Here is a 57,671-nt window from a genome sequence, read left to right on the forward strand (position 1 = left end):
CCGCCACGCGCGATCCGGTGCAACGTTACGTGACCATCTCGGACCAACTGTGCGAGATGGACCGGCTGGGCCAGCGCAGCGGCAAAGGCTGGTATGACTATGTGGAAGGGGACCGCAGGCCGCAGCCGTCCGAGGCCGTCGAAAAGGTCATCCTGGACTACGCGCAGGCGCAGGGGATCACGCGGCGCAGCTTTGACCGCGACGAGATCGTGGCGCGCATTCTGGCCGTTCTGGCCAACGAAGGCGCCCGCATTGTCGAGGAAGGCATCGCCGAAAGCGATGCCGCCGTGGATATGGTTCAAATCCATGGATACGCCTTCCCGCGCTGGCGCGGCGGTCCGATGCAGGCCGCGGGCGAGCTCGGTTGGGATCAGATAGCCGCAACCATGACCCGGCTGACCGAGGAAAGCCCCGGCAGCTGGGTTCTGAGCAACCGCATCACCAAGCGATGAGGCGGACCCGCGCGGGCGTCATCCTGTCTTGTGCAGGTGATGCCCGTGCAGGATCGAAACATCCTCGCCGCGCACCGTGCCCTTGTCAGCTTCCCAATGCAGGTCGCGCGTGGTCAGCGTGTGATGCGAACTGAGCGCAAGAGGAGCCTTGGGCAGTTTGGGTGTCTCATTCGCATCGCGCATTGCGCCCGCTTCGATGAATCGAGTCAGCAGGCTGATGTAGTCCGACAGTTCGTCCCGTTTGGCCCGCATGGTTTTGACCCGTGCGGCCAGCACTTTGGCATCTTTTTCGGACAGACCGTGTTCGAGGATGTGATCAAACGCCTCCAGCGCGGGGTAAAGCAGATCCTGAAGAACCGGAAGCGCCACTGATTCCATGTCGATGGGCCGGTCGGATTTGCCGCGCAGGTCCTGATGCAGGACAAGACCCGGATCGCCGTTTGCGCGCACGAAGCGGATGCTGGCCGTGCCCGATCCGTCCGGGGCGACACGGGTCAAGACCCGCAGTCCGCTCAGCTGAAGACCGGGCAGTTCCAGCGCGAAATCCGTATCGCTGAAGACGGCTGTGTCAGTTGCAGAACCAAGATATTCCTGCAGGGCGGTTGCAACCTGAGGGGCAAAGACTTCATGTACGGGTTGTGGTGTGTCGAGCAGGATTCGCTGACCGTGCCGCGGAAAACGCAGGCGCGCGTTCACAACCTGCCAAGCCGAGTCGGAGGTGTTCTTGTTCAGCCAAATTTCAATCGTACCAGGGATTACCGCTGCGGTCGTCACGTCAGGCTCCTATCAGTGTTCCTCGACCCGTCCGGGGTAAAAGGTGAAACTCGTTCATATCTTTTAAAGGTTTATTTGAGCAAAGTCGTTAAATGAAGGTAAACGCCGGAGGTCAACAAACCGTTAACGGCAGTGTTCAGCCTGGTTCGGAAATCACATGAACGATACGAGTAACGTCAAGACAGTTGTCGGGATCGCAGCCTCGGCCGGGGGGCTAGAGGCGATGTCCCTGCTGGCGCAACATCTGCCGGTTGATGCAGGCTGTGCCTATATCCTCGCCCAGCATATGTCACCGCATCACGCCAGCGTTTTGCCGACCCTTTTGGCCCGGGAAATCCGGCTTGTGGTCAAGGCTGTGGACCAGTCGATGCCGTTGGAGCCGAACACGATCTACGTACCGGTGCCCAAGTCCGATCTAGTGGTTGAAAACGGTGCCGTTCACCTGCGTGAACCCTCGGGACATGTGGCAGAGCCGAAACCCTCGGCTGATCGTCTGTTTTCCTCGATTGCCGAATGTTTCGGTGAAAACAGCGTGGGCATCGTCCTGTCCGGTACGGGCAGCGACGGCAGCTATGGCGTTCAGGCGATTCGCGAGGCGGGTGGCATCACGATCGCGCAGGATTCCGCCTCGTCCAAATATGACACGATGCCCACCTCGGCGATCGAAACGGGCTGCATCGACCTTGTCCTGTCGCCACGACAGATCGGCGAACAGATCGGTGCGATCCTTAGTCGCCCGCGCGATTTCTCGGCGATTCAGGCCATGCAGGATCAGCCCAGCGAGTATGACGACCTGTACCACATGCTTCAGGCGCGGACGCGGGTGAACTTTCGCCACTACAAGGAAAAGACCGTGGGTCGGCGAATCCAGCGCCGGATGATCGCGCGCGGCTTTGAGGATTACGCAAAATACGTGCGCTTCTGCCGTGAAAAGCCCGAGGAACTGGATGCTCTGTATCGCGATCTGCTGATTTCGGTCACGCGGTTCTTCCGCGATCAGGATCAGTTCGATGCGCTGGCCGTCGCGCTGAAAGATCATGTGGAACAGAATGATCACCGGCCCATCCGCGTCTGGGTGCCGGGCTGCGCTACGGGCGAAGAGGCCTATTCCATTGCTTTCATGCTGTGTGACCTGCTGGGCTTTCCCAAGCGGGACGGAGCGCGCAACATCCAGATCTTTGCCACCGACCTTGATTCAGCGGCGCTGGGCCGGGGACGCGCCGGGGCCTATCCGGCCAGCGCGGCGGCGGGCATCCCGCCCAAGATGCTGGAAACCTATTTCTCGGTTCATGAGGACGTTCTGCGTGTCAAACAAGAGGTGCGCAACCTTGTCCTGTTCTCGCAACACAACGTGTTTCAGGACCCGCCGTTCAGCGATATCGACATCGTCAGCTTTCGTAACACGCTGATCTATTTCGATACGGCGCTCCAGGAAAAGGTGATGTCGCGGCTTCTCTACGCAATGCGCCCGGGCGGGTTGTTGTTCATAGGGACATCGGAGAACATCGGTGCGTTGGAGCCCTACTTCGAACGTATCGGTGACCGTGCGCGGCTGTTCCGCAAGCGGACCAGTGCCTCTTTCGATCACAAGGCGCTTGTGCGTTTCGGTGTGCCGGCCAAGCTGGAATCCGCTGCGCGCCAGCCGTCCAAGAAATCCTCCTCCAAGGCGATCGAGGACAGCGAAGTGTTCGGAACACTTGCCGCAGCGGTTGCGCCGGTCGGGTTCCTTGCCAATGACAAGAAGGACCTCGTGCGGATTTTTGGGGATATCAGCGCCTTTACCGCCGTCACCGACGACGTGCGCGGGCGGCTGACCACCAATATGCTCAAGCCGCAGATGGCGGCCGAAGCCGCGAGCCTGATTCCGCTGTGCCTGAAGCATGGCAAGCCCCGGAACGGTCTGTGGCGTGAGATGCTGGGCCATGGGTTCAACCGTGTGCGGCTGCGTGGCTATCCTATCGACAGGGATTCTGCCGGGGACAACGGGCGGCTTGTGCTGGTCTCGATCGAAACGGAACTGGTTGAGGATACGGTGCTGCCCAAGTCTTCGGATCGCGAGACTTCGGACTATCTTGCCTATGTCGAAAGCGAACTGGCCGACGCGCGCGAGGCGTTGCAGATCACGCTGGAGGAATTGCAGACCTCAAACGAGGAACTGCAATCGACCAATGAAGAACTGCAATCGACGAACGAGGAGCTGCAATCGACCAACGAAGAGTTGGAAACCTCGAACGAGGAATTGCAGTCGACCAACGAAGAGCTGATCACCGTCAACGAAGAGCTGCTGATCAACTCGGATGAGCTGAATCGCCTTGTGGCCGAGCAGACAGCCACGCAAGAGGTTCTTCCGCTGCCGCTTTTGGTGGTGGACACCAAGTTGAACATCAAAAGCGCGTCGCGCAATGCGGTTCAGCTGTTCGGTCTGTCAGAACGCGGTGCGCACATGGGGCACATCAGCCAAGTGGGCCTGCCGTCCGAGAATTTTCCCAAACTGGCGGACGTGTGCAGCGATGTGCTGACGCGGCAAAAGACCCGGACCGAGACATTCGAATTTGCCGGTCACATGCAGGAAATGCGCGTGGTGCCCTATTTTCTGAAAGGGACGGAACTGGTTGGGCTGACGATCACCTTCCAGCGGGCCTGAGCACCGTCGTCAACGCTGGTCGGAGGATGTTTCGGCCAGCAGGCGTTCCACTGCCTCCAGCAGCCGCGCGGGCGGAAAGGGCTTGCCCAGTACCTCGTTCGCGCCAAAGCTTTGCGCTGTTTGCAGCAGGTCTTTGTTCCATGGATTGTTGACCGCGCCCGACATGGCGATGGCCGGAATATCGGCAGGCGTTGCAAAGGGCCGGGTGGGCAGTTGTTGCCGCAAGCGGGTCAGGAACAGCAATCCGCCTTCGGGCACGAGCTGACCTTGGATCTTGATCAGGATATCGACGATAACAAGGTCGATCTTGCGGTGCTTGACCAGTTCCAGCGCCTCTGCGCCGGTCTGGGCCAGCGTAACCTCATGTCCGGCCGTGACAAGGGTTTGCCCGACGAGGTCGGCAAACAAGGTGTCGTCTTCCATGATCACGATCGAGGCCATGTGCGCGCCTTTTTGTCCTGCGTTGCAAAAGTCGTAACACTACAGGTTGTAGCGAAAAATCTGAATCTTCGATGTTCTTTAAAAAATCATGCGATTGTCGCGCTTTGCAGGATTGACGGTCGGGGTTCTGGTTTCGGCAAGCCACCGCCGCAAGCAAAATTCGTGCCGGGCGGGGCTTGCATCCGCGGAGCGATCCTGTAATTGACTAAAACAGTAAGGATTGAGTCCAATCGGAGAGAAGCATGACCTTCACAACCCGTCTTGGCACCGTTGCGCTGCTTGCGTCGACCGTGCTGGCCCCGGCCGCTGCCATCGCCGAAGGCGAGGTGAACATCTATTCCTCGCGGCACTACGACACCGACGAGCGTCTGTATTCGGACTTTGAAGATGCCACCGGCATCACCATCAACCGGATCGAGGGCAATGCCGACGAGCTGATCGCCCGGATGCAGGCCGAAGGCCGCAATTCGCCCGCGGACATCCTGCTGACGGTCGACACGTCGCGTCTTGAACGTGCCAAGGATGCTGGTGTTCTTCAGCCGATCGAAAGCGCCGTTCTTGAGGCGCGTGTTCCGGCCTATCTTCAGGATGCCGAAAACGAATGGTTCGGCTTTTCCCAGCGCGCGCGGATCATCTTTTACGACAAGCAGGACGTGACAGAGCCGCCGCTGACCTATGAGGACCTTGCCGATCCCAAATTCGCGGGCAAGGTGTGCATCCGGTCGGGCACCAACGCATATATGCAGACTTTGCTGGCCGCGATGGTTGAACACATGGGCGAAGATGCCGCTCGTGACTGGGCCTCGGGTGTGGTGGCCAACTTTGCCCGCGATCCGCAGGGCGGTGACACCGACCAGCTGCGCGGCATCGTGTCGGGTGAATGCGACATCGTCCTGTCCAACACCTATTACTTCGCGCGCGTCTTCCGCATGGATGTCAGCGGCGTGACCGAAGGTGTCGAGAACATCGGCTGGATCTTCCCGAACCAGGACGGCACCGGTGCGCATATGAACCTGTCGGGCGGCGGCGTGGCCGCACATGCGCCGAACAAGGACAACGCCATCAAGTTCCTTGAATACCTCGCCAGCGATCAGGCGCAGAAGTATTTCTCGGCGGGCAACGATGAATACCCGGCGGTTCCCGGCGTGGGCCTCAGCCCGACCGTGGCGGAACTGGGCTTTTTCAAACCCGATGACGTAGATCTGTCGGCGGTCGCCAAGAACATCCCGACGGCGCAAAAGATCTTTAACGAGGTTGGCTGGAAATAAACCGGCACTCATACAGGCGGAAAAGGCGGGGGAGACCCCGCCTTTTTCTTGCGACCTTGGCCAGGTCACTGGGCGGCCAGCGGCGGCCCGGTAAAGATCTGCCCGAATTCGGCCGAGATGCGGTTCAGCTCGTCCATGTCATCGGGCAGCTTGAGATGTTTGGTGGCCTCGAAGAAGCCCTCGAACCCGCCAGGTGTCACGATCACAAGGATCTTGCCCCCGGAGTCGCCGGTCAGGTGAAAGGTGTGATCCACCCCCTTTTGCACAAAGACGGCTTCGCCCTGCGATACGTGGATCACCTCGCCATCGGCAAGGAAATCGGCACCGCCCTCCAGCACGTAAAAGGCCTCTCCGGCATCGTCGTGAACGTGTCGCGGCGGTCCGCCGGGGCCGGGAAAGCGCGACGTGAACATCCCAAGGGACCCGCCGGTTGCGTCCTTGTCCAGAAGCACGTGAATGGTCGATCCGTTCCATTCGATCGGGTCATGTGCCAAGGCGGGCAGGGCGAGCGCAACAAGCGTCAGTGCAAGAAAACTGCGGGTCATTCCATCCTCCAATCAATGCGGGGCGCGGCAAGAATTTGGTCGGGCGCGCCAAGTGTCGTATGATCCCAGCAAGCGGGCTGACCGCGGATTTTCCGAACGAAAACCGGTGAAAATTTACGAAATCAAGAAAACGGGCCATGTTCTGGACGGATCGAACGGTGCCCTGACAGACGAATCCGGCAAGCTGGTGGAGCTGCGTCCGCAGACCCGCGAGGTGCTAAGGCTGCTTGCGGCTTCGCCCAACCGGACAGTGACAAAGGCAGAGTTCACCGCTGCCGTCTGGGAGGGGCGCACCGTCGGGGACGACAGCCTTGTGCAATGCATCGCCGAGATCCGCAGCGTGCTGGAGGATGGCGGGCGCAGGATCATCCAGACGGTGCCACGCAAGGGGTATCGTTTTGTCCCGCCCGAGGCACCGCGACAGGGTCTGTGGACCCCGTTCCGCAAACGCGCGGCGGTGGTGGCGGGGGGTGTCCTGACCTGCCTTGTCGCGCTGGCCCTTGTCCTCTGGCCCGGCCGCGACGCACATACACGCGCGCCGGTGGTCGCGGTCTTGCCGCTGGAAGACCTGAGCCCGCCCCCACAGCAAGGATACCTGAGCGACGCGCTGGCCGAGGGCATCATAACCGAGTTGGCCCGCTTTCCGCAGTTCTTGGTCATCGCCCGAAACTCCAGCTTTCAGTTTCGCGATAAGCCCACGGATGTGCGTCGGATCGGGCGGGCGCTGGGCGCGGGTTATGTCGTCGAAGGCAGCCAGCAGTTCGACGGTACCCGGCTGCGCGTGACGGTGCAGTTGGTGGAAACGGCCAGCGGCGCGCATGTTTTTGCCGACAGCTATGAGCGCGACCTGCATGATCTCTTTGCCGTGCAGAACGAGATTGTCCGGCAGGTGGCGTCGGTCGTCGGGCAATCCTTGTTGACGGATTTGCCGATCCGGACCGCGGAGAGAGGCGTTGATTCCCGGCTGCGTGGCTTGCAGGCCCGCAAGCTGATGAGCCAGCTCAGCCATGAGAACTGGGTCAAGGCGCTGGCGTTAGAGCGGACTTCGATCCGCGAAGAGCCGGACTCGGCCTGGGGGTATATTGGAACCTCGCTGATGCTGGGGGTTGCGGCGCAAACCGGTTGGATCAAGCCACGCGACGAGGTGCTGGCCGAAGCCGTGGACCTGGCCGAAACCGCCATGCGCCTGGCGCCGGAAAATTACATGTCGCAATTCACCATGGGCCGGGTTTTGTCGCGCACGGGCCAACTGCAAGAGGCAGTGCTGCATTTCGAACGTGCGGCGGAATTGAACCCGTCGGATTCGCTGGTGTTGATCGGCATGTCGCGGCCTTTGCTGCATCTGGGCCAGACGGATCGTGCCATCGAGGTGCTGTTTCAGGCCAAGGCGGTGGATCCGCTGCACGGGGACTGGCTGCGCTGGCAGCTTGGCTGGGCGTATTGGCAAAAGGGGGATTGCGAAGAAGCGCTGACGTGGATGCAAAGCATGAGCTCACCGCCGGTGCCCTCGGCCAAGACGCTGGCGACGATCCATGTCTGTCTGGGGCAGATCCCGGAGGCCCGCACGGCCTTGCAACGGTTTCTGGACAAGGAACCGGGCTATGGTCTGAGGGAAGAACGGGCATGGGTGCCGACGGCCTGGCAGCCCGAGGGTATCCGAGAGCGGTATCTGGACCAGTTGCGACAGGCCGGGATGCCGGACTAGGCCTTTAGCCCCTTCGGCGCATCCGGCGGATCAGCAGGATAACCGGCAGAAGGCCAAGCGCGGCAATGACAAGGCTGGGCACGGCGGCGCCCTCTAGTCGTTCGTCGGCGGCCAGCCGGTGGGCCTGAACCGCCAGTGTGTCATAGTTGAACGGGCGCATGATCAACGTGGCGGGCAGCTCTTTCATCACGTCGACAAAGACGATCAATGCAGCCGTCATCAGGCTGGGGCGAAGCAGCGGCATGTGGATACGGCGCACAGTGCCCATGGCGTTTTGGCCCAGCACCCGCGCCGCGGCGTCGATATTGGGGCTGACGGCGGAAATGCCGCCCTCATAGGCACCAATCGCGGCGGCCAGAAAGCGGATCATGTATGCGCCGATCAGCACCCAGATCGACCCGGTGAACAACAGGCCGGTGGAGATGTCGAAGGTGTCGCGCATCCAGCTGTCCAGCGCATTGTCGAAGGCGGCGAAGGGCACCAACAGGCCAACCGCAATGACCCCACCCGGAACCGCATAGCCCAATCGTCCGATATACAGCGTAGTGCCCGAAAGCCGTCCGGGCAGGATGCGGCTGACGCTGCCAAGGGTAATGGCGGCGGCCACCGTGACCAGTGCGGCAACAGTGGCAAGCGTCAGCGAGTTCTCGATAAAGCGGATGTAGCGGCGGCTGAGCAGGTCCTGTTCCGACCCGATGGCCATCGTCAGCAGGGCCACCGCAGGGATGACCGCGCCCAGCAGCACCGGCATGGCGCAGGCCAGCGTTGCAGCCCAGTTGAGCGCCCCGGTCAGCGGCGCACGCGGGGCCGGTTCGTTGCGGCGACCGGCGTGATAGCGGGCCTGACCGCGGCTGTTCCTCTCCAGCACCGCCAGCAGCAGGGCAAAGGCCAGCAGGCCCAGCGCAAGCTGCGCGGCCCCGGCGCGGTCGGCCAGCGAAAACCAACTGGTGTAGATGCCGGTGGCAAAGGTCTGGACGCCAAAGTACGAGACCGTGCCATAGTCGGCGATGGTCTCCATCGCGGTCAGCAGAACACCCGCCGCGATGGCCGGGCGCGCCATCGGAAGCGTCACTGTCAGGAAAGCGCCCAGCGGCGTGCGCCCAAGCGAGCGCGCGGCAAAGACCGTTGTCGCGCTTTGCGCAAGAAATGCCGCACGGGCCAGAAGGTAGACGTAGGGATACAGCACCAGCATCAGCATGGTCGCGGCCCCGCCGGTCGATCGGATCTCGGGGAACCAATAATCGCGCGGGCCCCAGCCGGTCAAATCGCGCAGCGTGGCCTGCACGATGCCGGGGTGGTCCAGCAGGTGGGTATAGGCATAGGCGATGACATAGGCGGGAAAGGCCAGTGGCAGAACCAGAGCCACCTCAAGGATGCGTCGGCCGGTGAACTCGGTCATCACCACCAGCCATGCCGCCCCGGTGCCGATCAGAAAGGTTCCCAGTGCCACCAGCGCCAGCAGGATCAGGGTGGTGCCGGTGTAGCGTGCAAGGACGGTATCAGCGAGATGGGAGAGTGTATCGCTTTCCGCCGACAGCGCGGCCAGCAGCACGCCGAGGTGGGGCAGGGCGCAAAAAGCGGCGATCAGGATGGCGATGCCGAAGAGTATCCGCTCGGTGGCTGAGTGGTGCCGACGCTGCATTGACTGCCTCCTTCGAACGCAGGGAGAGCCGCGCCGCACGCTGCCTTCCGAGCATTTTTATCGGGATTGGCGGGGATCGGAAGCAGAGTCAAGCGGTCCGGCCCGACGACCGGCCATGCCGTGAACGAATGACAGCTGTCGGGGGTCAGGCGTAAAGGATCATGTCCGCGGTAATCTCGTCGAGCGTCTGATCGTTGAAGATCACGGTCACGCCCTGATCCCGGAAAACAACGTCGTCGCCTTGCTGGCTCATCCGGGCAAGGGCGGCATCGGCGTCGGCATAGCCGAAATCGGACAGGTCGATCATGTCCCAAGGTTCCAGATCGGTGACGATGTGGGTGCCATCGTCATCTGTGTCAAAAACGAAACTGTCGCAATATTGCCCACCGGACAGGATGTCATTGCCAGAGCCGGCCTCCAGCACGTCATCCAGTCCAAGGGCCTGCATATAGGCTTTGACGTCGGCGGCGGCCTCCTGAACAAACTCCGGGGTTTCCAGCATGTCCAGCAGCACATCGGCGCGGTCGCGTCCGGAGCCAAGCTCGGCCGTCCAGCGGGCCAGTTCGGTGCTGTCCGGCGCGCGGTCCAGCACGTTGCGATAAACACGGGTGACGAAACCGGAGTCCGACAATGCGCCGGGCCCGCTTTGGTACTGGGTCGAGGCCATAATCGCATCAAGGGTTGCGGACAACGGGCCGCCCTCTGCAAGATCCTGCATCCAAAGCTGGAAATCGGCGGCGTCCGGCGGCGTACCGAACAAGGCCTCGTGAATGCGATACAGTTCGTCCGTCGAAGACGTCACGTCCCAACGGGCGTCAAACGCATTCTGCGACTCGAGCGTGGACGCCTTGTTTTCCGGGCTTTCGGCAAAGTGTCGGACTACGGTCTGCCGTGTCATCCCGTCCGCTAGCTTGGATAGCCATGCCTCCATGCCGCCGGGATCAGGCGACCGTCCCAGCACATTGCGGTAAAGCAGGGTGATGAACTCGGCATCGGTGGTATCGCCATAGGTCCGCTGAAACTCGCGCGAGTTCATGAAGCCTTGCGAAACCTCGGCATGTGTCATGGCCGACGAGGCCAGTTGGATCACCCAGAACTGGTGCCCGTTTACATCCGGTTCGCGACCGAAAACGGCCTTGTAGATGCGATAGACCATTTCCGAAGTCGTCGTTCCGTAAAGGCCGCGCGCTTCGGCAATCAGAAGGTCCGTGCCGTCGCCGCCCATCAGGGTGTCATGGCCGCTTTGGCCGACCAGAACGTCGTGCCCGGCATTGCCGCTCAGGATTTCTCCGCCACTTGTTCCGGTCAGACGGTCGTTGGCGGCGGTGCCATACTGGCCGGTCGGGGTGCCGCCAAGGTCTTTGAGATAGTCGGTGACAGAGATCACCTGATCATCGAAGGCAAGATATTCGACCCCGGTCAGCCGGGCATCCAGATCGTCGCCAACAAGGCGCAGCTGGCCGTTGCTGATGGTGGCGGTGTAGGCGCCTCTGGCCAGGTCCAGCTGAACGGTGTCTTTGCCCGCGCCGCCGTCGATCGTCTTGGTTCCGGTCCCGGCCACGATCAGGTCATCCCCCGCTCCGGCCAGCACCGTGTCATTCCCGGTGCCCGCGACGATCGAGTCATTGCCCGAGCCGGCAGAAAGGTGGTCATTCCCGTGGCCACCCTTGACCGTGTCGTCGCCTTCGCCGGTAGACACCCTGTCATTGCCGCCGCGCGCCAACACCACGTCTTGCCCAACGCCGCCGGTGAGGACTTCATCGGCGTTTGTGCCTTCTTGCACCCATTTCTTTTCGACAACGACCTGCACCACGTCATAGGGCATCAGGTGCAGCCGGGCCTCGCCGCTGTTCAGGTAGTCACCCGGCAGGTCAATCAATTGCGGCGAAACATCCACTTCGGTTGCGAAATAGTAATCCGTGATGTCCTGCGGGTTCACGGCCAAGGCAACGATCCCTGTCGCGGTGGGCAGATAGGTCCGGTACTGACCGTCGCTGGTCTGTTGCAGGTGGTTCTTGTTTGTATCGTCGAAAAAGACCAAATCGGACAGAAACGCCAGTTCCTCGGCATCGATATAGCGCCGCCCGATCCGGTTCAGTCCGTTGTCATCCGCAAGATCGCTTAGCCCGTCCGAGGTTGAACGGTCCATGGTCAGGCGTGTGACTTGGACCGAAGTGGCCTCGTCGAGGAAGGGCGAAAGGTCCAGCGTTATTGTGCCCGGCTCCAGATCGCGCAGCGAGACATAGATCACGTCGTGATAGGGGCTGGCGAAATAGTTGATCTCGACCTCGCCGCTACTGCCGGTCCACTCGGTTTGAATGCTTTCAAATCGTTCGACATGGCCGGTTTCGCCGCTGGTTTCGGGGCGCAGGTTGTCGGCCATCAGCTGAAAGGCCGCGCCTCCGGCCGAAAGGTCCATGTCATCGGCGCTGCGGTTGCCCGCGATTGTGTTCGAGGTCCGGTGTTGAAGCGGCCAGATAAAAGCGTCTTGGGTATCCACCTGAACGATGAATTCGAACATTTCGACAAGGGTCGAGGCCGCCGCCATACCCTGTTGGTTCATGTTGGAATTCAGCACATTCCATTCGGTGATATAGACAGGCACCTCGCGGCCAAGAAGCTGGCTGAAACCGTCGATGCGCAGGTCGATGCTGCGCACCTTCTGGTTGGTGTCCTCGAAAACCACAGAGTCCGTGTGCTGGGTGTTGTAGTAATAGTGGGCCACAGCCCCGTCGATGGCATCCAGAGCACGGGGATCAAGCCACGCGAGGATGGCTTCGCTGGCCTCGTTGAAGTTCCCGTTGCCCTTGTAGGCGCTGCCTGCGCCGCTTGGATCGCCAAGCTGAATAAGGATCGCGGGATCATGGTCCAGCGCGGGATAATCCGAATCCAGCCGGTCAATGGCGTCCTGCGCGGCATTGATGACCCGGTTAGCGGCAATGCCATACTCTGTCTCGGTCATGGAGGACACGAAATCGCTGTCTGGATTGTCCTCGGGGTGGGTGCTGCGGTCGAAACCATCCACCCGCTTGCCGATCGAGTATTCGTTGCCGATTTCCAGTGCCGCGACGTGATCGCCGTATTCTTGCAGCAAGAGATAGACGAAGGCTTCGATCTGGGCGGCGGGAATGTCCACCTTGGTCGGCAGGACAATGGTCACCCGGATCATGTTGTCCGGCGTGCTGTTGGCAACGACCCAATCCATGAAGGCCCGCACCTCGGCCCGCAACTGGCCGTTCTCAAGGCGGGTGATGTCCAAGGTGTTTTCGGCATGACCGCCGGGATAACGCATATGCGTCAGGTCAAGCGCGTCGACAGCCGCAACAAAGCCGTCATGGGGCAGCATATCCCCATTGCCGCCGACATTGATGTCATGCAGCGCATTGGTTCCGAAATGACTATCCTTGACGAAAGTCCCCGTGGCTGTCGCCGATGCCAGGGACATGTTGAATGACGCCATGACTCACCCCTCTTTGAGGGCAATTTCGGCGTTGGGACTGGCGCGGAATGGGCTGATTTGTGGCGGAAAATTGGGCTTAACTTGCCATTTTAATTAGTTTTTTACCGCCTGAATCAATGAGGCCCCATGCGGTGACATGGGGCCATCGGCGTGCCGGGGCATCAATCAGATCGCGTGGCGCAGGGTGACTGCATCAAGGCCGAGGTCGGCAAGCGAACTTTCGGCGATCAACACAACGTTTTCCAGGTCTGGCGCGTCCTCTGTGGGAAGGGTGGCCAGCACCTCGTCGCCCAGCAGAATCTCTGTCATCGAGGGGTTATCGGCGCTGGGTCGCATTTCCATTTCCGGTTCCCCGCCATGGGCTGCATCGTCATAGACGACCATCAACTGGTCCTCGTCATCGTCAAAATCCAGCAGGGTCGCCCCCTGGCCCGTCATCCAGTCGCCAAGAACAAGCACGTCGGCACCTGTCCCAAGAGAGACCACATCGTCATTCCCGGCGACAATGGTGTCATCGCCGGTGCCACCGTTGAGATAGTCGCGGGCGTCCGCATCTTCGCCATCGCTGTCGAGATGGACGCCGGACAAAAGATCCGCGCCGTCAGCACCAAAAAGTGTGTCCGCGCCCATGTCGCCCATAAGCGTGTCCGCGCCCGAACGCCCGTGCAGCGCATCGTCATGGGTGCCGCCGCGCAAAATGTCGGCCCCGTCGCCACCGTTCAACGTGTCATGACCACTGCCGCCGGACAGGGAATCCGTTCCGCCGCCGCCGTAAAGGTCATCGGGACCGTCATTGCCCTCCAGCGTGTCGTTCCCGTCGCCACCGTCCAGCGTATCTCCACCATCGTGCCCCCGTATCACATCATCGCTTTCGGTGCCAAAGATGAGATCGTCGACCCCGGAGCCGTCCAGTTGCGACTCCGGCGGCCCTTCGGGTGCCGGCGCTTCGGCGTTGGTCGGGGCCGGTTCGGTGGTGGGCGTCGGTTCGACGGTGTCACCGGGGTCCGCGGCCGCCTCTTCCGAAACGCCAAGATTGGCAAGGATGTCCGCGATGGGATCCTGCCCCTCTTCGCCGTCTTCTTCGATCTTGTCGGGTTCTGCGTCGTCGTCCTGATCGTCGCCGGTGTCGAAGCTGATGAAGGCAAGAGAACCAAGCGCCATCATGCCCAGTAGTCCGGTCAGAAAGATCATGGCTCTGCCTCTTGTTGTTTGTTGTCTTGCGCGCGCAGTGTCACCCCTGCGGCCGATTCAAGGCAAATGACTTCGTATCAGGCGGTTAACGGATCCCTGACGAAACGCGGCTACCTTCTGTTCGTGGCCCAATTGGCACGCGCATCCATGGTTCGAAGTGTCACCGATTCACCCTATGCGGGTAAAGTGAAAACCTGCCATGGCCGGTATCGCGAAAATGGCGCTTGGGGCCGCCTGCTTCCCGCTTTGCGCTGGGCGTCGAACAACTTACATCTTGGGACATGATTCTTCGTAACCGTAAAACGACCCCGGACGATCCGTCCCCTCCGATGGGGCCGCCGCGCCCCGATGTTCCGTTTTTTGCCGTGGGGGACATTCACGGATGTGACCGGCTTTTTGACCGTCTGCTGACCCGGCTGGACGAAATGCGCCACCCCGAGGCGTTGTTGGTGCTGGTCGGCGACTACGTCGACCGGGGCGAGGAAACCGCCCGCGTTCTGCGGCGCCTCACTGTCCTGAGCGAGGCGGCGGGGGACCTGATGCATTGCATCATGGGGAACCACGAAAAGATGCTGCTAGATGTTCTGGACGACCCGGTGGCGCACGGCGCCCGCTGGCTGCGTTATGGCGGCTTGCAAACCTTGGCCAGTTATCGCGTCCCGCCGGTTTTGGGCGAACGTCCCGCGGGTGAGTGGATCGAGATGCGTGATCGCCTGGCCGAGGCCATGGGCGGAGATGTCATCGACTGGTTGGCGAACCTGCCGTTGACATGGCAGACGGGGAACGTGGTTGTGACCCACGCCGGCGCGGATCCATCTCTGCCGATCAATCATCAAGAGGGTGGCAATTTCCTTTGGGGGCACCCCGATTTCAAACGCAAGGCGCGGTCCGACGGACTGTGGGTTGTGCACGGGCACACGATCACGGAGGTGCCACAGGCGGCGGAGGGGCGAATTCCCACCGATACCGGTGCCTATGCAACCGGAGTGCTCTCGGCGGCTTTGATCGAAGAGAATAAAGTGACCTATGTCCACGCGTGATTGCGGATCCGCGCAAATTGAGAGCGCGCGGGCAGAGTATTGCCGCCCATTCGTTAACAATGATGGTGAAAACTCGGGCATCTACGGACGCGGCTGACCCATCGGAAGTTGCGATTCTGCACCTGCACAGTGCTTTGAAATTTCTGCGGTTTCAACTTTTTGGAGATCATGTGCCGGGCTGTGCACCTGGCTCAAAGGCGTGGTGCATGAGCAATGTTCGGCTGCTTCAAACCTCTGAATCCTAAAAAAATTATCGATTTTGCGCGAAAACTGCGCAAAATTGTGCCGTCCAAGACTCACGGGTCCGCCTTTAAGGTTTTGTTAATTGACTTGAGGCGAACCGCTATCCTAAAGGATGGTCAAGTTTCGTTACTGTGCAAGTGCAGCGTTTAACCCGAATTTTTCCTCCAGGGGGCGACATGTTTGACGTAAAAGTTCTGGACGACACGGTGATTTCCACCGCCCCGTCGTTTCAACAGACCACACCGGTCCGCACGCTTGGTTTTCGCGTGACAAAGCGTTTTTTCGATATCGTGATGAGCGTTCTTTTGCTTCCGGCCCTCGCTGTTGCGGCGCTGGCCATCCTGATTTTGAACCCGTTCTACAACAAAGGGTCTCTGTTCTTCGTCCAGCCTCGGATGGGACGTGACTGCAAACCCTTCAAGGCCATCAAGTTCCGCACAATGCGCGCTGTCCCCAAAGTCAGCCGTGGCGCGAACTGCCCGCTGGAAACCGACCGTATCACCAAGCTTGGCGGCTTCATGCGGAAATCGCGGATCGATGAGCTTCCGCAGGTCCTCAATGTCCTCATGGGGCAGATGAGCCTGATCGGCCCGCGTCCGGATTACTTTGACCATGCGGTGGAATACCTGGAAAAGATCCCGGGTTACCGTGAACGCCACGCCGTGCGTCCGGGCATCAGCGGTCTTGCCCAGACGGAGCTGGGGTATGTCGAAGGTATGGATGCGACCCGCCGCAAGGTTCAGGCGGATCTCTACTATATCTCGAACATGAACATGGCGCTTGAGATGTGGATTTTCTGGCGGACACTGAGCGTTGTTGCCCGTCGCGGCGGCGCCTGACTTTCCCCGATCCGGAAAATTTGACAAAAATAGGACACACCCGCGGCAACCTGTGGGTGTGTTCCTCTTTTCCACAGGTCTTTGTGGTTTTTCTGGTCTTGTTGCAGAATTGCCGCTTTTCCCGGCGATGAGCCTGCTGGTCAATGGCTCTTATCGCTTTGGGGGGCGCTGCGGGGTACATCATTTAGTAATTTTTTCGGTCAAGGTCGATGCAGCCTGATGCGCCGCTGGGCATGTGAATTTCCAGTCGGAACCGGGCTCTCGGAAGATTAGGGGGTCACCTTGCGGAGTGGTTTGATAAATTCGGGGACTGTCGGACGGTGGGCGCGAGTGGCTGTTCTGGCAATCGGCGGAGCAGCGGTGCTTGCAGGGTGCGGGGTATCCTACAACAGCCCCAAAGTCCGGGAGCGCAAAGGCGAACAGCCGGTGGCCGTCGTCGAAATGACGCCCAAGGCGGTGGCCTATGCCAACGCTTCGGCGTACACGCCGCGGGCGCTGCCTGATGTGTTCTACGCATTCGCCGGGTCATATGGGGCTACGGCCGGGGCCGGGGCCATGCCGGCGGCACCCTACCTTCCGGATACCGGCCGTCAGCGTCTTGAATACCGGCCGCTGCCGGACATTGCCCCGCAACCCTATCGTATCGGCGTTGGCGATGTTCTCTTGCTGGCAACCCGTGGCGCGGGAACGACGGTCGAACAACTTTCCGGCCTCCTGGCCGCACAGAACCGACGCCAAGGGTATACCGTCCGGGATGACGGGACGATTGCGATCCCGGAAATCGGCGCGGTGCAACTGGCGGGCCTGACGCTTCAACAGGCTGAGGATCAGCTATTCCAGGCGCTGGTGTCCAATCAGATTGATCCGTCCTTCAGCCTCGAAGTGGCCGAGTTCAACTCTCAGAAAGTGGCTGTTGGCGGTGCCGTAAAGGCGGCGAAGCTGGTTCCGGTGACGCCGAACAACCTGACGCTTGGTCAGGCGTTGATCACCGCAGGCGGCCTTGCCGTTCGGGATGAGGAGTTCGCCTCGATCCGAATTTATCGCGACGGCACCCTGTACCAGATTCCGGTTGAAACCTACCGGGCCCAGCCGTCCATCAAGGACACGCTGCTGGTTGCGGGCGATGCGGTCTATGTCGACACGACCTATGACCTTGATCGCGCCTTCGAGTTCTACAAGACCAAGATCGACGTCATCACACTCCGGTCGTCGGCGCGCAGCACCGCGTTGCAGGCGTTGAGCACCGAGATCGCCATTCGCCGCGGTGCGCTTGTTGAGCAGCGTGACCTGTTCGAAACCCGCACCAAGCTGGACGCCGAACAGCGTGACTATGTCTATCTCAGCGGTGAAGTGAACAAGCAGAACCGTTTTGCACTGCCTTACGGACATCAAGCGACCCTTGCCGACGTGCTGTATGGCGAAGGCGGTTTTGATACGACAACCGGTGATCCGACCGAGATCTATGTCCTGCGCGGCAGCAACGATCCCAGCAAGGTCGGTGAGATCGTGGCTTACCACCTGAACGCGGGCAACGCGGCGAATATGATCCTTGCCACCCAGTTCCAGATGCGGCCCAACGATGTGGTCTTTATCGAAGAGCAGCCCATCACCAAATGGGGCCGGGCGCTGCAACAGGCCTTCCCGTCGCTGCTGAACGCTGCCGGTCGACAGCTCTGACGCCAAGCCCCCCCCCGACGCTGCCAAGCCATGAACAAGCGGTGCCGCGTCGGGCCGAAACGTTTAGATCGGAACCAGCCTGTCTGGTTCCGTTTCCCTTTTGGCGCTATGCCAGATCGTCATTTGATTCATGGGCCGCGGCCTCAACGCCCAGTCGAAAGAGCATAATCGTGACCAAGATTTCTGTTGTCACCGCCGTCTACAACCGCGTCGGCACGCTTGGCGATGCGTTGGACAGTGTCGCCGCTCAGACACATCCGGACATCGAACATGTGATTCAGGATGGCGGGTCGACGGACGGCACGCTGGACCTGATCCGCGAAAAGATGCGCGCCGGAGTGTCGTTGATCAGTGAGCCGGACGGCGGCATTTACGATGCCATCAACAAGGGGATCGCGCGTTGCACCGGGGATGTGATCGGCTTGATGCATTCCGATGATTTCTTTGCGTCGGACCGGATTCTTGAAAGCGTGGCCAAGGCGATGGAGGATCCCGCGGTCGAAGGTGTCTACGGTGATCTCGACTATGTCGCCGAGGCGGATACCAGTCGCGTCATCCGCAAGTGGCGGTCAGGCGAGTACACGATGCGCGCGGTTCGCCACGGGTGGATGCCGCCGCATCCCACGCTTTACCTGCGGCGTGAGGTCTATGAACGCTGGGGGCTGTACGATACCAGCTTTCGGATCGCGGCGGATTATGACGCCATGCTGCGCTACATGGTCAAAGGCGGCGTGCGTCTGGCCTATGTCCCGGAGGTTTTCGTCAAGATGCGTGTCGGCGGGGAAAGCAACAAGTCAATCGCCAAGATCCTGCGCAAAAGCCGCGAAGATTACCGCGCGCTCCGCACAAATGGCGTTGGCGGGGTGGGTGCCCTTGCCATGAAAAACCTCTCCAAGGTTCGGCAGTTCTTCTGACTCTGCGCATGCGGTGTTGCCCCCGAAGGGCGTCACCGTGTCTGGTGCCGGATCTTGTCCTTGCTGTGCCGCCAGACCCGCATCAATTCGCGGGGGGAACGGATCAGGCGCCAGTATCGCTGGCGGGACGGTTTGTGAAACAGAGCGCGCCAGACAAGGGCGGCATAGAACTTGCGCGTTTCCGTTTTCCAGCGCAGGTCTGGCTGGCCGTACAAGAGCAAGGCGCGGTCGATCCAGTCGGAATCCTCGCCTTTGGGCGGGTGTCCGTACAGAACCAGATCCGTCAGGGCGTCCAGCGTATCGAACTCGCGGTTCAGGCCGAGCGACACAAAGGTTTCCCGGATGCTATGCTTTTCATCTGAGGTCAGTCTGCCCAGCAACATGGCGTGATCTATGATGGAACGCGGCTGGATGTCGAAATTCCGATACGCGCGGTGATTGACCTGCGCGTGAATGACATGGTGAAGGATGCGGTCACGCAGGGTTGGCACGAGGATGCCGTTCAAGCCGGTCACCTGAGCATTGTCCAGCACCTGCGCCGGTTCCAGAATGTCATTGGTCTCCAGATCCACCAGCCGTGAATGCAGCTCCATTTCGATGACCGAGTCGGGCAGGGCGATGGCCGGGTAATGCTTTTTGTCCGTTTCTTCTTCGGGGTCGATGGGCCATTCGCTGGGACAGATCGCGCCGGCCTTCATCAGCGTTTCAAGCGCGCGTCCGGCGGGTTCATCGACCAGAATGTCGAGGTCACCGATAAAGCGGTCCGCCGGATCGTCCCAACTGGGCGCGACCAGTTCCGCGCCGCCTTTCAGAATGCACCCGCGCAAACCTTCCGCGGCAAGGAGGTCTCCGGCCCGGGCAAGATCGGCCTGCGCCAGTTGATTGTATTGTCCGTTGCCGCGCCGCATTTCCTCGAAAAAGATTAGCAGGTCTTCGGGAATGCAGGCCTGCAAATCGGGGAAATCCCGAAAGGCTTTCCAGACCAGCGTCTGCACATAGGCCGATTGTGCGGCATCGGCCAGTTTGACCGCATCGCTGTTTTTCAGGTCTTGCTCTAGCCCCGGCGCGGGGGAGTGCCCCAAGGCCGGAGCCAAAAGCCCCAGAAGCGCACGATGCTCGGCCGAGGGGCAGGCTGCGAGATGCTTTAGCATGGGACCGGACCCGCAACCTGTTCCAGCAGTTGCTTGCTGGACTCGAGGGAGAATTGCGTTGATCGAAAGATCAGCCGGTAAATCGGCACGTTTTCCAGCAGTTTCAGGAGCGACGAAATCGACCCCGTGGGGAAATGCGTTCCCGCCACGAGAATGTCATTCAGGCAGTCCCTTGGGTCAAGCTGGTAGAACTGGTTTTCGGCATCGGGAACGTAGCTGGGCAAGACCAGTGCGCGAAAAGGGAAGGCCGTGATCCGATCTTCGGGCGCAGAGAAATCTGCGTAATGCACCCCGTCGCGGGGGCTGTCCTGCGTAACCAGCAGGTTTTGGTAGATCGCGTCGAGCGCCGGAAGCTTGCCGCCGCCCTGTTTCATCGCCAGCGGGACAGGGAAGGAATAGACACAATCCCCCGACAAGCCGATCGGCAGGATGTCATCCGTCACGAAACGGTATCCCTCGCTGACGAGGTTGCCGACAAGAGTCGACTTGCCGCTGCCGCTGGTGCCGGTAAAGGCAACGGCCCCTTGGGGGCCAGCCACCGCGCCGGCGTGAAGGCTCACTCCCGAAAGACCCGAGGTCAGGGTTTCCGCAATCGTCCGCGTGCAGAATGAGCGTGCCTCGACAAGGCCGCAAGGCTCCCACAGCGGCTGGCCGTCAAGGCGGACGCAATAAAGATCCCCCGAGGTTGCAACGGTCAGGGTCGTCGGGGGCGAGGTCGGGGCGTCTTCGGTCAGGAAACGGCCAAAGACAAAACGCAGTTGTGCCGACAGGACCGCATCCTCGCACAGCAACAGAAGGGACCGATGGCCATTCGTCAGGATGCCGACCCGGGTCTGCGCACTGTCCTGAATGTCGCTGCCGGGGCAGTCGTAGACATGGGGCCCGTCAAACAGACCAATGTCCTGCCAGGATCGCTCGATTTTGGCGAATTCGTCGAGGAAGTCGGATGGGGACACATCGAAATCAATAGCGGCCAAGGCCGCGAGATCGTCCAGTGCCGCGCCTTCCGCCAGCCGCGAAACCACGGCGGCCAATGCCGGGTCAATGCTGATCGCTGCGCCGCTGAGCGTTGACCTGACGACAGAGGCCTGCCCGAAGGGGCAGACCTCGATGTATTTCCACTTGTTGTGGGCGGCGGCGTTACCTGACCACACCTATAGTGCCTGTTATTTGTTTTTCCCGCACGGCGGGCTGCCGCAAGCCGAGTTGCTGGGGGCTGCCGATGCGCGGCGAGCGTCCAGCGAAGTCACGATCAACGCACCAGCGCCAAGGCCGAGGCCTTTGCCAAACTTGCGCAGAGCGGCCCGGCGCTTGGGGTCCGCGATCTGTTCTTCTGTCTTGATGTCTTCTTTCAAAGGTCTTCCTCCAAATACTCGTTATTGGTCTGTTTCAGAGTACTTTCCGCGTTAATGAATTACAACAAATCTTAACGACTGCCGGCGGTTTCCGGCCATGATTTGCGGGGCGAAATGTCCCGATGCGCATTTCCTTTGCGGCCCCTGCAATTCCCGGTTGAATCGACTGTGATCCCCTCCGTGGAACGCATGTTTTCAGGGCGCTTTTTTGCCCGGGCAAGCCCTTTTCAGATACCTGTCTGGCGCGGCTTACGCTGATTCGCGGAACGTCAAGCTTGGTGCCTTGGGGCAAGACGCGGCGCCCGGTGCACAGTTTCTGGACGGTGAAAGGGGCTACCTGCGCTTCCTGTCCAAGTTTTTAGCGTTCCAAAGGTTGTTTCCCTTGGCAAAGCGCTTGTCAGGGACCGTCGCAAAAAAGTTCCTTGGCATTCGCGGTTCGGGCAAAGTACATGACGCGCGGGGACAATCCGGTGGTTTGCGCCGGTCCCCGAAACGGGGTGGATCGATGTTTGGACCGACAACCTGCATGAAGATGGCAAGGGCGTCTTTGCCTGTCCCGACCTCTGCGTGGTGGCCTGGTCCGTCGGCGTCCCGCGCCCCGGCCTGTATTTCCAATGAGAGGACCGGGCGATGACGGCGGTGGCCTCTCTCATTGCCGCGTGCCCTCGCCGGAGGCGGCTTGCCCCGGTCACTGCGCGTGCTTTTGCCGAGGCCGCGCGCGAATATCACGAATGCAATTGAACGGGGGGACGGCTGAGATATAGCCACGATGCGGGCGCGGGTCAGGGAGAGTTGCTGGGAAATGCAGCACGGAACGACGACCATGTTTTTGATGGCCCGTAGTGTTGAAAGGCTTTCCCAATACGGGGCAATGCCTTCTATTTGTTTGAAGAACCGGTTTCGAATAAACCATCCTGGTTCCGTAAGTGTTGAAACCGGCCAAGCCGGACGCGGCAATCGGGGCCGGGCAATGCCGCAAAGCCGGCTGAACGCGACCCGCGCCGGGCAGGGATGCCCAACGCGCGATCCCGCACCAGCCCGGATCCGGACCATTCTGGAGTGAAGTAATAGATGACGAGCCAAGTCGCAGCGACAAGATCACAGGGGCATGAAGCGCCCGCGCAACTGATGCAATCCGACAGCATCAATGTCGGCGCGATCCTCGACACGGTGTGGCGGGCCAAGCTCTGGGTGATCGGCTGCATGTTCGGCGCCGCGATCATTGCCGGCTACTACGCTTATTTCGTGGCGGACCGCGAATACCGGGCCAATGCCGTGATCGAGTTCACGCCGCAGGAAAGCTCGATCCTGAATCTCGACAGCATCGTTTCGGGTGTCTCTACCGATCCGGCCAGCGTGAATACCGAAATCCAGAAGATCCAGTCGCGCGAGATGATCGAAAAGCTGGTGAACCGTCTGGACCTGACCGAAGACCCGAATTTCAACAAGGCGCTAGATCCCAACCCTCCGTTTTCGCTGCGCAATTTCGTGAAAAAGATGCTGGGCCTCACGCCGCCCCCGGTCGAGCTGACCGAAGAAGAACGTGAGGAAAACCAGTTCAACGCCACTGTTGGTCAGGTTGGGCGGACGATCTCGGTTCAGGTTGTGCGCGACACCTACCTGCTGAGCATCACGGCGCAGACCTACAGCCGCAGGGCAGCCGCCGATCTCGCGAACACGCTGGCCGATCTTTATATCGAAACCCAGCTTGAGCAGAAATTCTCGCAAGCGGAACAGGCCATCAACTGGCTGTCGGATCGTGCGCGGGAACTGGAAGACGAATTGTTCGAACGCGAAAATGCGATCCGCGATCTGCAATCGGCCAGCGACCTTGTCAGCCGTGACGCCCTTGCGGGGCTCAATGTTCAGGTCAAGGAATTCCGCGAAAGGCTCCAGTCCAGCCAAGAGGATATTCAGCGCCTCACCCAGCGGCGGGCCGAATTGCTGGCGCTGCGAAACAGCACTGACAAGGCGGCGATCCTGAGTGTCTATTCGGATCCGGCCCTGACCCGGCTGGGTCAATCCCTTTCGGATGACCTTTCCGGGTCCGAGGGGGCGCGGCAGGCTTTCCGCACCCGCATGGATACGGTGGTGCAGTCGCTTGACCCGATGATTGCCCGGGCGCGGGCCGAGATCACCTCGATTTCGCGGTCTCTGGAACAGTTGGAAGGCCGGGTGTCACGCCAGACCGCGGACCTGTTGAAACTGGAACAGATGGAGCGCGAGGTCGGCGTGACGCGCGACATGTACCAAACCTTCCTGTCGGGGATGCAAGAGGCCACCGTTCAGGTTGGTCTTGTGCGGGCGGATACGCAGCTGCATTCGCGGGCATTGCCCCCGCGCAATCCGGCGGCCCCCCGGCGCAGCATGATCGTGGCGGTTTCGGCAATCTTTGGCGGCTTGTTCGGCGCGGCGCTGGTGCTGTTGCGCAATATGAAAAAACAGCGTGTGGTCCTGTCCTCCGCCGATCTGGCAGAACTGAGCGCGCGGCCGGTGCTGGGAGAGATCCCCAAGGCTCCGCGCAGCGTGAACCGGACGGGCTTCCTTCAGTATCTTCAGGAAAAACCGACCTCGCAAATCGCCGAGTCCGTTCGCAACCTGCGGACTTCGGTTCTGATGGCGCAGGTGGACAATCCCTCTCAGGTGATCGTCGTTTCCTCCTCGCTGCCCGGTGAAGGCAAGACCACCATTTCGCTTGCCATTGCCCACAACCTTGCCGGTCTTGGCCGTCGTGTCCTGCTGATCGAAGGCGACATTCGCCGCCGGACATTTTCGCATTACTACGACGAAGGATCGCGCGTCGCGGGCATCGTCGACGTCATGGTCGGAGAGCAGAGCTTTGAGAATGCTGTGCACCACGATCCGAATTTGCAGATCGATGTGCTGTTCGGCCAGAAAAGCAGCGTGAACCCCTCTGACCTGTTTGCCTCGCAGCGGTTCCATGATCTGATCGAAGAGTTGCGCGGTGTCTATGATCATATCGTCATCGACTCGCCGCCGGTTCTGATCGTGCCCGACGCCCGGATTCTGGCAACCGTGGGCGACGCGCTGATCTATGTCACCAAGTGGGACATGACCGAAAAGCTGCAAGTCGCGGAAGGTCTGCGCCAGTTCCAGATGGTGGGGATCGACGTGACGGGATTTGTCCTGAACCAGATCGATTACCGCCGATCCCGTCGTTACGGCTATAGCGCGGGGTATTCCTATTCCCTGAACTACGGCGCCCGTGGACAGGGATATTATGACACCTGAGCCTGTGGCCGTCCGTGTCCGGGCGGCCAAATGCGCCGATTTCCACCCACAAGACTTGTTTCCGGAAAAGCGATTTTGACATGAGATCAGAGGCTGTCATCCAATGAATGTTGCACCGCAGACCTGCGCGGTTCTGCATGTCATAGCTCACATGCAGAAAGGCGGCGCCGAGCGTCAGCTTTGCCTGCTGGTCGACGCCTCGCGGCATCGGCACGTCATCACCGTGTTGCCTGGTAGCGACCGGGCCACCACGGCCAAGATCGTTCCGCTGCCGGGGCTGAATCCGATGGCCATTTATCGCAGCGTGCGAGAAACCATCCGCGCCAACGAGATCGACATCGTTCAGCTGTGGTTGCCGGACCGCCTGACGATCCCGGCGATGTTCGCGGCCCGCGCCGAAGGGTGCCGCATCATCAGCGGTGACCGGCGCAAGGTGCGCAACTATGGGCGCGCCGCCATCCGGGATCGACTGAATTACGTGAACCATGTCTTTGCGGATGTGGTTATTCCGAACTATCCGCATTTTCCGCCTCGGACTTCGTTGCGCCGGTTGCTGGGTATACCGCGCAAGACACAAACCATTCCCAACGGGCTTGACCTTGCACCGGCCAATCGCCCGATTGTCAGCCTGCCCAACCGATTGCTGTTTGTCGGTCGTCTGGTCGAACAAAAGCGCGTGGATCGCCTGATCGACGTCATGCCTCAACTGCAAGCAGCGGGAATCGCCGGGCTGGATATTGTTGGCGAAGGGCCGGAGGGCGCGGATCTGAAACGCCGCGCCGATGAATTGGCGGACCCGGATCGCGTGGTGTTTCACGGACATATGTCCAACTGGGGAGAGGTTTTTGACCCCGAAACCCATGTGCTTGTCCTGCCAAGCGCGTCCGAAGGCATGTCCAACACCCTGTTCGAGGCAATTGCCTGGGGCTTCTTGCCGATGGTCACCGGCACCGCAGAGTTGGAAACCCTGCTGGACAGCTGGCCAGCCAAGCCGATCCTGATTGATCCGGACGCCCCACAGACCATCGTCGATGGGGCCCGCGACATTCAGGCCAGCACGGCGGCAGAGATCGAACAACGCGTGCGCCAGATGCAGACCGCCTTGAGCCGGTTTTCGGTGTCGGCCATGGCCGAGGAATATGACAGGGTTTACGACCGTCTTTGCACAGTCGAGACCGCAGCGGGACGGCAAAGCGCATGAAACAGGACGCGAAAATCGCTGCCAAACCGCTGCCGGTTGTCTTTTTCGTCACCTTGCCGTCCGAGGCAAAAGGCGCGACCGGCGCCGTGATCGGGACGCAAACGGTGATCGACGCGGTTGCCGAACAGGCCGAAACGGTCGTTGTCGAGATGCTGCACCGCAAGATCCGCGTCTCCGGCGCGCGCGGCAAATTCAGCGGCATCACGCAGTTGCTGGGGGATTACCTTCAGTCCCGCAAGGATTTGCGCAAGGCGCTGGACGGTTTGGCGGGCCAGCCGTTCCAGTTCTACCTTTGCGCCAACAGCTCGCTGGCCGGAACGCTGCGCGACGTTGCCACGCTGACAATGGTGCGGCGGCGCTATCGCGGAACGCGAATCGTCCTGCACACAAGGAACGGCGATTTCTTCTTTCCCAGGGGACGGTTGCTGACCGCCTTGCGGCGTTGGGAACTGGCCGCCGCAGAGCGGGTGATCTGCCTGTCTCGACGGTTGCTGCCCGATCCGCCGAGCCTGTCTCGCGTTCTGCCTGAGGCGCGTCGGGACCGTATCCGGATCGTGCCCAACACGATCGACGCCGCCGTAGTGGCTACAGAGGACGAACTGGAGGCCAAAGCGCGGCGAACGGGGCCTATCACGGTTCTGTACTTGTCGAACTTCATCCCTTCGAAAGGATACCTGAAGCTGGGCGAAACGGTGCGCCGCATCGCCCGGGCCGGACGGTTGCAGGATTTCAGGTTCGTATTCCACGGAACATGGCCCAGCGAGGACATGCGGCAGGAATTCCGTGACAGTTTCGACCCCGAGATCCTGTCTTCGGGCCATGTCGAGATTGGCGGTGCCCTTTGGGAACGAAGCCAGGTTCGTCATGCCTTGCTGGATGCGGATGTCTTTTGCCTGCCGACCTCCTACCCCGCCGAGGCACAGCCCCGTTCCATCCTCGAAGCGATGGCCTGCGGCTGTTCGATCCTTGCCAACGATCACGCCTCTATCGCGGATATGGTCAAACCCGGGGAAAACGGCTTTCTGACGGAAGGGATCACCAGCGGTGACATGGCGGAATTCCTGCTGGCGCAAGACCGTGAAAGCCTTGGACAACAGGGGCTTGCCTCTCATGCCCTGTTCAATGCGCGGTTCTCCCGCGCCGCCCACGAAGACGCAATCAGGGAGGCGATCCTGTGGCCTTGATCAGCATCATCGGTCTGCCCCGGTCCGGCACCACCTTGCTGGGACGTGTGCTGTCTTCGGCCAGCGACGTCGAGTATTTCGAAGAACCGAACCCGATGTGGCGCTATCGCAACTGGCAGCGTTTGGGACATGAGCAATTCCTGCGCGAACATGCAACGCCGCAGGTGCGCCAGCATATTCGCAACTATCTTGTTCCCGCCCGGCCACGCGCCCGGCACATCGTGGAAAAAACGCCGTCCAACTGTTTGCGGGTGGGCTTTGTCGAGGCGGTTGTTCCAGAGGCCCGGCTCATCTTTATCACGCGCAACCCGGAAGATGTCCGGCGTTCGATGCTTAGGAAATGGCGCAGCGGCAGCGACAGCAACGCTGCGCGTCTGGGCGATGAGGGGCCGTTCAGGGAATTGCGCGGGAAACTGGCCAAGTTCCGCTTTGTCCACCGCCGGGAAATGCCGCGCTACATCGGCGCCGAGATAGGTGCCAGATGGAAGGCGGCACGCCATGGCCATTCCGATTTCTGGGGGCCGCAATTCGAAGGCTGGCAAGCCTACAAGGGAAAAGACCCGCAAGAGGTTGTCGATGCCTCGTGTGCGCGAATGGAGCAAACCTTGGCCGAAGGTATCGCGGCCTGCACAAATCGCCATGTGGTGTTGTCCTACGAAGACCTTGTTGCGCAGCCAAGGCAGGTGCTGGCCGAAGCGATGGAGCGGCTCGATTGTACCGATCTGGACCTGTCGCAGGGCCTGCGTTTCTTCGAAAAGGGTAAGTGATCATGAACGGGCAGGCTGTCCCAAGCCACAACGTGTCTGGCGATCATGACCAGACGACGGTGTATTATATCGTCGGTCGACCGCGATCCGGCAGCACCTTCGTGGGCAACTGGATCGCGCAACAACTGGATATTCTCAACGCAGGCGAGGTCTGGCAGACCTTTCGCGCCATGGATCGCGTTGAAGCAACGGGTGAACTTGGTCGCTGGGGCGAGCCGGAAAACAAACGCGCCAAAGCGGCGGAGATTTCCGGCAACGCGTTTTGGTCCGACGTGCTGGCCCGGCCTGAACAAGACCCTTATGCCGCCTTGCTGGCGGTTGCCGGGCCGCGTTGGGGCGCATTGGTAGATTGTTCCAAGACCGACAGGGGCATCGAACGATACCGTGCCCTTGGGTGTCGGGTGGTGGTCGTGCACACCGTGCGCGCCTTTACCAGTTGGCAGGCCTCGCTGACGGGCTATCGCCGGAAATACGATCTCTCGGTGCCGTCCCGCGGACGGCTGTTGCTGAACTACCTTCGGCTGAACCGGCAGTATCGTGAATGGCGTAACAGCCTGCCGTATCGCGTTGTCCCACAAGAGCGGCTGCCCCGCATTGCCGAGTTTCTGGATCTGGATGCTCTGGGGGCGGAGACAGGGCCGGGGTACAGCAATGCTGAAATGTTCGGTACGCCGGGTTTTTCCGGTCAGTTCGATCCTGCGCGGGCGACGCAACGCATCACCGCTTTTGACCGTCTGGTTTACGCGATGATCCATGTGCGGCCGGGGCCGGCCGCTGCATCCGGAGTGCGCTCATGACTGTCCTTTGCCCGGTTTTGACGGAGGGCGCGGCATGGCGCCGATAAAAGCGCTGACATCTATTGTCGGGCTGCAGGGGGTGGGCGCGGTTCTGTCTTTTGCTGTTGTGCTGGCCTTGACCGCGATCCTCGGCCCCGAGAATTACGGTCGTTACGTCTGGGTCGTTTCCATCGGCAGCGTACTTGCGCTGATGTTCGAGATGGGGCTGCCCACGACCATCATCAAACGGTTCGCGCCGTTGGATCTGTCGACGGTTATCGGGCCGTCGCAGATTTCCAACTCGTTGTCGCTATATGCATTCGGAACGGTTGTGACCGTTGTGCTTGCCCTCGTGCTCAGTCCGGTGCTTGCCGGAACCGACCGGCCCGAGATCGTCTGGGCGCTGCCGCTGGCCGGGGCGCTTGCCTGCCTTGTCCTGTCGGGGGCCGTGCTGCGGGCAGGGGATCAGGCCGTCCGGTCCAACGTGAACCAGTTTCTTGTCCGGCCCATCCTGTTGCTCGCGGGGATTGCTGCTCTGGCTGGCCTTGGGTCGACGGATCCGCGCGCCTACCTGCTGCTATACGCCATTTCGGCACTGGCCGCTGCGTTGGTCTTTGTGATGCCGTTGGTGCGCAACTCAATGCGCCATTGGCGTGGAGGAGGCTTGATCGCTCCGGTCGGCGCGCATTTTCAGGTATCCATCGCCCGTAGTATTTCCAGCCAGCTGCCGATTTTCATCACCGGCTTTTTCGTCGCCCCCGAACTTTTGGCCTATCTGGCGATTGCCATTCGGCTGACCGCCCCGATCCGGTTTGGCCTTGCGGCGGCGCGGTCCTATTTCGGAACGCGGATCAACGCCAAAATCCGCAGCGAAGAGTTCGAAGCCGCGCGGAAACGGTATCGGAATGCGTCGCTGTTCTCGATCGCAGTCGCGGTGCCGGCCATGGTGTTGATCGTTGGCCTTGTGCTTGTCTTGTTGAGAATGGAAACCGGACCGCTTTCCGGCTTTGATGACACTGGCCTGCTGTTGCGCGTCCTGCTGTTCGCGGCCCTGTCCCATCTGGCGGCGGCGGTCTTTGGCCCGGTGCAGATCGTGGCCATCCTGATGCATCAGGAAACATTCGTGCGGAACCTCAATGTCGCGGGCCTGGCCCTGTTTGCACTGGGGCTTTTCGGCGCTGCATGGGCCGGTAGCGTTGAGTTGTCTGCGATCATGATGGTGCTCTACTCTTTCGGAATCTCGGCCATTCTGGCGGTTCGGACCCGGTCGGCATTCCGTAAATCGATAGAAATGGGATCTTAGTCATGTTGATGTCCACAGAGCGGAAATTCATTTTCATCGAAGTGCCCAAGACGGGCACATCCACCGTGGCCAAACGGTTGCTGGAAATCGATCCGACGCTGGAGCGGGACATGCTCTACCTGCCGGACGGAACAAAAGAACGGGTGGCTTCGACGCATATTTCGGCCGCCGAGGTGCGTCGCCGTCTTGGGCCGATGGCCGACGAATATTGTTTTGTCGGCTTTCTGCGTGATCCCGTGGATCAGCTGGTGTCCAAATATTATTACTACAAGGTGGGGCGCGTCCGGGAATGGCTGCGTAGCGGCAAGATCACCGCCAAGCTGGCGACCCGCCATGCATCGACGCGGGTGCTGCCGCTGAATATCTGGATTTTGCTTTACCCCTACAAGGGCGCGGCTCATTTCGTTCTGGACGACCAGGGGCAGGTCTGCATCGATATCATCGGGAATTTTCACCGCCTCGAAGAGCACTTCCGCGAGATTTTCCGGCGGTTTGGCTACCCGGACGAGGCGCTGAAGCTCGAAAAGGTCAACGTGTCAAAGTATTCGCACCAGAACGGAAAGATGTTCGAATGGGCGTCTGATCTATCTTTGAAGATGCATGCGCGCCGTGACGTGGAGCTTTATGCGAAACTGCCGCAGGACGGCAGCCTATTTGTCCGGCCGGGGGCAAACATGGTTTCCCCTCCATGACCAACATCAGGATCTTTCTGGTCGCCGCCTACCTGACGGCAAGCTTCCGGCTCCTGCCGCTCCCGCTCAGCGACTCGTTGAATGCGGTTGTGCTTGCCGTGTTGGTTTTCCTTGCCGGGATGGACCGCAAGCTGATGCTGCCGGTGGCGTTTTTCAGGCTGATCTCTCCTCTGCTGATCTGTTTCGCGGTGGCCATCATGATTGATGTCGCGGCGGGCCGGACCGGCGTTCACTTCCTGAGATCCTGGATCAAGATCTTGGCCGGGCTCATGGTGGCCAACACGGTTTTTCACTTCGGTTTGAAAGACCTCAGACGCCTGATGCTGGTCTTTGCCGGTTTGTTGGCCTTTCAGTGGGCATATATTGTGTTCCTGCCGGGACAGTTCATTGCCGCGGCGCGCCGGATCGGTATCGTTGATACTTTCGTGACGTATGGCGGTTCGTTGAACCGTATGTACTACGCCTATTTCAATGCCAACGCGGCGGCCTATTCGATCTACTACGCCATGTTGGCCTGGATCGCGCTCAACACCCGGATATCACGCTCAAAGTTCGAATACCTCGGTGTGATTTTGCTTTTTGCGGTCATGCAGTTGGTGACCGGCGGTCGCGGCGTTCTGCTTCTTGGGGTTGCGTTGCTTGTGGCGTGGCTCTTGTCGTTCCGGTCGACGGGCAGCATGGTTTTCGTTGCGCTTGCGTCGGTGGGTGGGTTCATTTTTCTGCCAATCTACAACGCCGTGGTGGCGGTCATCTTCTTGCGCGAGGAATCCAACGACGCGCGCTTGCAGGCACAAGCCGCCTATCTGGAATTGATCCAAGGCTCTCCGCTGATCGGGATCGGTTTGCAGGGCGCGCGTGATCGTGTTTCTTCACTGGGCGTCAAGCCCTCGCACAATTTCTTTATCGAGATGGTTGCCACCTTCGGGATTTTTCTCGGCGGCTTCTTCCTGTTGTTTCTGATCTTCAAAATGGTTGTCCGCCCCACTTCAGTCCAGCTGAAATTGCTTGGCTTCTTTGGACTGGCGTCGGGGTTCTTGAACAACGTTCTGCACACCAGTTGGACATTCCTGCCGCTGCTTTTGCCGGTCATCATGAAGATGACATTGGAGGAAATGCGCGAACGGCGAATGGCGCCCGGGGTCCCGACCGAACCTGTAAAGCCGAGAGCCAGGCGGATATAGGGTATGGCTTGAGGAAGTGCCCGCGGAGGCGCGGCAAGTCAGGCCGAAATCGCATTTCGGCCTGACGGGTTTTCAAATGGGCTGACCCTCTCGGCCGAGCTCAGGTCTTGCGCAGGACCCAGCGGAACGTGACATCCGCGCCCGGGTCGGTATCGACCTTTGCCACCACGTAGGACGAGGTCACGTTGCCCCACCAAGAGGTGGCATTGCCCCAGTCGCCCTCCGGAAACATCGACAGTGCATCATTGCCGGGGTCCGATGGCAGGGTGTGTGCCGCAAGGCCCTGCGTGGAGCCATTCGCAATGGTCACGGTCCCCGTCGCCAGCACGCCATGTGACGGCACCCAGGCATCGCCATCGAAATAAGCCCGCGCTCCATCGAAGTTCTGGCATTGCTCGACTTCCATGCCTTTGAACGGAGCGCCACCATTCAGGTCGTTCATTTCGGCCAGCGTATAGGCGCCACGAAAGATGATCTTGTTGTCTTGCTGGGTGCGGTTGTTGACGAAAGTCACGATCTCGCCTTGCCGCCTCGGGATGTACAGCGTGTTGTCAAAGCTGCTCGACCCGATGGTGATGGTGCCAACCAGATGCGAAAACTCCAGAACGCAGCTGACGCAATTGGTGACGTTGACCCCACCGCTGATGCGCGACCCCGCAAGCAGGCGGAACCCGTTCAACTGCGCTTCGTCTCCCAGTTCAAGCCCAACACCGCTTGCCGGCGCGGTCTGCAAGGCAATGCACGCCGCGCCGTCGACGCCGCCGCCGATACGGACACCAGAGGCGTAGCTGGCGATGCAGTTCAGTTGAAGATTCTCCAAGGTGCCGGCCTGAATATCCGCAGCCCATGTACAGTTGGTGTCGCTGCCGCCTGCGATCCGCAAGGTGCCTGCCACAAAGGGCTTTACCGAAGATGAAGGATCCTGTTCGATCAGCAGGCCCACGCCGGGCGAGGTCGTTGCACAACCGCGCACGATGCCGGACACTTCCCACCATCCCTGACGAAATATGGCCGCGGTCCCGGTGCTTTGTTCGCAGCCAAAAGTGACCTTGCCGGACATCTTGTTGGCACCCTCGGCAACAAAGAACGTCTCGCACATATGCGCGCAGACAGTCAGTACCAATTCGTCCGGGGTGACCGAGTCTTGCGACACAACCTGGATGCCGGTTCGGCAACTGTCGGCGTTCACAAAGAAATTGGCATATTCCACCTGATGCCGAATGCGGATGCCGGTGTCACATTCCGAAGCAGCCAACCGGGCGGCATTGCTGTGTTTTTTCAAATAGCTGACGTCGATCCCGATCCCGGGCAGGTTGTTGTCACGGTTGCCGTCCACGTGAATGTCGACGTTCGAACGCCGCTTGTTCATGCTGTTCGGGGCGGCCACGGAGCACACGACCGGCAGGTTCGCATTGTCGACCTGTCGCAGGATCATGCCGTCACACAGCGAGTCTCCCAGATCGGAAAAAGTCAGTGTGCGGTCCACCTCGATTTCCGCCTCACCGCGCGTTGCGCGCAGTTTCAGCCCGCCGGAGGTGCGAAAGTGATAGTCTTCGCTGCCGGGGTCCGTGACGCAGAAGGCAACGTTCCGGTCAAGAACCTCGACCATCTGTCCGGGCGCGACACGCAGTTTGCCATGGCCGATCTCTACCGAAAGCGTGCTGTCGGCCAGCAGATCCGCGAAGGTATTAAACACATTCGTGGCCTGAGTGCTGTCATGTGACGAGACGACCAAAGAGTCGATATCGTCCAGAACATGTCCGTCGCTGGTTTCGACGCGGACACGGTATTCGCCGTCGATCATGTGGCAGAACCCGAACAGGCCGTTTTCATCCGCGACCATCGGGTTGCTGACTGTACGGGTCAGGTTTGGATCTTCGAACAGGGGGGCAAGAACCTCGCCTCCCGCCAGATAGACATAGCGCCGGGCGGCGGGCACCGGTTGCCCTTGTGCGTCCAATGCTCTGTTGATGCGGTCCAGATTGAGTAGTCCCATGAAAGGCTCCTTCACATATGGGCGGCGCCTTTGAATGGCTGACCGCGTGATCAGCCAGAAAACTGTGCTGCAAGCCTTAACAAAGCCGCGCGGGACCGGGCGTTGGCTTTGCCTGCTGGTAACAGGTCGCGGAGGGGCGATAAATTCGTTTTAAAAACAGGTGGATGGGCGGTATTCTTTGATGCCACGCCGTGCCTATTGTCCTCGCGGATACGGGCGTGCAAAGCGGTCAATTCGCCACGCCGATGCGGGGAAAGCCCATGCCGGCTTTCCGGGGTCAGCGATGTCCTCGGGCCGTCAAAGCGGCCTCTTGCGCGGATCCCGGCGGGAAAGGCGGAAATTTCTGGCACCTTCTCGCCGGACGGGCGCACGGGCGGCGCAGCAGGGTGCTTTCAAGTTGCGCCGGTCCACGAAACTGCGATATGCGGACGCCGACGCGGACCACGGTCGCTTGGTCGACCATCGCAGCAAAGAATGGTTGATTGATGAAGAAAGCACTTATCACCGGTGTTACCGGTCAAGACGGATCCTACCTGGCTGAATTTCTGCTTGAAAAAGGTTATGAAGTGCACGGCATCAAACGTCGCGCTTCTTTGTTCAACACCGAACGGGTCGATCATATTTACCATGACCCGCACACTCAGGGTAAGAACTTCACGCTGCATTACGGCGACCTTACCGACACCTCGAACCTGACCCGCATCCTGTCCGAGGTGCGCCCGGACGAGGTCTATAACCTTGGCGCGCAAAGTCACGTGGCCGTCAGCTTTGAAGCGCCGGAATACACCGCTGACGTGGACGCCACCGGCACGCTGCGCCTGCTTGAATCGATCCGCTTTCTGGGAATGGAAAAGACCACGCGCTTCTATCAGGCGTCGACGTCCGAGCTTTATGGTCTTGTGCAGGAAATCCCGCAGACCGAAACAACCCCCTTCCACCCGCGTTCGCCCTACGCGGTCGCCAAGATGTATGCCTACTGGATCACGGTGAATTACCGCGAGGCCTATGGCATGTATGCCTGCAATGGCATCCTGTTTAATCACGAAAGCCCGCGTCGCGGCGAAACCTTCGTGACCCGCAAGATCACCCGTGGAATGGCCAATATCGCCATGGGTCTTCAGGATTGCCTTTACATGGGCAACATCGACGCCCTGCGCGATTGGGGTCACGCCAAGGATTATGTCCGCATGCAGTGGATGATGCTGCAACAGGACGTGGCGGATGATTTCGTTATCGCGACCGGCGTCCAGTATTCGGTGCGTGAGTTCATCCAGTGGTCCGCCAAGGAACTGGGCATCGAACTGGAGTTCTCTGGCGAAGGTGTCAACGAGATCGCGACCGTGGTTTCGGTGTCCGGTGACAAGGCGCCCGCTCTCAAACCCGGTGACGTCATCCTGCGGATTGATCCGCGCTACTTCCGTCCGGCCGAAGTGGAAACCCTGCTGGGCGATCCCACAAAAGCCAAGGAAAAGCTGGGCTGGGTGCCCGAGATCACCGCTCAGGAAATGTGCGCCGAGATGGTCGAGGCCGATCACAAGGTCGCCCGCCGCCATGCCCTGCTGAAAGAGCACGGCTACGATATTCCCGTCGCGCTGGAGAACGGCTGAGGCCTTTCCTGCGCGGTCGCCATTCGAAGTCAGGAGGCACATTATGCCCAAGATCTACGTCGCAGGCCACCGCGGTATGGTGGGCGGGGCCATCACCCGCAAGCTTCAACAGCGTCAGGCTGCGGGTGAGGATATTACCCTTGTCACCCGCACCCATGCCGAACTGGAACTGACCAACCAGGCGGCGGTCAAAGAGTTCATGCTGGCCGAAAAGCCGGATGTCGTCGTGCTGGCAGCCGCCAAAGTTGGGGGCATTCTCGCAAACAACACCTACCCGGCGGAATTCATTTACGACAACCTGATGGTGCAGTGTAACGTGATCCACGCCGCGTGGGAGGCAGGTGTCACCCGCTTGCTGCAACTTGGGTCGTCCTGCATCTATCCCAAGGCCGTGCCGCAACCCATGCGCGAAGCAGCCCTGCTGACCGGTCCGCTGGAGCCAACGAACGAACCCTACGCCGTTGCCAAGATCGCAGGCATCAAGATCTGCGAAAGCTACAACAGGCAGTACGGTGTCGATTATCGTTCGGTCATGCCGACCAACCTTTATGGCCCGGGCGACAACTTTCACCCGGAAAACAGCCATGTCTTGCCCGCCCTGATCCGCCGTTTTCATGAGGCGGCTCAGGAAGGCAAGGATGAGGTCGTGATCTGGGGCAGCGGCAAACCGCGGCGTGAGTTCCTGCATGTCGATGACATGGCCGAAGCGTCGCTGTTCGTCATGGATCTGGACAAGGCGACCTATGACGCGAACACCCAGCCGCAACTGAGCCACATCAACGTCGGGTCGGGCGTGGACGTGTCAATTCACGAACTGGCGCAACTGGTGGCCGAGGTCACCGGCTACAAGGGCCGCATCGAACTGGACCGTACCAAGCCGGATGGCACGATGCGCAAATTGATGGATGTCAGCCGTCTGGCCGATATGGGGTGGAAGGCGTCGATCGACCTCGAAAATGGTGTGCGTGAGACCTATCAGTGGTTCCTCGACAATCAGGACAATTTCCGCCGCTAAGGCTGCCACGTGTTCAGACTACCGAAACGCGCCGCCCCACGGGGCGGCGCGTTTCGCATTCTGATGCTTTCAGTCCACGGGCAGGCCAGAGGGTACGCGCTCGGGCCGGCCAAGCGGTCGGTCCTTGACCCCGGCACCGGTCAGCGCCTCCAGAAAGGCCACGAGGTCGGCAACCTCCGGGTCGCTCAGCGCCACCGGGGCGATGTCCAGAACCTGCCCTTGGCGTTGCATTTCGATCCGGTCCTGACGTATCGCAAAATCCCCAGCGGCCAGCCATGGCACCGCGGGCAAGTTGGCATCCGCCTCGCGCCACGCTTTTGCGCTACCCTGTGGGTCAAGGTGATGGCGGACGATGCCCTCAAGCGTCGCAAAGGCGCCATTGTGGCCGTAGGGAGCTGTCAGTGCCACGTTGCGCAGCGACGGTGTGCGAAAGCGATAGGCGTCTTCCAGCAGGTCCGTTTCCCCCATCCGCCCGACGTCCCGGGGCATCGGATCAAAGGTCCGCGTCCGTCCCGGCCCAAAAGCGGGAAGCCCCAAAGCGTGAAAATCCTGATCCGTAAACAAGGGGCCAGAGTGACAGATGCTGCATTGTGCCTTGCCAAAGAACAGCCTGCGACCGCGCTCTGCCGGGGCAGGCAGCGGGGTGCCATCGCGCAGCCAATCGTCCCACGGGCTGTCGATGCTGATCCATTCCGAGCCGATGAACGCCCCCAGCGCATTGCCGATTTCGACGATGGTCACTTCGGAGGGATGGCTGATATGGTCAAACGCCTCGACGAACAGCGCACCGTATTCCGGGATTGTGCGCACCCGCTTGGCCAGCACGGGCCAGCCAAGGTCGATCCGGTCGTGCACCGCCCCCGTAACCGCGTTTTCGCCCACATTGCCGGCCATTTCGAATTGCGCGGTCAGCGGGAACAGCGCCTGCGCCGACAAGATATTGTCCAGCCCCTGCGGCAGCCATTCCTCTGCCGGGCTGTCAAAGCCATTGCCGAACTGGTCCGAGATCTCCAGCCGCCCGTCATGGAACAGCACCCGGACCGACTTGTGCCCAAGGTTCCAAAGCGCGGGCGCATTGCGTGGAATGCGCTTGCGGATCATGTCGGGCCCTTCACCGGGCGTGCGATCAACACCAAGCCCTCGCCCGCCTTCGCCAATCCCAAGGCTTAGTCCGTCGCCGCTGGCAAGATTGTGGTGATGACAGGTGCCGCAAGAGATATTGCGATTGCCGCTGAGGATCGGATCATAGAACAAAAGCTGGCCAAGACGGGCTTGCGCCGGGTCCACGGGCAGGAAATCATCCATGCTCACCGGCCCGGCCACGGCCGGTGCGGCAAAGGCAAGGAGACAGGCAAGATGACGAAGCACGGGCAGTTTCATGGGGCCATTCTGGCAGGCTTGCTGGCGCTCTCAAGCCCTGTTTTCGCGGCCGACCTCGAAGAAGCACGGGATCTGATGGAAGCCAATGAATTTGCCGCCGCGATGGCGCAGTTTCGTGTGCTGGCCCGGTCGGGCAATGCCGATGCCGAGGAGCTGATCGGGGTGATGTATGCGCTGGGACTCGGCGTTGACAAGGATCCGGAGCGCGCGTTCGAATGGTATCTCAGGGCCTCGCTCAAGGGGCATCCCGGGGCGCAGTCCGGGCTGGGCTGGTATTATGAGCTTGGTCTTGGAATGCCTGCGCCCGATCTTGTGCGGGCCTACCTATGGTATGCGCTCTCGGCCATCGGGGGAGACGTGGATGCCCCGGATTCGCTGGAGGAACTGACGCCGCGTATGACACCGGAGGAACGTAAGCGCGCGCAGGTGCTGATCGATGATTATCGTGTGTGGATGTATCCGTTCCGGTGATCTTGTGATCGCAATGGGGCGGTCCTTTTGCAAAAGTTGCCCGCGCCAGCAGGGGCAAAAAAAGGGCCGAGAGCATGGCTCCCGGCCCATGAGGCGCGGTCCGACAGGGAGGGAGGATCAGACCAGCGCGGCCGCCGGAGGAGCGACGGGTTTGGCGAAACGCTTCGGCTTGCCGGTTTCGGGAACGCAGATCGGCTCGGGCGAATACTGGCAGACATAGGCGCGGCGCGGCTTGTCGGTCACGTTGGGGCCGGAGCGGTGCAGCGTCAGGCTGGAAAAGACGACGATCGTCCCGGCCTTGCAGACCATCGGCGTGCCAGTGTCGGTGCCGAAATAGCCGTTCAGTTCGTTGCTGTCCTCTTGCCATTCATGCGGGTCGAGGTCGGGGTTCTGCGTCAGATCGCGCGGGATCAGATAGACACAGCCGTTTTCCTCGGTCGCGTCATCCATGGCGATCCAGACGGTCAGGTAAGGGGCATGGTCAAAGCCGACATATGCACCATCCTGGTGCCAGGCAAAGCTGGCGCCCTTGCCGGCGCCCTTGACGACGAATTGTTCGTTGAACAGCAGCCCGTCCTTGCCGTTGCAGGCCGCGAGGATGCCGCCGATCTTTTCGGACAAAAGGAATTTTTCAAGCTCGGGGAATTCCTCGTGCCGGTGCGCGAGAAAGCGGCGTGCCTCGCCCAGGCCGATCTTGTGCTTGCCGCCTTCGCCGCCGTCATCGACGGGTTCGTCCAGCAGGTGCTGACAGCTGTCGCGCAGCAGCGCCAGCTCATCCGCGCTAAGCGCGTTTTCAAAGACAAGATAGCCCTGTGCGGCAAAGGTGTCTTGCGACGTGGTCATGAGATCCTCCTCAAAGATGATTGCGTATCGCATGATTTGGACGCTAAATCTTGCCAAGTTTTCGCCAGTTCTTTGCATTTGGGGCTGACATGCATGTCACGACACGATCCGCGCCGCATGGCGCGCTTTGGCGGCGGGGGCCGTCGCGGGCGGTGGGCGATGTGCCCCGCAGCCACGAAGAGCTTGTGGTGCTGCTGGGGCTGACGGGGCGCGGGCGTTACCTGCTGGACGGGGCGGGCTTTGCCATCGAACCGGGGGTCATGGTCTGGGCGCCCTCGGGCAGCGCGCATATGCTGATCGAGGGCGGCGCCGGTTTTGACATGTGGGTGGTGCTGGCGCATCCGAAAATGTGGGACGGGGCCTCGCCCGTGCCGGATCAATCGGGGGCCGGATGGCGTCAAGTGGGGCCGGGGGCGCTGGGCGAACTGAACGCGCTGGCTGGGGTGCTGGACGGGCAGGGGCCGGTTGAAAAAGGCATCGGGCTGCGCTGGTGGCTGGTGCGGGCGCATCAGCACTGGGCGGCGGCGGCGGGGCAGGCGGCGCGGCGCTGGCACCCGGCGGTGGCGCGGGCGGCACTGGCGTTGGACGATGCGCCCGACCTGTCGTTGCCGCAACTGGCGCGGCAGGCCGGGCTGAGCGCCGGGCGGCTGGGGCAATTGTTCCGCGATCAGACCGGGCAGAGCGTGACCGATTTCCGCAATGACCGGCGGCTGGCGGCAGTGGACCGGGCCGAGGCGCGGGGCGTGCCGCTGTTGACGGCGGCGCTGGACGCCGGGTTTGGCAGTTATTCGCAGTTCTACCGGGTGTTCACGGCGCGGCGCGGCAGCCCGCCGAAACAGTGGTATGGCACAAAGAAATAGGCCGGGGCGCAAGGCCCCGGCCCGTGATTCCGGCAGGTGCGGGTATCAGTTCAGGTCGGCGTCGTAATCGGCGGCCAGCTCGGCCTCGGCCTTTTCGACGGCCTCGATCAGAGCGTCGAGGATCTTGTCCCCGCCGTCGACGTTGGAACGGAACCAGTCCTGCACCGGCTTGGCAGCCTCGGCAAAGGCGGCTTTTTCCTCGGGCGAAGGCACATAGATGTCACCGCCACCGGCGGTGAAATCGGCATAGGCTTGGATCGCGCCACGCTTGGGCGCGGCAAAGGTTGCCTGTTGCAGCGCGTAGAACCCGTCGACGACAACACGGCGCAGGGCCGGGTCGAGGCTGAGGAACTTGTCGTTGTTCATCCACCACAGCGCACCCATGTAGGCGTGACCGTCAAGCGTGATGTATTGCAGGCCGGCATCGGGGAATTTCATCGACATGATGTCGGTGATGCCGTTCTTGGAGCCGTCAACCACGCCGGTCTGGAACGAGGTGAAAAGTTCGGGCCACGGAATCGGGGTCGGCGCAGCGCCAAGTGCCTTGACCAGTTCCTGCGGCAGGTCGGCGACCACGGTGCGGATCTTCAACCCGTCCATGTCGGCGGGCGAGGTGATCCGTTTCTGCGTGTTGGCAAAGTTGCGCCAGCCGCCGGTGTTGCCGATGGTCATCAAGCGCACGGTGTCGCCGGAATCCGCCAGCGCCATTTCGCGCATGGTGCGGACGAAATCGCCCGACAGCACCTTTTCCGCCACGCGGTCATTGGCCATCAGGTAGGGCAGGTCCAGCACCTGCACATAGGGGAAGATCCCGGCCACGCCGCCCGAGGTCGAGATGTTGATGTCGATGGCGCCTTCGGACACGCCCTCGATGCATTCGGCGCCTGTCGAGCACAGCTGGGTGCCCATGTAGATCTCGACGACGATGGCGCCGTTCGAGGCGGCTTCGACATAGTCCTTGAAGACGATCAGGCCGGCATAGTCCTCGTCGGCCTCGTTCGAGTTCGCGGTGGCGACCAGTTTGATCGGGTCCTGCGCCAGAACGGCGCCCCCGGTCAGGGTGGCGGCGGCGAAGGCCGCTGCGGTGAAGATTTGTTTCAGCATGTAGTCCTCCCGTTGGATGCTGTCGTCTTGGGTTATTGCGGCCCCGGGCTGATGCAGGCGAGATAGCCGGTATCCGGTGGGCAGCGAATGAAATCAGTCAGATACGGCACGGTCATCGAGATCTGCGGAACATATGTGATCAGGAAGATCACGAGGATTTCCACCGCGAGGAAAGGCAGGATCGCCTTGGCGATGGTTTCCACCCGTTCGCGGCTGACCGTTGAGGCGACGAACAACACCAGCCCCATGGGCGGCGTGGCAAGGCCCACGGTGAGGTTGACGCTCATGATGATGGCGAAATGCACCGGGTGCACGCCCAGTTCGACGAAGATCGGGCCAAGGATCGGGCCGAGGATGATGATCGCCGGGCCTGCGTCCAGGAACATGCCCACGATGAACAGCAGGATGTTGATGAGGAACAACAGGATCAGCGGGTTTTCCGACAGGCCGAGGATGATCTCGGTCAGGATCTGCGGCGCGTGCGACAGGGACACCACCGTCTTGAAGGCCACCGCCGCGCCGACCAGCAGGAGCACCGCCGAGGTCGAAAGCGCCGAGCGCGCCAGCACCTGGTAAAGATCCTTGGGGGTCATGGACCGCAGCACGAGGAAGCTGACGATCAGCGCATAGGCCACGGCCACGGCGCTGGCCTCGGTCGGGGTCATGACGCCGATGAGGATGCCGCCGAGAATGATGATCGGGGTCTGCAACGGGGCCACCGCCTTTTTGCAGACGATGCGGAAGTCGTGATCGACGTTCTTGCGCCAGTACATCATCAGCGCATGGGCAATCAGCACCATGACCGCGAAGACGATCCAGAGGTTCAGATGGTGGAGCTTTTCCCCCTCGGCGTCGAGACTGGCAAGGCCCAGTGGCACCGAAAGGCCGGAATAGACCGCCATCAGGATGCCGGCAACATTCAGGCGGACCAGCAGCAGGCTGACCCAGTATTCCACCGTGCTCATGGTCTGGCCCTTGGCGACGATGCGCTCGGCCTTGGGCAGGTCATACCGGTCGGCCATGAGGCGCACCATGACCATCAGACCGACACCCACGAGGATGCCCGGCACGATGCCCGCAAGAAACAGCGCGGCAACGCTTTCGCCCATGACATAGGCATAGATGATCATGATCCCCGACGGCGGGATGATCGGGCCGATCACCGAACTGGCGGCGGTGACGGCGGCGGCAAAGCGGCGGGTGTAGCCGTTCTTTTCCATCGCCGGGATCAGGGTCGATCCCAGCGCCGAGGTATCGGCCACGGCCGAGCCGGACAGGCCCGCGAAGAGGATCGAGGAGAGGATGTTCACATGTGCAAGGCCGCCGCGCAGGTGCCCCATGATCGCCTGGCTAAACTCGACAAGGCGGATGGTGATGCCGCCCCGGTTCATGATCTCTCCGGCCAGCATGAAGAAGGGCAGCGCCATCAGCGGAAAGCTGTCCATGCCGTTGTAGAGGTTGCGATAGAGCACGGACAACTGCCGCGATTGGTCATCCATGACCAGCAAGCCAAAAGGCGCAGCCAGCAGGGCAAAGACCACTGGCAGGCCGATCATGATGAGCACGAGGAAGACGGGAAGGAACCAGATCAGCATCTCAGTCGGCCCCTGCCATTTCTTCAGCATTGAGCGGTTTCAGCCGGTCGGCCCCGCCCAACAACTTGATGATCTGCCGCAGGATCAGTTCGGCGTTGACGAGGATCAGCAGGTTTACCCCGACCCAGAGCGCCGCGTATTGATACTGATTGGCGAACTTGGCTTTGCACTTGCCGATCTCGATGCCAAAGGGCCAACGCAGGGAGGAGGAACAACCGCGCCCGGACAGGCTGTCGACATGGTTGTTCAATCCTTTATCCCAGGCGATCAGCAGCACCCAGAAGGACATCGCCAGCAGGGTCAGCGTCAACAGGCGTGACAGCAGCCGGGGCAAGGCGCGCTCCAGCATGTCGATGGCCACGAAACCGCCCTGACGATAGGCCAGCGGCGCCATCAGCCCCGTCAGCCACAACATGCCAAAGCGCGCGGCCTCTTCTGTCCAGTTCGGGGCGTCGTTCAGAACGTAGCGCCAAAAGATCTGGCCAAGGATCAGACAGACCATGACGGCCAGCGCGATCACGGCAATCACCCGACCCACGGCCAGAAGGCCGCTGTTCAGCCGCTCCAGCGGCCAAAGCAGTGTCAGCAGCACCGGCATGGCGCTCCTCCCTGTAGGGGGCCTTGTCGGCCCCTTTGTTGACTCAGGCCGGGATCTTGGCGCCCCGGTCCTTGAGGTGTCAGCCTTTCAGACTGACAAACCGTCCGCCCTGAAACAGGAGCGGCAGGCCGGGCCGGAACGCGGCAGAGAGCACGCGCCCGACAATGATGACATGATCGCCGGCGTCATGCACGGCCTCTTGGACACAATCGAAACGGGCAAGGCAACCGCCGATGCGGGCAACACCGTTTTCGTCGGTGACGACGTCCAGCCCGTCAAAAGCCTGCGCATCGCGGGTGAAGGCGTTGCAAAGCTGTTGCTGATGTCCGTCCAGAACATGGATGGCGTAATGCGTCGCATCGCGGAACACCGGGAAGCGCCGCGAGGATTTTTGCGGCGACCACAGAACCAGCGGCGGGTCCAGCGAAACGCTGGCAAAACTGGACGCGGTGATGCCCATCGGGCCGTCAGGCCCGGGGGCGGTCACGATGGTCACGCCGGTGGCAAAAGACCCAAGCGCATCGCGAAAGGCTCGGGCATCCTCGGAGGGGTCGAACACTTGCATCGTCTGGCCCAGGTCGCCGTCCATCAGGGCACCTCGTGCCCCAGCGCCGCGGTGTAGAGTTCGTACCACAACTCGCGCGTCATCTGGACGTCGAATGCCTTGGAGAACCCTTTGATGCGGTCGATGGTGTTTGTACCCATGACCGGCAGGATGCCCGCCGGATGCGCCAACAGCCACGCAACCGCGACGGCGGCACGATCGACACCGAAATCGGCGGCCACGCGGTCCATGACCTGCGTCAGCGGCGTGTCCCCGGTCATCAGGCTGCCGCCGCCCAGCGGCGACCAGGCCATCGGCGCGATGCCGCGTTCCTGAAGATAGGCCACGTCACCATTTGTGAACCCGTCGTGCGCCGACAGGCTCAATTCGATCTGGTTGGTGACCAGCGGCGTCTTGGTGGCCGATTGCAGCAGCGTCCAGTCGTGCAGCTTGAAGTTCGACACGCCCACGGCGCGCACCTTGCCCGAGGCGACGACCTCGTCCAGCGCGGCGCCGGTTTCGCGGTGATCCATCATCGGGTCGGGCCGGTGGATCAGCAGCAGGTCGATACGATCCGTCTTCATCAGAAGCAGCGAGTGGTCGACCGAGGCAAGGATATGTGCGCGGCTGGTGTCGTAGTATTTCACCTTGGCGTCGGCATAGCGGCCCACCGGCGCGACGATGTCGCATTTGGTGACGATCTCGACCTTGTTGCGCAACTCAGGCGTCAGCGCCGTGCCAAGGATCTCTTCGGCCTCGTAGCCGCCGTAGATGTCGGCCTGATCCAGCGTGGTGATCCCCTGATCAAGGCAGGCGTCGATCTTGGCGCGGACATGTTCGGGCGAGGTGTTGCTGTCGTCGCCCAGACGCCACATGCCATAGACGATGCGGCTGAAGCTCAGCCCCTGTTGCAGTTCGACGCGATCCATTACTTGCGTTCTCCCACGCCAAGGGGCGTTGCCGGTGTTTCGGATGGCACGCGGCCGTATTCATGCGGCAGCGAGCAGGTCTTGAGCTCCGGCATGACCAACTTGCCGAAATGCTGACATTCGTCAATGTGCGGGTAGCCGGAGAAGATGAAGGCACGGATGCCCATCTTGCGATAGGTCTCGATCTCGGAAAGCACCTGATCGGCAGAGCCCACAAGCGCCGCGCCACAGCCCGAGCGCGCCCGGCCAACACCGGTCCACAGATGCGGTTCGACATAGCCGAACTTGTCCGCCAGTTCGCGGGCACGGGCCTGATGCGACACGCCCAGCGAGATCGAGTCATGCGCCCTGTCGCGGATCAGCGTGCCGTATTCATCGTCCAGCTTGGACACGAGGTGTTCGGCGTATTCGCGGGCTTCTGCCTCGGTATCGCGGACAATCATGTGCACGCGCAGGCCATAGTCCAGCGTCCGGCCATAGCGTTCGGCCACGGCGTTCACGTCCTTCATGCGCTGGGCGAGGTTTTCCTTTGGCTCGGGCCACATCAGGTAGACGTCGCAATGCTGGCCGCAGAGTTCCAGCGCGTCGGGGGAATAGCCGCCGAAATACAGCAGCGGGCCGCCGGTCTGATAGGGTTTGGCCGGATCGGTGGTCAGGCCCTCGAAGTTATAGACCTCACCCTGAAAGTTGATCTCGTCCTGGGTCCAGGCCTGTTTCAGGATCTGTACCACTTCGCGCGAACGCTGATAGCGATAGCGGCTTTCAGCCTTTTCGCCGGGAAAATCCGAGGAGATGACGTTCAGCGTCAGCCGGCCTTTCATCATGTGATCCAGCGTCGCCACCGTGCGGGCCAGCATGATCGGATGCATCTCGCCGCAGCGGATCGCCGCCAGCATGTTGATGCGGTCGGTCAGCGGCGCCATGCCGGCGACAAAGCTGAGGGTATCCTGCCCGACTTGGTAGGACGAGGGCGCGAGGATATTGCGGAAACCCTGCTTTTCTGCCTCCAGCACGATGTCGCGGCAGTGTTCGAAGGACGAGCGCAGGTCGCCTTCGGGGATGCCGAGAAAACGGTAGTCATCAGAGCAGAGCGCCGAGAACCAGCTGACCTCGGATGCGTCCAGATCGGGCGACGTGACGGGCACGACGGTCATACGGGGACCTCCCAGTTGCGCGCCGGATTCGGCGTCGATTTCCTCTTGCGTAGCATCCGGAAATTCATGCATCAATAGTGTATTAATTTGCGCTGCGGAAAACCGTGGCCGGTTTCGGAGGAGTAGGGACTTGGTGCGAGGACGCCCCTCTGCGGCGCTGCCCAAACACGCCCAGATCAGCGAAACGCTGATCCGTGACATCGCCAGCGGACGGCTGGCGGATGGCGCGCGCCTGCCCCCGGAACGCGAGATGGCCGAACAGCTGGGCATTGCCGTTGGCACCCTGCGCAAGGCGTTGGAAACCTTGTCAAACAAAGGGTTGCTGGACCGGGTTCAGGGATCGGGAAACTATGTGCGGGCGCGCGAAGGCGTGGCCTCGATCTATTCCATGCTGCGGCTGGAACTGAAGACCGGAGGCGGCCTGCCGACGGCAGAGTTTCTGGGCGTCGAACGCCTGCCAAAACCGGCGGATGCGCCTGATTTCGGCCCCTCGGACGAGGGCTGGCGTTTTCGCCGGTTGCGATTCCTTGGTGGGGTGCCCGCCGCGATGGAAGAGATCTGGCTTGACGGCGCGCAGGCCGAACAGATCACCGCCGAAGACGTTTCGGAATCGCTCTACCTCTTCTACCGCGAGCGGCTGGGGCTGGTGATCCTCGCGGCCGAGGATCGCGTGTCCGTCGGGCCGGTGCCCGATTGGCGCGACCCGAGGTTCCCGCCCGAAACGGGCAGCATCTCGGGGTATATCGAACGTACTGCGCGCAACAGCGCTGGCGCGGTCGTCGAGTTTTCACGGACCTGGTTCGATCCGGGCACCGTCATCTATATCAACAGGATCGGCAAGGCATGACCATGGTCAGGTACGGTCTCATCGGCTGCGGCATGATGGGGCGCGAGCATATTCAGAACATCAACCTTTTGCCGCAGGGGCAGGTGATTGCGGTCTACGACCCGGTGGCCGAACTGGCGCTCAGCGCGGCGGAGCTGGCTGGCGGTGCGCAGGTCTGCGAAACGCTGGATGCGTTGCTGGCGGTGCAGGAACTGGACGCGCTGGTGATCGTCAGCCCGAACGACTGCCACGTGCCGCAACTGCGCCAGATCGCGGCCACCCGCCCGTTGCCGGTGTTGTGCGAAAAGCCGCTGTATACCACGCCCGAGGACGAGGCCTTTCTGCGTGATTTCGCGGCCAGCTATCCGGCCCCGGTCTGGGTTGCGATGGAATATCGCTACATGCCGCCGATCGCCTTGCTGCGCGAGGAAATGGCCGATGCCACCGGTGGGATTGCGATGCTGACGATCCGCGAACACCGGTTTCCCTTCCTGCCCAAGGTCGGGGCGTGGAACCGGTTTAACCTGCGCAGCGGCGGCACACTGGTCGAAAAATGCTGCCATTTCTTCGATCTCATGCGGTTGATCCTTCAGGATGAGCCTGTGCGCGTCATGGCCAGCGCCGGGCAGGCGGTGAACCACAAGGATGAAACCTATGACGGCAAGGCGCCGGACATCTGGGACAATGGCTATGTCATCGTAGATTTCGCCCGAGGTGCGCGGGCGATGCTGGAACTTTGCATGTTCGCCGAAGGATCGCGCTATCAGGAAGAGATCAGCGCCATGGGGCCACGCGGCAAGATCGAGGCGCTGGTGCCCGGACCGGGCCGTTTCTGGCCCGAGCATCTTGGTGAACCGCCGGTGCCGCAGGTCATCGTGTCGCCACGCGTGCCCAAGGGGCCGCGCCTGATCGAGGTTCCGGTCGAGGCGGAGCTGCTTGCGGCGGGCGACCATAACGGCTCCACCTATTACCAGCACGAACGGTTCAATGCGGTGGTGCGCGGCGAAGGCGCGCCCGAGGTGACGCTGGCCGATGGCATGGCGGCAGTTCGGATCGGGCTGGCGGCGCAAGAAAGCGCGGCCACCGGGCGGGCGGTTGCGCTCTAGGTCGCAGGACAGCGAAACCGCCGCGCCGCCTTGATACCGATCATGTCGTCCGGCGCGTTTCACAGGCAGACTGCCCGTGAAACGCGGAGATGGTCATGGGCAAGGCGGCGGGCGTGTCCCGAGAGGTGGTATTTCGCACCGAGGGACTGACCAAGGTCTATGACACCGGCGAAGTGCAGGTTCGTGCGCTGGCCGGTGTGGATCTTGAACTTTATGGCTCGGAACTGACGGTGCTGCTGGGGCCGTCGGGGTCGGGCAAATCGACCCTGTTGAATATTCTTGGCGGTCTGGACCGGCCCAGCGACGGGCGGTTCTGGTTCCGCCAGACTGAGCTGACCCGGGCAAGCGACCGCCAGTTGACGCGGTTTCGGCGCGACCACGTGGGCTTTGTCTTTCAGTTCTACAATCTCGTGCCCTCGCTAAATGCGCGTGAGAACGTGCAACTGGTCACGGATGTGGCGAAACGCCCGATGAAACCCGCCGAGGCGCTGGAACTGGTGGGGCTGGGCCACCGGATGGACCATTTCCCGGCGCAGATGTCCGGGGGCGAACAGCAGCGGGTTGCCATAGCCCGCGCAATCGCGAAACGCCCCGACGTGCTGTTGTGTGATGAGCCCACCGGCGCGCTGGACAGCAAGACCGGCACGCAGGTTCTGGCCACGTTGCAACGCATCAACGATGAATTCGGCACGACGACGGCGGTCATCACCCACAACGCCGCGATCCGGCAGATGGCGCATCGGGTGATCCGCTTTCAGGACGGCAAGATCGCGCGGATCGAGGAAAACGACACCCGGCTTGCCGCCTCGGACATCCATTGGTGACCTGATGCACGCGATGGACCTCAAGCTGTTGCGCGACTTCCGCAGGCTCTGGTTGCAGGGGCTGGCGATTGCGCTGGTACTGGCGGCGGGTGTCGCGGTGATCCTGATGTCGGTGGGAATGAGCCGGGCGCTGAACGAAACCCGCAGCGCTTATTACGACAGCAACCGATTTGCGCATGTCTTTGCCTCAGCCCGGCGGGCGCCGGACAGTCTGGCGCTGCGGTTGCGTGATATCGAGGGTGTGGCGCAGGTGGAAACGCAGGTGCGGTCCTACGCGATTCTCGACATACCGGGGCGGTCGAAACCGGCGACCGGGTTGCTGATCTCGCGCCCCGAAAGCGGTGAGCCGCTGCTGAATGTGCCGCTGTTGCGGTCGGGGCGCTGGCCCGAAGGCCCCGGCGAGGTGGCGGTCAACGAACCCTTTGCCAAGGCCAACGGGTTTGCGCTGGGCGATGTGATTTCGGTCAACCTCAACGGCCGCAAACGCGCGGTCACGATCATTGGCACCGCCCTCTCGCCCGAGTTCATCTATACCATCGGTCCCGGTGCTCTGATGCCGCAGAACGAAACCTTTGGCATCCTCTGGCTGGAGGCCGAGGTCATGGACGCGGGTTTTGGCATGGCAGGGGCCTTCAACACGGTGGCGCTGACCGTGCTGCCGCGCACCCCGCTGGAGCCGGTCAAGGATGCGGTCAAGGCGCTGCTGGATCCCTTTGGTGCGACGACGCCGGTGGGGCGGGATGCACAACAATCCAACGCTTTCCTCGATGCCGAGATCCAGTCGCTTGAGGTGCTGGCATGGGTGCTGCCGCCGGTTTTTCTTGGGATCACGATCTTTCTCGTGAACATGGTCATGGGCCGGATCGTCCAGCTGGAACGGTCGGAAATCGGGCTGATGAAGGCGGTGGGCTACACCAACTGGGAAATCGGCCTGCATTACCTGATGCTGGCGGCGCTGATCGCGGTGCTGGGGATCGTGGTGGGCTGGGGCGTGGGGACATGGCTGGCGCAGGCGATGTCGCGACTGTACGCCAAGTATTTCGATTTTCCCTTTCTGGTTTTTGGCGTGCCGCTGAGGGTCTACGGGATTTCCGCGATCCTTGGCCTGTTCGCCACCAGCGCGGGGGCACTGACCAGCGCCATGCGCGCTGCGCGGCTGGCGCCCGCCGTGGCCATGGCGCCGCCCGCGCCGCCGAGTTTCCGCGGCTCTACCCTGGACGTGGTGGCGGATTTCCTGCGATTGGGACAACCGACACGAATGATCCTGCGCAGCCTTCTGCGCTGGCCGTTGCGGGCGGGGATGACGCTGCTGGGCATGGCGATGGCAGTGGCGGTTCTTGTGGCCTCTAACTTCTTTCCCGACGCGATGGAAGAAATCATCGACACGGCCTTTTAACAATCGAACCGGCAGGACATGCTGTTGCTGTTCGACCCCGACGCGCCGATCACCGCGCTGGAAGAGGTCGCGCGCCTGCCCGGTGTGTTGCAGGTCGAACCGCAGCAGTACCATGCCGCCCGCCTGATCCACGGCGCCTATGAAAAGCAGGTGCCGGTGTCGACCGTCGCCAATACGGCGGATCTGGCGCGGGTGGTGGACGGGGACGGGCGCATCATCGCGCCCGATCCCTTTGGCATCCTGCTGTCGGACCGGCTGGCCGAGGCGCTGCACATCGAGGTGGGCGAGACCCTGACCGTCAGTTTCGAAAGCGGCCGGCGCGAGAGTCACGAGGTGCCCGTGACAGGCATCGTCACCCAGTTCTTTGGCCTTGGTGCCTATTTCGCCCATGACACGCTGAATGCCATGTTCCGGCAAAGCCCGCGTGTGTCCAACGTCAACGTCACCCTTGCCGATCCGTCCGCGGCAGATGCCTTTGAAGAGCAGATCAAGGATTTTCCCCGGCTCATGGGGACGATCAACATGACCGAGAACCGGCGCAGCTTTATGGATACGCTGAGCCAGAACATCCTGATTGCCACAACGGTCTATGGCATTCTCGGCACGATCATCACCGTGGGCGTGGCCTATAACGCCGCACGGGTGCAATTGTCCGAACGGGCGCGCGAACTGGCCTGCCTGCGCATCCTTGGCTTTGGCAAGGGTGAGGTCGCCTATATCCTTGCCGGTGAGGTGCTGTTGCTGGCGCTGCTGGCGCAGCCGGTGGGCTGGTGGATCGGCTATGGCGTCGCGCGGTTGATGACCGAGGGGTTCACCAGCGACCTTTACGCCATTCCGCTGGTGCTGGAACCGGGCACCTTTGCCCGGGCCAGCCTGATCGTGCTGGGGGCTGCCGTCGTTTCGGTGGCGCTTGTGGCGATCCGCCTTGGCCGGCTTGACCTGATTTCCGTCATGAAAACGAGAGAGTGAACCTATGTGGTCCCTGCGCACCATCGCCGTATCCGCCGTTGGCCTTGCCCTTGTGGGCGGGCTGGTCGCGACGGCCTTTCGTACCGATCCGATCGCGGTGGATACCGCCGTGTTGGCGCGCGGCGCGCTGAGCGTGACCGTCGACGCCGAAGGCAAGACCAGGATCAAGGAGGTCTACGAGGTCTCGGCCCCGATTTCGGGTACGGTCCTGCGGTTGCCTGTTTCGGTCGGGGACATGGTGGTCAAGGACGTGACGTTGGTCGCGCAGGTACAACCGGCGGTGCCCACGCTGCTGGACGCCCGCAGCCGCGCGCAGGCCGAGGCAGCGCTGCGCGAGGCCGAGGCCAGCGTGAAATTCGCCGAGGCCGAGGTGGTGCGGACCGACTCCAACGAGACTTACACGAGGTCGCAGTTCGACCGGATCGACGCGCTTGTTGCCCGCGGGGCCTCGACACTGGCGGAGCTGGACGAGGCGCACCGCAAGCTGTCGCAGGCCGAGGCCGAACGCATGTCGGCGGCGGCGCGGCTGGAAATGGCCCGCGCGGCGCTGGAACGGGCACAGGCGGCGCTGATCTTGCCGGACAAGGCCCCGGACGGGGGCGATTGCTGCCTGCCGATCCTCGCGCCCGCGGATGGCGTGGTGCTTTCGGTGCAGGGCGAAAGCGCGCGGCCGGTTCTGGCCGGTGCGCCGCTGTTGACAGTGGGCGACCCGGGCGACCTTGAAATCGTGGTCGACCTGCTGTCCTCGGAGGCGACGCGGCTGACCCCGGGCGCATCGGCGCGGATCGAACGCTGGGGCGGCGATGACGCGCTGGCAGCGGAGCTGCGGCTGATCGAACCGGCCGCACGGACCGTGGTCTCGGCCCTGGGCATCGAGGAGCAGCGGGTGGATGCGGTGCTGGACCTGACCTCTCCGCCCGAAATGTGGGCTGGGCTGGGGCAGGCCTATTCAGTCTTTGTCCGGATCGAGGAATGGCGCACCGAGGATGCCTTGCTGATCCCTCTGGCCGCGGTTTTCCGGCGTGAGGGGCAATGGTTTACATATATTTTGGATGACGGTTTGGCGCGGGAGGTTGCCATCGCCATAGGGCGCCGCGACGGACGCCACGCAGAGGTCCTGCAAGGGCTTTCCGAAGGTGCCCGCGTAATCCTGCACCCGCCGGATTCGATAGCCCACGGCATTGAGGTCGTGCAGCGCGAGCGCCAGTAAAACAAGGCCGCTGAACCCTCCGCGCGCCCGGTGACACCTTGGCGCGCCCCGGCGACGCGACAGGATATTTCCGGTTTCAGACAAATTCTATGCAAGCAAGAACAGCGTTTTAGCCTTCTGTTCATCCGTAACGGAGAGGTTGGCGGCGCACCTGAAGCGGTGGCGCAGGCCGAAACCCAAGACCTGCATCCGTCAGAACGACGACAGCATAGCCGAACGCGGCAAATGAAACCGGCGCCAAAATGCGCTTTCGAACAGCAAGGGCAAGAATATGTCTAGCATCCTGACGAACAATGGCGCCATGGTGGCGCTGCAAACCCTCAAAACCATCAATGCCAACCTCGCGGATACCCAGTCGGAAATCTCGACGGGCAAACGCGTTGCAACCTCCAAGGACAACTCGGCGGTCTGGGCGATCTCGAAGGTGATGGAAGCCGATGTCAAAGGCTTCAAGGGCATCTCGGACAGCCTCAACCTTGGCCAATCCACCGTCGCCGTTGCCCGCCAGGCGGCCGAAACCACCGTCGACCTGCTAACGGAAATCAAGGGCCGCATCGTCGCCGCACAAGAGGAAAACGTCGATCGGGCCAAGATTCAGGCCGATGTCAATGAGCTGCGCGACCAGATCGTCGGTGTTGTTGGCGCGGCCCAGTTCAACGGCCTGAACCTGCTGTCCAACACCGAAACCACGGCGGGTTCGGGCAGTGTCAATATCCTTGCCTCGCTGGATCGTTCGGGCACCGGTGTCACCGCGTCGGACATCACCGTGGCCAAGCAGGATCTGGGCCTTGGCGCAGCGTCGATCGACGTGGCCTCTGCCTCGGCCACGGCGGTTGGTACGGATATGCTTTCCGGCGCAGCCAACACCGCAGCGGTTGCGCTTGCCGGTAACGCCACCCAGCCCATGACCGCAGCTGTTGTCGGCCAGACCCCCGGTGCCGGCACCGGCACCATTGCGGCAGGCACCGGTTTCTCGATCGAGATCACGGCAGGTGCCGCAGGTCTGGCGACCTTCAACACCACCAACACCGCTGGCAATCAGGAAATCGTCTATGTCGCCCGCGACGGCGATACCGAGGCAGACGTGGCCGCGGGGCTGGCCGCAGCCTTCAACAAGTATGTCGAGGACAACGCGGACATCACCGATGGGCTGGGCATCGGCGCGGCGGTGAACGGCACCAATGGTAACCAGATCGACTTTACCGGTGCGAACAACACCGGCGACAACTTCACGATCCAGGTCCGCAGCTACGACGTGGGCGATGCCACCATCGGTGGCCGTCTTGAGGAGCTGGCCGATATCGACGTGACCACGCAGGACGGTGTTGACGCCGCCCTGATGGAAATCGAAACCCTGATCCAGACAGCCATCGACTCGGCCTCTGCCTTTGGTTCGGCCCAAGGCCGGATCGAAACCCAGGCGGATTTCGTGTCGCAGCTGACCGATGCGCTGAAATCGGGCATCGGCGCGCTGGTCGATGCCGACATGGAAGAGGCCTCGGCCCGTCTTCAGGCCCTTCAGGTCCAGCAACAGCTGGGTGTTCAGGCCCTGTCGATCGCCAACCAGGCGCCGCAGTCCCTGTTGTCGCTGTTCCAGGGCTAACAGGCTTTCGGGCGCTTTCAGGGGCGCGACTGAACTTGCCAAGGAAGGGGCGGTGCCATGGCGCCGCCCTTTTGCTATTCCGGGCGGCGCAGCACTTCACGCTTAAATTTTGGGCAAGTGCCGCACCGCCGGGCAGCAGGAGGCTGCGATTTCTTGCCCGTACCCGCCGCGCCGGTGAAAAGACGGCATGCAGGACAGGATCACCATCGTTGTCGTCGAGGAAGACCGCGAGCGCGCCATCGCCATCGTCGATGCCTTGCAGGCCTCGGGGCCCTATGACGTGCATGTCATCGGCAATGCGTCCAGCCTTGCACGGCGGATCGCGGCGCTGGCACCCGACGTGGTGCTGATCGACATCGACAATCCCACCCGCGACATGCTGGAAGAACTGACGCTGGCCTCCGGCCCGATGGAGCGTCCCGTGGCCATGTTCGTGTCCGGCGCGGCGGGCGATCTGGCGCGCGAGGCCGTCGAGGCGGGGCTTTCGGCCTATGTGGTGGACGGCATGAAACCGGAACGGGTCAAACCCGTGCTGGATGCGGCCATTGCCCGGTTTCAGATGGTGCGCCAGATGCGCCGCGAACTGGCCGAAACACGCCGGGCGCTGGAAGAACGTAAGGTCATCGACCGCGCCAAGGGTCTTTTGATGAAGGCTCGCGGCATTGGCGAAGATGAGGCCTATGCCCTGCTGCGCAAGGCGGCGATGGACCAGGGCCGCCGCGTGGCCGATGTGGCCGAGGCGTTGGTCACCGCGTCGGGGCTGTTGTCATGAAGTTGGTCAAACTGCCTGTCGCCTATGTGCCACTCGTGGATGCGGCGCCGCTGATCGTGGCCAGCGAAATGGGCTTTGCCCGCGAGGAAGGCATCGAACTGGATCTGATCGCCGCGCCGTCCTGGTCCTCGGTCCGCGACATGCTGGCCTTTGGCCGGGTAGACGCGGCCCATATGCTGTCGCCCGTACCGGTGGCCATGGCGCTGGGGCTGGGCGGGGTGACGCAACCGGTGTCGGCGGTGTCGGTGCTGTCGGTCAATGGCAATGTGATCGGGGTCAGCCGCGCCTTGGAGGACCGGTTGCGCGCCACGGGGTATGGGTTCGATTTCCGCGATGCGGCGGGCGCGGCACGGGCGTTGGCCTCGGTCACGGATCGCCCGCTGGTTTTTGGCGTGCCTTTTCCATTCTCGATGCATGTCGAACTGTTGCACTATTGGCTGGAAAGCTCGGATCTTGCGAAAATCGGGTTCGAGGTCCGCACCGTGCCACCGCCCCTGATGGCGCGCGCGCTTGCCGAGGGGGACGTGGATGCCTTTTGCGTGGGCGAACCCTGGGGATCGGCCTCGGTTGAAAACGGGGCAGGGGCCTTGTTGTTGCCGGGCAAGGCAGTCTGGTCCTTTGCGCCTGAAAAGGTGCTGGCGGTGCGGACCGACTGGGCCGAGACAGAACCGCATCTTCTGGGCAAACTGATGCGGGCCACATGGCGGGCGGCGCGCTGGCTGGATGCGCCGGGCCACCGGACTTCGACGGCGGAAATCCTGTCGCAGCGGATCTGGCTGGATCTGCCCTCCGAAGTCATCGACCGCGCCCTGACCGGGCGGCTGACCATCTCGGGTCATGCCGAACAACGCGAAGTCGAAGGGTTCGTGCAATTCCATTCCGGGGCTGTCGGCTTTCCCTGGCGCAGTCAGGCCAAGTGGATCGCCAACCGGATTGCCCGGCGCAGCGGGCTGGACGCGGTCGCAGCGCAAAAGCAGGCGGCCGAGGTTTTTCGCAGCGACATCTACCGCCGTGAGATGGCGTCCACCGGTGCGGATCTGCCCGGTGCGTCCGAGAAACTCGAAGGCTCGATTCGGGAAACTACGGCGGTGGCTTCACAGAAAGGTCAGCTTTTGCTGGCGCCGGATGCATTCTTTGATGGCCGCGTTTTTGATCCTGCCGGGGATTGATGCCCAAAAATGCGGCATCGCAGCGTGGCCACGGGTCGAAAATGCCTGGATTCCGCTGCGACGCGGCAAAGACAGTTGATCCTGAGCGCGGCGTTGAACAGACTAAACCCATGACGTGCAATGGCGTACGTCCTGCGAAATACCTCCCATAGATCGGGATCATCCGAGCAACGCCGCTCACACCTTGTCCACCTCCCGGACAGGGCGTGTTTGCGGCTTTTTTGTTTTGCCCGGATCAGATCCAAGGTCCCGGGCGCCCCCAAAAAAAAGGAACCGACCTCATGAAGTCTTTCCTCTTTGGCCTTGCGGCCACCACGGCCCTTGTCAGCCCGGCGCTGGCACAGATGCTGGAGCTTGAAAAGGACGAACTGACCTTTGGCTTCATCAAGCTGACCGATATGGCACCGCTCGCCGTGGCCTATGAAAACGGCTATTTTCTTGATGAAGGCCTGTTCGTGACTTTGGAAGCACAGGCCAACTGGAAGGTGTTGCTGGACGGCGTGATCGGCGGGCAACTGGACGGCGCACATATGCTGGCAGGTCAGCCGCTGGCCGCGACCATCGGTTTTGGCACCGAGGCACATATCATCACCCCCTTTTCGATGGATCTGAACGGCAACGGCATCACCGTCTCGAACGAAATCTGGGACCAGATGAAGCCGAACATCCCGCATGAGGATGGCAAGCCGGTGCATCCGATCTCGGCCGAGGCGCTTGCGCCGGTGGTCGAAAAGTACAAGTCCGAGGGCAAGCCCTTTAACATGGGCATGGTCTTTCCCGTGTCGACCCACAACTATGAACTGCGCTACTGGCTGGCGGCTGGTGGGCTGCATCCGGGGTTCTACAGCCCCGAGAACATCACCGGGCAGATTGGCGCGGATGTGCTGTTGTCGGTGACGCCGCCGCCGCAGATGCCAGCCACGCTCGAGGCCGGTACGATCTATGGCTATTGCGTGGGTGAGCCGTGGAACCAGCAGGCGGTGTTCAAGGGCATCGGCGTGCCGGTCATCACCGACTACGAGCTGTGGAAGAATAACCCGGAAAAAGTGTTCGGCATCACCGCCGAATTCGCCGAGGAATACCCCAACACCACGCTGGCTGTAACCAAGGCGCTGATCCGCGCGGCGATCTGGCTGGACGAGAATGACAACGCGAACCGCCCCGACGCGGTCGAGATCCTGAGCCGCGCCGAATACGTGGGCGCCGATTACGACGTGATCGCCAACTCGATGACGGGGACCTTCGAATACGAAAAGGGCGACAAACGCGACGTGCCCGATTTCAACGTCTTTTTCCGCTACAACGCGACCTATCCGTTCTACTCGGACGCGGTCTGGTACCTGACCCAGATGCGCCGCTGGGGCCAGATCCCCGAGGCAAAATCCGATGCATGGTACGATGAGGTCGCGAAAAAGGTCTATCGCCCGGACATTTACCTGCAAGCCGCGCGGATGCTGGTGGATGAGGGATTGGCCGATGAGGCCGATTTCCCATGGGACAGCGATGGCTACAAGGCACCGACCCCGGCCGCCGACATCATCGACGGCATCCCCTACGACGGCAAGGCGCCCAACGCCTATCTCGACAGCCTGCCCATCGGGTTGAAGGGCGCGCAGATGGTCGTCGGCTCCGAGGTCAAGGGCTGACCGCAAGACAGGCTGAGGCCCCGGGTCAGGCCCGGGGCGCGATGACCCTGTGACACGCGCCCCGGCACCGATCCGGGAGCCTGCCCCGGACTTGATCCGGTGCCTCCAACCACCCCCTCCGAGGACCTCGCATATGACCACCGTTGACCCCGACTTCACCGCCGCCGAGGCCCGGGAGGCCCGCCGCGCGAAACTCTTCACCCGCATCAATGCCGCTGACAAATGGTTCCAGGTTCTGGGCCTCAGCTGGATCACGCCGGCGCTCAAGGCCGCTGCCGGGGATAATCCCCGCGCTCAGATGAAAGAGCTGTGGCGTTTGCTGGTGGTGCCGCTGCTGGCGATCATGGCGTTCCTGCT

Annotated in this window: 49 protein-coding genes (2 of these 49 only partly in view); 32 read left to right on the forward strand and 17 right to left on the reverse strand. The window is 61.6% G+C overall.

The features are described 5' to 3' along the window. A protein-coding gene (locus tag KJP30_RS15405) for an FAD-dependent oxidoreductase (protein ID WP_218450234.1) crosses the window boundary here: on the forward strand, positions 1 to 452 show its 3' portion. 1,585 nt of this gene lie to the left of the window's left edge; 452 of the gene's 2,037 nt are visible here — the last part of the coding sequence; its start codon lies beyond the left edge, outside the window; it ends in the stop codon at positions 450 to 452. Between the two features lie 18 nt (positions 453 to 470). Here the strand turns inward: KJP30_RS15405 and KJP30_RS15410 are convergent, their stop codons facing one another. Then, positions 471 to 1,226 carry a hypothetical protein gene (locus tag KJP30_RS15410; RefSeq protein WP_218450235.1) on the reverse strand — a complete coding sequence of 252 codons (756 nt, stop codon included), beginning with the start codon at positions 1,224 to 1,226 and terminating at the stop codon, positions 471 to 473. Between the two features lie 157 nt (positions 1,227 to 1,383). Here KJP30_RS15410 and KJP30_RS15415 point away from each other — a divergent pair, with 157 nt between their 5' ends. Continuing rightward, positions 1,384 to 3,870, forward strand: a complete 2,487-nt coding sequence (locus KJP30_RS15415) for a chemotaxis protein CheB (RefSeq protein WP_218450236.1) — start codon at positions 1,384 to 1,386, stop codon at positions 3,868 to 3,870. Positions 3,871 to 3,879: 9 nt separating this feature from the next. On the opposite strand, the gene KJP30_RS15420 is transcribed toward KJP30_RS15415, so the two are convergent. Beyond that, positions 3,880 to 4,311, reverse strand: a complete 432-nt coding sequence (locus KJP30_RS15420; protein WP_218450237.1) for a response regulator — start codon at positions 4,309 to 4,311, stop codon at positions 3,880 to 3,882. Positions 4,312 to 4,553: 242 nt separating this feature from the next. On the opposite strand from KJP30_RS15420, the gene KJP30_RS15425 reads away from it, so the two are divergent. Continuing rightward, positions 4,554 to 5,579: a Fe(3+) ABC transporter substrate-binding protein gene (locus KJP30_RS15425; RefSeq protein WP_218450238.1), complete on the forward strand. Its 1,026-nt coding sequence runs from the start codon at positions 4,554 to 4,556 to the stop codon at positions 5,577 to 5,579. Positions 5,580 to 5,644: 65 nt separating this feature from the next. On the opposite strand, the gene KJP30_RS15430 is transcribed toward KJP30_RS15425, so the two are convergent. After that, positions 5,645 to 6,124 carry a cupin domain-containing protein gene (locus tag KJP30_RS15430; RefSeq protein ID WP_218450239.1) on the reverse strand — a complete coding sequence of 160 codons (480 nt, stop codon included), beginning with the start codon at positions 6,122 to 6,124 and terminating at the stop codon, positions 5,645 to 5,647. 106 nt (positions 6,125 to 6,230) lie between these two features. Here KJP30_RS15430 and KJP30_RS15435 point away from each other — a divergent pair, with 106 nt between their 5' ends. Further along, the gene (locus tag KJP30_RS15435; protein ID WP_218450240.1) at positions 6,231 to 7,829 is read left to right on the forward strand and encodes a winged helix-turn-helix domain-containing tetratricopeptide repeat protein; all 1,599 of its coding nucleotides are present in this window, start codon (positions 6,231 to 6,233) and stop codon (positions 7,827 to 7,829) included. 4 nt (positions 7,830 to 7,833) lie between these two features. On the opposite strand, the gene KJP30_RS15440 is transcribed toward KJP30_RS15435, so the two are convergent. From KJP30_RS15440 to KJP30_RS15450, 3 genes are all read right to left on the reverse strand, one after another. Continuing rightward, a complete protein-coding gene (locus KJP30_RS15440; RefSeq protein WP_218450241.1) occupies positions 7,834 to 9,471 on the reverse strand; it encodes an ABC transporter permease in 1,638 nt (545 codons plus the stop codon). Positions 9,472 to 9,616: 145 nt separating this feature from the next. Then, positions 9,617 to 12,916, reverse strand: a complete 3,300-nt coding sequence (locus KJP30_RS15445; protein WP_218450242.1) for a DUF4214 domain-containing protein — start codon at positions 12,914 to 12,916, stop codon at positions 9,617 to 9,619. 180 nt (positions 12,917 to 13,096) lie between these two features. Then, positions 13,097 to 14,122, reverse strand: coding sequence for a calcium-binding protein (locus KJP30_RS15450; protein WP_218450243.1), 1,026 nt, complete (start codon positions 14,120 to 14,122; stop codon positions 13,097 to 13,099). 281 nt (positions 14,123 to 14,403) lie between these two features. Between KJP30_RS15450 and KJP30_RS15455 the strand changes: the two genes are divergently transcribed. From KJP30_RS15455 to KJP30_RS15475, 5 genes are all read left to right on the forward strand, one after another. Beyond that, on the forward strand, positions 14,404 to 15,162 hold the full coding sequence (locus tag KJP30_RS15455; RefSeq protein ID WP_224874707.1) for a metallophosphoesterase: 759 nt from the start codon (positions 14,404 to 14,406) through the stop codon (positions 15,160 to 15,162). A gap of 419 nt (positions 15,163 to 15,581) precedes the next feature. After that, on the forward strand, positions 15,582 to 16,244 hold the full coding sequence (locus KJP30_RS15460; protein WP_218450244.1) for a sugar transferase: 663 nt from the start codon (positions 15,582 to 15,584) through the stop codon (positions 16,242 to 16,244). Positions 16,245 to 16,296: 52 nt separating this feature from the next. Next, positions 16,297 to 16,464, forward strand: a complete 168-nt coding sequence (locus KJP30_RS15465) for a hypothetical protein (protein WP_218450245.1) — start codon at positions 16,297 to 16,299, stop codon at positions 16,462 to 16,464. Positions 16,465 to 16,574: 110 nt separating this feature from the next. Further along, complete coding sequence (locus KJP30_RS15470) at positions 16,575 to 17,921, forward strand: polysaccharide biosynthesis/export family protein (RefSeq protein WP_343222785.1); 1,347 nt, start codon at positions 16,575 to 16,577, stop codon at positions 17,919 to 17,921. Between the two features lie 170 nt (positions 17,922 to 18,091). Further along, complete coding sequence (locus KJP30_RS15475) at positions 18,092 to 18,835, forward strand: glycosyltransferase family 2 protein (RefSeq protein WP_343222786.1); 744 nt, start codon at positions 18,092 to 18,094, stop codon at positions 18,833 to 18,835. Positions 18,836 to 18,867: 32 nt separating this feature from the next. Here KJP30_RS15475 and KJP30_RS15480 read toward each other — a convergent pair whose 3' ends face one another. Then, positions 18,868 to 19,986 carry a nucleotidyltransferase family protein gene (locus KJP30_RS15480; protein WP_218450247.1) on the reverse strand — a complete coding sequence of 373 codons (1,119 nt, stop codon included), beginning with the start codon at positions 19,984 to 19,986 and terminating at the stop codon, positions 18,868 to 18,870. After that, positions 19,980 to 21,140: a phosphoenolpyruvate carboxykinase (ATP) gene (locus KJP30_RS15485; RefSeq protein ID WP_218450248.1), complete on the reverse strand. Its 1,161-nt coding sequence runs from the start codon at positions 21,138 to 21,140 to the stop codon at positions 19,980 to 19,982. The genes KJP30_RS15480 and KJP30_RS15485 overlap by 7 nt, the downstream gene beginning before the upstream one ends. A gap of 1,272 nt (positions 21,141 to 22,412) precedes the next feature. Between KJP30_RS15485 and KJP30_RS15490 the strand changes: the two genes are divergently transcribed. The 8 genes from KJP30_RS15490 (at position 22,413) to KJP30_RS15525 (ending at position 31,697) form a co-directional block, all read left to right on the forward strand. Further along, the gene (locus tag KJP30_RS15490; protein ID WP_218450249.1) at positions 22,413 to 24,593 is read left to right on the forward strand and encodes a GumC family protein; all 2,181 of its coding nucleotides are present in this window, start codon (positions 22,413 to 22,415) and stop codon (positions 24,591 to 24,593) included. A 103-nt stretch (positions 24,594 to 24,696) separates the two neighbouring features. Further along, positions 24,697 to 25,794 carry a glycosyltransferase gene (locus KJP30_RS15495; protein ID WP_218450250.1) on the forward strand — a complete coding sequence of 366 codons (1,098 nt, stop codon included), beginning with the start codon at positions 24,697 to 24,699 and terminating at the stop codon, positions 25,792 to 25,794. After that, positions 25,791 to 26,978, forward strand: a complete 1,188-nt coding sequence (locus tag KJP30_RS15500; protein WP_218450251.1) for a glycosyltransferase family 4 protein — start codon at positions 25,791 to 25,793, stop codon at positions 26,976 to 26,978. The genes KJP30_RS15495 and KJP30_RS15500 overlap by 4 nt, the downstream gene beginning before the upstream one ends. Then, positions 26,969 to 27,745, forward strand: coding sequence for a sulfotransferase (locus KJP30_RS15505; RefSeq protein ID WP_218450252.1), 777 nt, complete (start codon positions 26,969 to 26,971; stop codon positions 27,743 to 27,745). Before KJP30_RS15500 ends, KJP30_RS15505 begins: the two co-directional genes overlap by 10 nt. Before the next feature lie 2 nt (positions 27,746 to 27,747). After that, positions 27,748 to 28,542: a hypothetical protein gene (locus KJP30_RS15510; protein WP_218450253.1), complete on the forward strand. Its 795-nt coding sequence runs from the start codon at positions 27,748 to 27,750 to the stop codon at positions 28,540 to 28,542. 34 nt (positions 28,543 to 28,576) lie between these two features. Beyond that, positions 28,577 to 29,824, forward strand: coding sequence for a lipopolysaccharide biosynthesis protein (locus tag KJP30_RS15515; protein WP_218450254.1), 1,248 nt, complete (start codon positions 28,577 to 28,579; stop codon positions 29,822 to 29,824). A gap of 2 nt (positions 29,825 to 29,826) precedes the next feature. After that, entirely contained in the window at positions 29,827 to 30,516 is a 690-nt protein-coding gene (locus tag KJP30_RS15520) for a sulfotransferase family protein (RefSeq protein WP_218450255.1), read from the forward strand. A 119-nt stretch (positions 30,517 to 30,635) separates the two neighbouring features. Next, positions 30,636 to 31,697: an O-antigen ligase family protein gene (locus KJP30_RS15525; protein ID WP_218450256.1), complete on the forward strand. Its 1,062-nt coding sequence runs from the start codon at positions 30,636 to 30,638 to the stop codon at positions 31,695 to 31,697. Between the two features lie 100 nt (positions 31,698 to 31,797). Here the strand turns inward: KJP30_RS15525 and KJP30_RS15530 are convergent, their stop codons facing one another. Then, positions 31,798 to 33,693, reverse strand: a complete 1,896-nt coding sequence (locus KJP30_RS15530) for a hypothetical protein (protein WP_218450257.1) — start codon at positions 33,691 to 33,693, stop codon at positions 31,798 to 31,800. Positions 33,694 to 34,178: 485 nt separating this feature from the next. Here KJP30_RS15530 and gmd point away from each other — a divergent pair, with 485 nt between their 5' ends. Beyond that, positions 34,179 to 35,300 (forward strand): GDP-mannose 4,6-dehydratase, encoded by a 1,122-nt coding sequence (gmd, locus tag KJP30_RS15535; protein ID WP_218450258.1) that lies wholly within the window; start codon positions 34,179 to 34,181, stop codon positions 35,298 to 35,300. A gap of 43 nt (positions 35,301 to 35,343) precedes the next feature. Beyond that, entirely contained in the window at positions 35,344 to 36,315 is a 972-nt protein-coding gene (fcl, locus tag KJP30_RS15540; protein ID WP_218450259.1) for a GDP-L-fucose synthase, read from the forward strand. A gap of 69 nt (positions 36,316 to 36,384) precedes the next feature. Here the strand turns inward: fcl and KJP30_RS15545 are convergent, their stop codons facing one another. Next, positions 36,385 to 37,695 carry a cytochrome-c peroxidase gene (locus KJP30_RS15545; RefSeq protein WP_218450260.1) on the reverse strand — a complete coding sequence of 437 codons (1,311 nt, stop codon included), beginning with the start codon at positions 37,693 to 37,695 and terminating at the stop codon, positions 36,385 to 36,387. Between KJP30_RS15545 and KJP30_RS15550 the strand changes: the two genes are divergently transcribed. Then, positions 37,672 to 38,166, forward strand: coding sequence for a tetratricopeptide repeat protein (locus KJP30_RS15550; protein WP_218450261.1), 495 nt, complete (start codon positions 37,672 to 37,674; stop codon positions 38,164 to 38,166). The genes KJP30_RS15545 and KJP30_RS15550 overlap by 24 nt on opposite strands. A 117-nt stretch (positions 38,167 to 38,283) precedes the next feature. On the opposite strand, the gene KJP30_RS15555 is transcribed toward KJP30_RS15550, so the two are convergent. Further along, on the reverse strand, positions 38,284 to 39,009 hold the full coding sequence (locus KJP30_RS15555) for a phytanoyl-CoA dioxygenase family protein (RefSeq protein ID WP_218450262.1): 726 nt from the start codon (positions 39,007 to 39,009) through the stop codon (positions 38,284 to 38,286). 89 nt (positions 39,010 to 39,098) lie between these two features. Here KJP30_RS15555 and KJP30_RS25105 point away from each other — a divergent pair, with 89 nt between their 5' ends. Beyond that, on the forward strand, positions 39,099 to 39,869 hold the full coding sequence (locus tag KJP30_RS25105; protein WP_218450263.1) for an AraC family transcriptional regulator: 771 nt from the start codon (positions 39,099 to 39,101) through the stop codon (positions 39,867 to 39,869). Positions 39,870 to 39,914: 45 nt separating this feature from the next. On the opposite strand, the gene KJP30_RS15565 is transcribed toward KJP30_RS25105, so the two are convergent. The 6 genes from KJP30_RS15565 to KJP30_RS15590 all read right to left on the reverse strand — a co-directional run bounded on the left by KJP30_RS15565 (position 39,915) and on the right by KJP30_RS15590 (position 45,793). Continuing rightward, positions 39,915 to 40,973, reverse strand: coding sequence for a TRAP transporter substrate-binding protein (locus KJP30_RS15565; protein WP_218450264.1), 1,059 nt, complete (start codon positions 40,971 to 40,973; stop codon positions 39,915 to 39,917). A 32-nt stretch (positions 40,974 to 41,005) separates the two neighbouring features. Next, positions 41,006 to 42,568 carry a TRAP transporter large permease gene (locus KJP30_RS15570; protein WP_218450265.1) on the reverse strand — a complete coding sequence of 521 codons (1,563 nt, stop codon included), beginning with the start codon at positions 42,566 to 42,568 and terminating at the stop codon, positions 41,006 to 41,008. 1 nt (position 42,569) lies between these two features. Then, positions 42,570 to 43,166, reverse strand: coding sequence for a TRAP transporter small permease (locus KJP30_RS15575; protein WP_218450266.1), 597 nt, complete (start codon positions 43,164 to 43,166; stop codon positions 42,570 to 42,572). A gap of 79 nt (positions 43,167 to 43,245) precedes the next feature. After that, positions 43,246 to 43,755 carry a flavin reductase family protein gene (locus tag KJP30_RS15580; protein WP_425515714.1) on the reverse strand — a complete coding sequence of 170 codons (510 nt, stop codon included), beginning with the start codon at positions 43,753 to 43,755 and terminating at the stop codon, positions 43,246 to 43,248. Further along, positions 43,755 to 44,639, reverse strand: a complete 885-nt coding sequence (locus KJP30_RS15585) for an aldo/keto reductase (RefSeq protein WP_218450267.1) — start codon at positions 44,637 to 44,639, stop codon at positions 43,755 to 43,757. Before KJP30_RS15585 ends, KJP30_RS15580 begins: the two co-directional genes overlap by 1 nt. Then, on the reverse strand, positions 44,639 to 45,793 hold the full coding sequence (locus KJP30_RS15590) for an LLM class flavin-dependent oxidoreductase (protein WP_218450268.1): 1,155 nt from the start codon (positions 45,791 to 45,793) through the stop codon (positions 44,639 to 44,641). The genes KJP30_RS15585 and KJP30_RS15590 overlap by 1 nt, the downstream gene beginning before the upstream one ends. Positions 45,794 to 45,923: 130 nt before the next feature. Here KJP30_RS15590 and KJP30_RS15595 point away from each other — a divergent pair, with 130 nt between their 5' ends. From KJP30_RS15595 to KJP30_RS15640, 11 genes are all read left to right on the forward strand, one after another. Continuing rightward, positions 45,924 to 46,640: a GntR family transcriptional regulator gene (locus KJP30_RS15595; RefSeq protein WP_218450269.1), complete on the forward strand. Its 717-nt coding sequence runs from the start codon at positions 45,924 to 45,926 to the stop codon at positions 46,638 to 46,640. Beyond that, a complete protein-coding gene (locus KJP30_RS15600; protein WP_218450270.1) occupies positions 46,637 to 47,725 on the forward strand; it encodes a Gfo/Idh/MocA family protein in 1,089 nt (362 codons plus the stop codon). Before KJP30_RS15595 ends, KJP30_RS15600 begins: the two co-directional genes overlap by 4 nt. A gap of 95 nt (positions 47,726 to 47,820) precedes the next feature. After that, positions 47,821 to 48,549: an ABC transporter ATP-binding protein gene (locus KJP30_RS15605; protein ID WP_218450271.1), complete on the forward strand. Its 729-nt coding sequence runs from the start codon at positions 47,821 to 47,823 to the stop codon at positions 48,547 to 48,549. A gap of 4 nt (positions 48,550 to 48,553) precedes the next feature. Next, entirely contained in the window at positions 48,554 to 49,945 is a 1,392-nt protein-coding gene (locus KJP30_RS24910; protein ID WP_246594580.1) for an ABC transporter permease, read from the forward strand. Positions 49,946 to 49,963: 18 nt separating this feature from the next. Then, positions 49,964 to 50,914 (forward strand): ABC transporter permease, encoded by a 951-nt coding sequence (locus KJP30_RS24915; RefSeq protein ID WP_246594581.1) that lies wholly within the window; start codon positions 49,964 to 49,966, stop codon positions 50,912 to 50,914. Between the two features lie 4 nt (positions 50,915 to 50,918). After that, positions 50,919 to 52,124, forward strand: coding sequence for an efflux RND transporter periplasmic adaptor subunit (locus tag KJP30_RS15615; RefSeq protein ID WP_218450272.1), 1,206 nt, complete (start codon positions 50,919 to 50,921; stop codon positions 52,122 to 52,124). Positions 52,125 to 52,395: 271 nt separating this feature from the next. Further along, positions 52,396 to 53,727: a flagellin N-terminal helical domain-containing protein gene (locus tag KJP30_RS15620; RefSeq protein ID WP_218450273.1), complete on the forward strand. Its 1,332-nt coding sequence runs from the start codon at positions 52,396 to 52,398 to the stop codon at positions 53,725 to 53,727. Positions 53,728 to 53,914: 187 nt separating this feature from the next. Then, complete coding sequence (locus tag KJP30_RS15625) at positions 53,915 to 54,499, forward strand: ANTAR domain-containing response regulator (RefSeq protein ID WP_218450274.1); 585 nt, start codon at positions 53,915 to 53,917, stop codon at positions 54,497 to 54,499. Further along, complete coding sequence (locus KJP30_RS15630; protein ID WP_218450275.1) at positions 54,496 to 55,668, forward strand: CmpA/NrtA family ABC transporter substrate-binding protein; 1,173 nt, start codon at positions 54,496 to 54,498, stop codon at positions 55,666 to 55,668. The genes KJP30_RS15625 and KJP30_RS15630 overlap by 4 nt, the downstream gene beginning before the upstream one ends. A gap of 281 nt (positions 55,669 to 55,949) precedes the next feature. Beyond that, positions 55,950 to 57,314, forward strand: a complete 1,365-nt coding sequence (locus KJP30_RS15635; protein ID WP_218450276.1) for a CmpA/NrtA family ABC transporter substrate-binding protein — start codon at positions 55,950 to 55,952, stop codon at positions 57,312 to 57,314. A gap of 133 nt (positions 57,315 to 57,447) precedes the next feature. Further along, positions 57,448 to 57,671, forward strand: partial view of an ABC transporter permease gene (locus tag KJP30_RS15640; protein ID WP_218450277.1) — the start only. The gene runs 859 nt beyond the window's last position; the window shows 224 of its 1,083 coding nt (coding positions 1-224); it begins with the start codon at positions 57,448 to 57,450; the stop codon falls past the right edge of the window.

The organism is Antarctobacter sediminis (assembly GCF_019218285.1).
GTDB lineage: Bacteria > Pseudomonadota > Alphaproteobacteria > Rhodobacterales > Rhodobacteraceae > Antarctobacter > Antarctobacter sediminis.

Coding starts and splice junctions, on each gene's coding strand:
- KJP30_RS15415 (WP_218450236.1), top strand. CDS start 1,384: ATGAACGATACGAGTAACGTCAAGACAGTTGTCGGGATCGCAGCCTCG.
- KJP30_RS15420 (WP_218450237.1), bottom strand. CDS start 4,311: ATGGCCTCGATCGTGATCATGGAAGACGACACCTTGTTTGCCGACCTC.
- KJP30_RS15425 (WP_218450238.1), top strand. CDS start 4,554: ATGACCTTCACAACCCGTCTTGGCACCGTTGCGCTGCTTGCGTCGACC.
- KJP30_RS15430 (WP_218450239.1), bottom strand. CDS start 6,124: ATGACCCGCAGTTTTCTTGCACTGACGCTTGTTGCGCTCGCCCTGCCC.
- KJP30_RS15440 (WP_218450241.1), bottom strand. CDS start 9,471: ATGCAGCGTCGGCACCACTCAGCCACCGAGCGGATACTCTTCGGCATC.
- KJP30_RS15445 (WP_218450242.1), bottom strand. CDS start 12,916: ATGTCCCTGGCATCGGCGACAGCCACGGGGACTTTCGTCAAGGATAGT.
- KJP30_RS15450 (WP_218450243.1), bottom strand. CDS start 14,122: ATGATCTTTCTGACCGGACTACTGGGCATGATGGCGCTTGGTTCTCTT.
- KJP30_RS15455 (WP_224874707.1), top strand. CDS start 14,404: ATGATTCTTCGTAACCGTAAAACGACCCCGGACGATCCGTCCCCTCCG.
- KJP30_RS15460 (WP_218450244.1), top strand. CDS start 15,582: ATGTTTGACGTAAAAGTTCTGGACGACACGGTGATTTCCACCGCCCCG.
- KJP30_RS15480 (WP_218450247.1), bottom strand. CDS start 19,986: ATGCTAAAGCATCTCGCAGCCTGCCCCTCGGCCGAGCATCGTGCGCTT.
- KJP30_RS15490 (WP_218450249.1), top strand. CDS start 22,413: ATGACGAGCCAAGTCGCAGCGACAAGATCACAGGGGCATGAAGCGCCC.
- KJP30_RS15495 (WP_218450250.1), top strand. CDS start 24,697: ATGAATGTTGCACCGCAGACCTGCGCGGTTCTGCATGTCATAGCTCAC.
- KJP30_RS15500 (WP_218450251.1), top strand. CDS start 25,791: ATGAAACAGGACGCGAAAATCGCTGCCAAACCGCTGCCGGTTGTCTTT.
- KJP30_RS15510 (WP_218450253.1), top strand. CDS start 27,748: ATGAACGGGCAGGCTGTCCCAAGCCACAACGTGTCTGGCGATCATGAC.
- KJP30_RS15515 (WP_218450254.1), top strand. CDS start 28,577: ATGGCGCCGATAAAAGCGCTGACATCTATTGTCGGGCTGCAGGGGGTG.
- KJP30_RS15520 (WP_218450255.1), top strand. CDS start 29,827: ATGTTGATGTCCACAGAGCGGAAATTCATTTTCATCGAAGTGCCCAAG.
- KJP30_RS15525 (WP_218450256.1), top strand. CDS start 30,636: ATGGACCGCAAGCTGATGCTGCCGGTGGCGTTTTTCAGGCTGATCTCT.
- KJP30_RS15530 (WP_218450257.1), bottom strand. CDS start 33,693: ATGGGACTACTCAATCTGGACCGCATCAACAGAGCATTGGACGCACAA.
- gmd (WP_218450258.1), top strand. CDS start 34,179: ATGAAGAAAGCACTTATCACCGGTGTTACCGGTCAAGACGGATCCTAC.
- fcl (WP_218450259.1), top strand. CDS start 35,344: ATGCCCAAGATCTACGTCGCAGGCCACCGCGGTATGGTGGGCGGGGCC.
- KJP30_RS15550 (WP_218450261.1), top strand. CDS start 37,672: ATGACGAAGCACGGGCAGTTTCATGGGGCCATTCTGGCAGGCTTGCTG.
- KJP30_RS15545 (WP_218450260.1), bottom strand. CDS start 37,695: ATGAAACTGCCCGTGCTTCGTCATCTTGCCTGTCTCCTTGCCTTTGCC.
- KJP30_RS15555 (WP_218450262.1), bottom strand. CDS start 39,009: ATGACCACGTCGCAAGACACCTTTGCCGCACAGGGCTATCTTGTCTTT.
- KJP30_RS25105 (WP_218450263.1), top strand. CDS start 39,099: ATGCATGTCACGACACGATCCGCGCCGCATGGCGCGCTTTGGCGGCGG.
- KJP30_RS15565 (WP_218450264.1), bottom strand. CDS start 40,973: ATGCTGAAACAAATCTTCACCGCAGCGGCCTTCGCCGCCGCCACCCTG.
- KJP30_RS15570 (WP_218450265.1), bottom strand. CDS start 42,568: ATGCTGATCTGGTTCCTTCCCGTCTTCCTCGTGCTCATCATGATCGGC.
- KJP30_RS15575 (WP_218450266.1), bottom strand. CDS start 43,166: ATGCCGGTGCTGCTGACACTGCTTTGGCCGCTGGAGCGGCTGAACAGC.
- KJP30_RS15580 (WP_425515714.1), bottom strand. CDS start 43,755: ATGGACGGCGACCTGGGCCAGACGATGCAAGTGTTCGACCCCTCCGAG.
- KJP30_RS15585 (WP_218450267.1), bottom strand. CDS start 44,639: ATGGATCGCGTCGAACTGCAACAGGGGCTGAGCTTCAGCCGCATCGTC.
- KJP30_RS15590 (WP_218450268.1), bottom strand. CDS start 45,793: ATGACCGTCGTGCCCGTCACGTCGCCCGATCTGGACGCATCCGAGGTC.
- KJP30_RS15600 (WP_218450270.1), top strand. CDS start 46,637: ATGACCATGGTCAGGTACGGTCTCATCGGCTGCGGCATGATGGGGCGC.
- KJP30_RS15605 (WP_218450271.1), top strand. CDS start 47,821: ATGGGCAAGGCGGCGGGCGTGTCCCGAGAGGTGGTATTTCGCACCGAG.
- KJP30_RS24910 (WP_246594580.1), top strand. CDS start 48,554: ATGCACGCGATGGACCTCAAGCTGTTGCGCGACTTCCGCAGGCTCTGG.
- KJP30_RS24915 (WP_246594581.1), top strand. CDS start 49,964: ATGCTGTTGCTGTTCGACCCCGACGCGCCGATCACCGCGCTGGAAGAG.
- KJP30_RS15615 (WP_218450272.1), top strand. CDS start 50,919: ATGTGGTCCCTGCGCACCATCGCCGTATCCGCCGTTGGCCTTGCCCTT.
- KJP30_RS15620 (WP_218450273.1), top strand. CDS start 52,396: ATGTCTAGCATCCTGACGAACAATGGCGCCATGGTGGCGCTGCAAACC.
- KJP30_RS15625 (WP_218450274.1), top strand. CDS start 53,915: ATGCAGGACAGGATCACCATCGTTGTCGTCGAGGAAGACCGCGAGCGC.
- KJP30_RS15630 (WP_218450275.1), top strand. CDS start 54,496: ATGAAGTTGGTCAAACTGCCTGTCGCCTATGTGCCACTCGTGGATGCG.
- KJP30_RS15635 (WP_218450276.1), top strand. CDS start 55,950: ATGAAGTCTTTCCTCTTTGGCCTTGCGGCCACCACGGCCCTTGTCAGC.